Annotated in this window: 50 protein-coding genes (2 of these 50 running past the window's edge); 20 read left to right on the top strand and 30 right to left on the bottom strand. The window is 43.3% G+C overall.

The genetic code is table 11. The features are described 5' to 3' along the window. From FHS86_RS12000 to FHS86_RS12025, 6 genes are all read right to left on the bottom strand, one after another. A protein-coding gene (locus FHS86_RS12000; protein WP_429413744.1) for a thiol protease/hemagglutinin PrtT crosses the window boundary here: on the bottom strand, positions 1 to 2,764 show its 5' portion. 1,721 nt of this gene lie to the left of the window's left edge; only the first 2,764 of its 4,485 coding nucleotides appear in the window; it begins with the start codon at positions 2,762 to 2,764; its stop codon lies beyond the left edge, outside the window. Positions 2,765 to 2,943: 179 nt separating this feature from the next. Continuing rightward, a complete protein-coding gene (gene lon, locus FHS86_RS12005; RefSeq protein WP_429413747.1) occupies positions 2,944 to 5,400 on the bottom strand; it encodes an endopeptidase La in 2,457 nt (818 codons plus the stop codon). 338 nt (positions 5,401 to 5,738) lie between these two features. Continuing rightward, a complete protein-coding gene (locus FHS86_RS12010) occupies positions 5,739 to 6,236 on the bottom strand; it encodes a dihydrofolate reductase (protein ID WP_429413750.1) in 498 nt (165 codons plus the stop codon). 142 nt (positions 6,237 to 6,378) lie between these two features. Beyond that, positions 6,379 to 7,173 (bottom strand): thymidylate synthase, encoded by a 795-nt coding sequence (locus FHS86_RS12015; RefSeq protein WP_429413753.1) that lies wholly within the window; start codon positions 7,171 to 7,173, stop codon positions 6,379 to 6,381. A gap of 186 nt (positions 7,174 to 7,359) precedes the next feature. Further along, positions 7,360 to 8,820 (bottom strand): NupC/NupG family nucleoside CNT transporter, encoded by a 1,461-nt coding sequence (locus FHS86_RS12020; protein ID WP_429413756.1) that lies wholly within the window; start codon positions 8,818 to 8,820, stop codon positions 7,360 to 7,362. An 80-nt stretch (positions 8,821 to 8,900) separates the two neighbouring features. Beyond that, the gene (locus tag FHS86_RS12025; protein ID WP_429413759.1) at positions 8,901 to 9,491 is read right to left on the bottom strand and encodes a bifunctional nuclease family protein; all 591 of its coding nucleotides are present in this window, start codon (positions 9,489 to 9,491) and stop codon (positions 8,901 to 8,903) included. A gap of 342 nt (positions 9,492 to 9,833) precedes the next feature. On the opposite strand from FHS86_RS12025, the gene FHS86_RS12030 reads away from it, so the two are divergent. From FHS86_RS12030 to rpmA, 3 genes are all read left to right on the top strand, one after another. Further along, entirely contained in the window at positions 9,834 to 10,088 is a 255-nt protein-coding gene (locus tag FHS86_RS12030; protein ID WP_429413762.1) for a hypothetical protein, read from the top strand. 353 nt (positions 10,089 to 10,441) lie between these two features. Continuing rightward, positions 10,442 to 10,753 (top strand): 50S ribosomal protein L21, encoded by a 312-nt coding sequence (rplU, locus tag FHS86_RS12035; protein ID WP_429413765.1) that lies wholly within the window; start codon positions 10,442 to 10,444, stop codon positions 10,751 to 10,753. A gap of 18 nt (positions 10,754 to 10,771) precedes the next feature. Next, complete coding sequence (rpmA, locus tag FHS86_RS12040; RefSeq protein WP_429413768.1) at positions 10,772 to 11,038, top strand: 50S ribosomal protein L27; 267 nt, start codon at positions 10,772 to 10,774, stop codon at positions 11,036 to 11,038. 209 nt (positions 11,039 to 11,247) lie between these two features. On the opposite strand, the gene FHS86_RS12045 is transcribed toward rpmA, so the two are convergent. Further along, complete coding sequence (locus tag FHS86_RS12045) at positions 11,248 to 14,430, bottom strand: ligand-binding sensor domain-containing protein (protein WP_429413771.1); 3,183 nt, start codon at positions 14,428 to 14,430, stop codon at positions 11,248 to 11,250. 261 nt (positions 14,431 to 14,691) lie between these two features. On the opposite strand from FHS86_RS12045, the gene FHS86_RS12050 reads away from it, so the two are divergent. After that, positions 14,692 to 15,174: a hypothetical protein gene (locus FHS86_RS12050; protein WP_429413774.1), complete on the top strand. Its 483-nt coding sequence runs from the start codon at positions 14,692 to 14,694 to the stop codon at positions 15,172 to 15,174. On the opposite strand, the gene FHS86_RS12055 is transcribed toward FHS86_RS12050, so the two are convergent. Continuing rightward, positions 15,168 to 15,746, bottom strand: a complete 579-nt coding sequence (locus tag FHS86_RS12055) for a DUF3109 family protein (RefSeq protein ID WP_429413777.1) — start codon at positions 15,744 to 15,746, stop codon at positions 15,168 to 15,170. The two genes, FHS86_RS12050 and FHS86_RS12055, sit on opposite strands and share 7 nt — an antisense overlap. A 123-nt stretch (positions 15,747 to 15,869) precedes the next feature. Here FHS86_RS12055 and FHS86_RS12060 point away from each other — a divergent pair, with 123 nt between their 5' ends. Beyond that, on the top strand, positions 15,870 to 16,235 hold the full coding sequence (locus FHS86_RS12060) for a hypothetical protein (protein WP_429413780.1): 366 nt from the start codon (positions 15,870 to 15,872) through the stop codon (positions 16,233 to 16,235). Positions 16,236 to 16,280: 45 nt separating this feature from the next. Here the strand turns inward: FHS86_RS12060 and FHS86_RS12065 are convergent, their stop codons facing one another. The 3 genes from FHS86_RS12065 to FHS86_RS12075 all read right to left on the bottom strand — a co-directional run bounded on the left by FHS86_RS12065 (position 16,281) and on the right by FHS86_RS12075 (position 19,417). After that, positions 16,281 to 16,613 carry a heavy-metal-associated domain-containing protein gene (locus tag FHS86_RS12065; protein WP_429413782.1) on the bottom strand — a complete coding sequence of 111 codons (333 nt, stop codon included), beginning with the start codon at positions 16,611 to 16,613 and terminating at the stop codon, positions 16,281 to 16,283. An 88-nt stretch (positions 16,614 to 16,701) separates the two neighbouring features. After that, complete coding sequence (locus tag FHS86_RS12070) at positions 16,702 to 18,903, bottom strand: TonB-dependent receptor (RefSeq protein WP_429413785.1); 2,202 nt, start codon at positions 18,901 to 18,903, stop codon at positions 16,702 to 16,704. Positions 18,904 to 18,967: 64 nt separating this feature from the next. After that, a complete protein-coding gene (locus tag FHS86_RS12075) occupies positions 18,968 to 19,417 on the bottom strand; it encodes a hypothetical protein (RefSeq protein ID WP_429413788.1) in 450 nt (149 codons plus the stop codon). Positions 19,418 to 19,833: 416 nt separating this feature from the next. Here FHS86_RS12075 and FHS86_RS12080 point away from each other — a divergent pair, with 416 nt between their 5' ends. From FHS86_RS12080 to FHS86_RS12100, 5 genes are read left to right on the top strand one after another with little or no spacing between them, the layout of a single operon-like run. Continuing rightward, positions 19,834 to 20,559, top strand: coding sequence for an ABC transporter ATP-binding protein (locus FHS86_RS12080; RefSeq protein ID WP_429413791.1), 726 nt, complete (start codon positions 19,834 to 19,836; stop codon positions 20,557 to 20,559). A 2-nt stretch (positions 20,560 to 20,561) separates the two neighbouring features. Then, positions 20,562 to 21,830 (top strand): ABC transporter permease, encoded by a 1,269-nt coding sequence (locus FHS86_RS12085; protein WP_429413794.1) that lies wholly within the window; start codon positions 20,562 to 20,564, stop codon positions 21,828 to 21,830. Between the two features lie 10 nt (positions 21,831 to 21,840). Next, positions 21,841 to 23,109, top strand: a complete 1,269-nt coding sequence (locus FHS86_RS12090) for an ABC transporter permease (RefSeq protein WP_429413797.1) — start codon at positions 21,841 to 21,843, stop codon at positions 23,107 to 23,109. Positions 23,110 to 23,157: 48 nt separating this feature from the next. Then, positions 23,158 to 24,291, top strand: a complete 1,134-nt coding sequence (locus tag FHS86_RS12095; protein WP_429413800.1) for an efflux RND transporter periplasmic adaptor subunit — start codon at positions 23,158 to 23,160, stop codon at positions 24,289 to 24,291. Between the two features lie 28 nt (positions 24,292 to 24,319). Next, positions 24,320 to 25,633 (top strand): TolC family protein, encoded by a 1,314-nt coding sequence (locus tag FHS86_RS12100; protein ID WP_429413803.1) that lies wholly within the window; start codon positions 24,320 to 24,322, stop codon positions 25,631 to 25,633. 107 nt (positions 25,634 to 25,740) lie between these two features. Here the strand turns inward: FHS86_RS12100 and nqrF are convergent, their stop codons facing one another. The 6 genes from nqrF to FHS86_RS12130 all read right to left on the bottom strand — a co-directional run bounded on the left by nqrF (position 25,741) and on the right by FHS86_RS12130 (position 31,684). Beyond that, positions 25,741 to 27,000 carry an NADH:ubiquinone reductase (Na(+)-transporting) subunit F gene (gene nqrF, locus FHS86_RS12105; RefSeq protein WP_429413806.1) on the bottom strand — a complete coding sequence of 420 codons (1,260 nt, stop codon included), beginning with the start codon at positions 26,998 to 27,000 and terminating at the stop codon, positions 25,741 to 25,743. Between the two features lie 25 nt (positions 27,001 to 27,025). Next, a complete protein-coding gene (gene nqrE, locus FHS86_RS12110; RefSeq protein ID WP_429413809.1) occupies positions 27,026 to 27,643 on the bottom strand; it encodes an NADH:ubiquinone reductase (Na(+)-transporting) subunit E in 618 nt (205 codons plus the stop codon). Between the two features lie 22 nt (positions 27,644 to 27,665). Continuing rightward, positions 27,666 to 28,313, bottom strand: coding sequence for an NADH:ubiquinone reductase (Na(+)-transporting) subunit D (locus FHS86_RS12115; protein WP_429413812.1), 648 nt, complete (start codon positions 28,311 to 28,313; stop codon positions 27,666 to 27,668). Position 28,314: 1 nt separating this feature from the next. Then, on the bottom strand, positions 28,315 to 29,019 hold the full coding sequence (gene nqrC / locus FHS86_RS12120; RefSeq protein WP_429413814.1) for an NADH:ubiquinone reductase (Na(+)-transporting) subunit C: 705 nt from the start codon (positions 29,017 to 29,019) through the stop codon (positions 28,315 to 28,317). Between the two features lie 19 nt (positions 29,020 to 29,038). Next, positions 29,039 to 30,208: an NADH:ubiquinone reductase (Na(+)-transporting) subunit B gene (locus FHS86_RS12125; protein WP_429413817.1), complete on the bottom strand. Its 1,170-nt coding sequence runs from the start codon at positions 30,206 to 30,208 to the stop codon at positions 29,039 to 29,041. Positions 30,209 to 30,340: 132 nt separating this feature from the next. Continuing rightward, complete coding sequence (locus tag FHS86_RS12130; RefSeq protein WP_429413820.1) at positions 30,341 to 31,684, bottom strand: Na(+)-translocating NADH-quinone reductase subunit A; 1,344 nt, start codon at positions 31,682 to 31,684, stop codon at positions 30,341 to 30,343. Between the two features lie 291 nt (positions 31,685 to 31,975). On the opposite strand from FHS86_RS12130, the gene FHS86_RS12135 reads away from it, so the two are divergent. Further along, a complete protein-coding gene (locus FHS86_RS12135; RefSeq protein ID WP_429413822.1) occupies positions 31,976 to 33,262 on the top strand; it encodes a type IX secretion system plug protein in 1,287 nt (428 codons plus the stop codon). On the opposite strand, the gene FHS86_RS12140 is transcribed toward FHS86_RS12135, so the two are convergent. Beyond that, complete coding sequence (locus FHS86_RS12140) at positions 33,259 to 35,325, bottom strand: sensor histidine kinase (RefSeq protein ID WP_429413825.1); 2,067 nt, start codon at positions 35,323 to 35,325, stop codon at positions 33,259 to 33,261. The genes FHS86_RS12135 and FHS86_RS12140 overlap by 4 nt on opposite strands. Positions 35,326 to 35,511: 186 nt before the next feature. Between FHS86_RS12140 and pruA the strand changes: the two genes are divergently transcribed. The 4 genes from pruA (at position 35,512) to FHS86_RS12160 (ending at position 39,533) form a co-directional block, all read left to right on the top strand. Beyond that, complete coding sequence (pruA, locus tag FHS86_RS12145; RefSeq protein WP_429413828.1) at positions 35,512 to 37,149, top strand: L-glutamate gamma-semialdehyde dehydrogenase; 1,638 nt, start codon at positions 35,512 to 35,514, stop codon at positions 37,147 to 37,149. 305 nt (positions 37,150 to 37,454) lie between these two features. Further along, a complete protein-coding gene (locus FHS86_RS12150; RefSeq protein WP_429413831.1) occupies positions 37,455 to 37,754 on the top strand; it encodes an FtsB family cell division protein in 300 nt (99 codons plus the stop codon). After that, positions 37,751 to 38,845, top strand: coding sequence for an acyloxyacyl hydrolase (locus FHS86_RS12155; protein WP_429413834.1), 1,095 nt, complete (start codon positions 37,751 to 37,753; stop codon positions 38,843 to 38,845). The genes FHS86_RS12150 and FHS86_RS12155 overlap by 4 nt, the downstream gene beginning before the upstream one ends. Positions 38,846 to 38,942: 97 nt before the next feature. After that, positions 38,943 to 39,533, top strand: a complete 591-nt coding sequence (locus FHS86_RS12160; protein WP_429413837.1) for a YqgE/AlgH family protein — start codon at positions 38,943 to 38,945, stop codon at positions 39,531 to 39,533. Positions 39,534 to 39,554: 21 nt separating this feature from the next. Here the strand turns inward: FHS86_RS12160 and FHS86_RS12165 are convergent, their stop codons facing one another. From FHS86_RS12165 to FHS86_RS12175, 3 genes are read right to left on the bottom strand one after another with little or no spacing between them, the layout of a single operon-like run. Next, the gene (locus FHS86_RS12165) at positions 39,555 to 40,160 is read right to left on the bottom strand and encodes a rhomboid family intramembrane serine protease (protein WP_429413840.1); all 606 of its coding nucleotides are present in this window, start codon (positions 40,158 to 40,160) and stop codon (positions 39,555 to 39,557) included. A gap of 2 nt (positions 40,161 to 40,162) precedes the next feature. Next, on the bottom strand, positions 40,163 to 41,164 hold the full coding sequence (holA, locus tag FHS86_RS12170; protein WP_429413842.1) for a DNA polymerase III subunit delta: 1,002 nt from the start codon (positions 41,162 to 41,164) through the stop codon (positions 40,163 to 40,165). 4 nt (positions 41,165 to 41,168) lie between these two features. Continuing rightward, entirely contained in the window at positions 41,169 to 41,939 is a 771-nt protein-coding gene (locus FHS86_RS12175; RefSeq protein ID WP_429413845.1) for an AMP nucleosidase, read from the bottom strand. Between the two features lie 103 nt (positions 41,940 to 42,042). On the opposite strand from FHS86_RS12175, the gene FHS86_RS12180 reads away from it, so the two are divergent. Then, complete coding sequence (locus tag FHS86_RS12180; RefSeq protein ID WP_429413848.1) at positions 42,043 to 42,507, top strand: type I restriction enzyme HsdR N-terminal domain-containing protein; 465 nt, start codon at positions 42,043 to 42,045, stop codon at positions 42,505 to 42,507. Here FHS86_RS12180 and FHS86_RS12185 read toward each other — a convergent pair. The 6 genes from FHS86_RS12185 to trhA form a co-directional block, all read right to left on the bottom strand. Then, the gene (locus FHS86_RS12185; RefSeq protein WP_429413851.1) at positions 42,504 to 43,022 is read right to left on the bottom strand and encodes a GNAT family N-acetyltransferase; all 519 of its coding nucleotides are present in this window, start codon (positions 43,020 to 43,022) and stop codon (positions 42,504 to 42,506) included. The two genes, FHS86_RS12180 and FHS86_RS12185, sit on opposite strands and share 4 nt — an antisense overlap. Next, positions 43,019 to 44,980: a glycosyltransferase gene (locus FHS86_RS12190; RefSeq protein WP_429413853.1), complete on the bottom strand. Its 1,962-nt coding sequence runs from the start codon at positions 44,978 to 44,980 to the stop codon at positions 43,019 to 43,021. The genes FHS86_RS12185 and FHS86_RS12190 overlap by 4 nt, the downstream gene beginning before the upstream one ends. A gap of 26 nt (positions 44,981 to 45,006) precedes the next feature. Further along, positions 45,007 to 45,402, bottom strand: a complete 396-nt coding sequence (locus FHS86_RS12195) for a BT0820 family HAD-type phosphatase (RefSeq protein ID WP_429413856.1) — start codon at positions 45,400 to 45,402, stop codon at positions 45,007 to 45,009. A 150-nt stretch (positions 45,403 to 45,552) separates the two neighbouring features. Beyond that, positions 45,553 to 46,176: a recombination mediator RecR gene (recR, locus tag FHS86_RS12200; protein WP_429413859.1), complete on the bottom strand. Its 624-nt coding sequence runs from the start codon at positions 46,174 to 46,176 to the stop codon at positions 45,553 to 45,555. A gap of 70 nt (positions 46,177 to 46,246) precedes the next feature. After that, positions 46,247 to 49,129, bottom strand: coding sequence for a PAS domain-containing sensor histidine kinase (locus tag FHS86_RS12205; protein ID WP_429413862.1), 2,883 nt, complete (start codon positions 49,127 to 49,129; stop codon positions 46,247 to 46,249). Between the two features lie 227 nt (positions 49,130 to 49,356). Further along, positions 49,357 to 50,013: a PAQR family membrane homeostasis protein TrhA gene (gene trhA / locus FHS86_RS12210; RefSeq protein WP_429413865.1), complete on the bottom strand. Its 657-nt coding sequence runs from the start codon at positions 50,011 to 50,013 to the stop codon at positions 49,357 to 49,359. A 352-nt stretch (positions 50,014 to 50,365) separates the two neighbouring features. Between trhA and FHS86_RS12215 the strand changes: the two genes are divergently transcribed. After that, positions 50,366 to 50,788 carry a hypothetical protein gene (locus tag FHS86_RS12215; protein WP_429413868.1) on the top strand — a complete coding sequence of 141 codons (423 nt, stop codon included), beginning with the start codon at positions 50,366 to 50,368 and terminating at the stop codon, positions 50,786 to 50,788. 247 nt (positions 50,789 to 51,035) lie between these two features. Further along, positions 51,036 to 51,668 carry an HAD family hydrolase gene (locus FHS86_RS12220; protein WP_429413871.1) on the top strand — a complete coding sequence of 211 codons (633 nt, stop codon included), beginning with the start codon at positions 51,036 to 51,038 and terminating at the stop codon, positions 51,666 to 51,668. Positions 51,669 to 51,675: 7 nt separating this feature from the next. Here FHS86_RS12220 and FHS86_RS12225 read toward each other — a convergent pair whose 3' ends face one another. Both FHS86_RS12225 and FHS86_RS12230 read right to left on the bottom strand, forming a co-directional pair. Then, positions 51,676 to 52,929: an MFS transporter gene (locus FHS86_RS12225; protein WP_429413874.1), complete on the bottom strand. Its 1,254-nt coding sequence runs from the start codon at positions 52,927 to 52,929 to the stop codon at positions 51,676 to 51,678. 11 nt (positions 52,930 to 52,940) lie between these two features. Continuing rightward, on the bottom strand, positions 52,941 to 53,714 hold the full coding sequence (locus FHS86_RS12230) for a DeoR/GlpR family DNA-binding transcription regulator (RefSeq protein WP_429413877.1): 774 nt from the start codon (positions 53,712 to 53,714) through the stop codon (positions 52,941 to 52,943). Positions 53,715 to 53,845: 131 nt separating this feature from the next. Between FHS86_RS12230 and FHS86_RS12235 the strand changes: the two genes are divergently transcribed. Together FHS86_RS12235 and FHS86_RS12240 are read left to right on the top strand one after the other, a co-directional pair. Continuing rightward, entirely contained in the window at positions 53,846 to 54,682 is an 837-nt protein-coding gene (locus FHS86_RS12235; RefSeq protein ID WP_429413880.1) for an ROK family protein, read from the top strand. A 6-nt stretch (positions 54,683 to 54,688) separates the two neighbouring features. Beyond that, on the top strand, positions 54,689 to 55,696 hold the full coding sequence (locus tag FHS86_RS12240) for an SIS domain-containing protein (protein WP_429413882.1): 1,008 nt from the start codon (positions 54,689 to 54,691) through the stop codon (positions 55,694 to 55,696). Positions 55,697 to 55,759: 63 nt separating this feature from the next. Here FHS86_RS12240 and FHS86_RS12245 read toward each other — a convergent pair whose 3' ends face one another. Next, on the bottom strand, positions 55,760 to 57,671 hold the 3' portion of the coding sequence (locus FHS86_RS12245) for a sodium:solute symporter family protein (RefSeq protein WP_429413885.1). It continues 275 nt past the right edge of the window; only the last 1,912 of its 2,187 coding nucleotides appear in the window; the start codon falls outside the window, past its right edge — the gene reads right to left on this strand; it ends in the stop codon at positions 55,760 to 55,762.

Here is a 57,671-nt window from a genome sequence, read left to right on the forward strand (position 1 = left end):
GCTCATCAGCTGACTGTCTTTCGTTGAAGTCAACAAGGAGTGTATCACTATAATTTCCTGAGACAAGAGCAGATGAAAGGCTGTCAGCAAAAACAAGGAATTCATCCTGGTTTTCCAGCTTATCAACAATCCATATTTGAATTGACTTTAGCGTATCTCCATCTGCATCTTCAATTAAAACATCGCTGTCGGCCAGGAAACCATCAAACAATTGTTCGCTCACTGTTCCAATGAAATCATTAGCAAGAGCTCCCGAACTGTTATCCTGATCAAGATTGACCAGCGGAGCTGCATTGACAGTAATTAAACGCTGAACGGGAGTGTAAGCAAGGCCTGCACTGTTTGCGGCAAACAAGCTGTACCAGATGGTATCGGGCCCGGGCAGCCCCCTAACTTCAATTTCAAAATAACCGGTATCGCGTAAATTTTCAGAAACTTCGAAGGGCCGCCACAGAGCAAAATCGAGCAATGAATCGGTGCTCCATACCACGCCGGTTCTCGTTACAGCCGAATCGTTGAGTGCTTCAAGGTGACCTTTAATATCTGCCCCGGTACGAAAAACACTTCTAACTTCTGTAAGTGCAAGCACAGGCTGAGCAGGCAATGTTCTAAACGTGAAAGGCTCACTGTATCCGGTTCCTTCTTCCGTTGTAGCCCAGGCTTTGACCTCATACGTGGTGTATGCCGATAACTTTTGAAGGCTGGCACTAAAAAGTAGCGAATCGCTGTCGACAATAATCACACTATCGGCTGCATGCGTACTTTTGCTTAAAACAAAGCCTCGTTCGCTTACCACTTTGCCCTGGCTGTTGATCAGTTGCCCGTAAACATTGGCCTCGCTGGAAGATAAGACCTGAACATCGCCTACTTCAACTTCGGGCGGCAATCCTTTGGTCGAAAAAGACCAGACCGGCCCGGTGCTGCTTTTGTAGGCATCGCTGGAAACAACCTGCCACTTATAGCTTGTATAAGGATCGAGTCCATGAAGTTGAAAGCTGTTTTCAGTTGTCGTTCCCATCAACTTCAAACTGTCATCTTTCCCCACATAAATACTGTAGATGAGCTGATCGCCATCGGGATCACCACCAGTCCAGCTCAATAGCGGATGGATGCTAATTCTTGTTGTATCATCGGCCGGCAAGGGGTTTCCGGGTACATGGGGTTCAATATTCTGTTTGCTGTTGCTGATGCTTACATCGTCGATAAACATCCATTGCTCATCGTAAAAATCGTAGTTTTGCTGACTGAATTGCAGGCGTACCACCTTTCCGGAGTACTGAGCCAGCGACACACGGTATTGTTGCCATGCTTCATCGCTGAAACTGCCGTTAAAGATGGTGGTCAACAATTCATTACCATATTGTGAATAAACTGCGGCTTGCTGATTGTTCTTAGTCGAAAGTTCTGCCGTTGTTCGTTTTACCCAGAAACTCAGCAGGCCGTTTTCGGGAACGGTGAAGGTGAGTGTTGCAGTATTCTTTGAGTAGGATGAAAATCCGGGTTTCGACAGTAGCATGCTGTACGCTCCCGAATGGCTTACTTCGTTGTTCACTTCGGCCACACCCGACAAGGAAAAACCGTTGCTGCTGCCTGTCTCAAAACCTGCTGCCAGCGGCATTGCACTAATTGGTGAATAGACGGGTTCGATCCCCAGCAGGGCAGATTGCTCCCGGGTATAGTTCGAGCTTCCCGGGTTGAGCGCCGATAAAAGATAATAGCCATTGTAGTTGCCACCCCAGCCCCAGTTAAAATGGAAATAGTTGTCACGATAGCCATCGCATACAAAGGCATGACCGTTGCTTCCCGACGGACTGTTGCCGGCGTAGATAAAGGGTCTGCCCCGCTGTATCTCGTCTTTTAACAATTGTTCCCATTCGCTTTGTTCATCCCATTTGTAGCGCTCGGGAAGATACTGAGCATTAGAATAGCCAAAATGGTTGATCATTGCCGGAATGGCATCTTCGAGGTAGGATCCTGAACCCAGGGGACCAAAATCCATCTCAACGGCCACAGCCAGATGATAACTGATTTGTTGTATTTGTGCATTCTCGGTTAGCGGATGATCGGGCATGGCTCCCCAAACATAATTTGCAGCGGCAAAGTCGGCCGATAACTTTCCATATTTTGAATGAAAATAACTGTGTTCGCCAAAACCTTTTTGTGGGAAGGACCAGAATTTCATGACCTGTGCCAGCGCCGTCGCCACGCAGCCAATCCATACATGCCCGTTACCGGTATTTGCAAGAGGGTCAGCTGGTGCCAGCTCGTTGTAAAAGGGTCCCTGATCCCAGGTCGTGGTGAGCAGTGGACCTGCCTCGTCGATGTTGTCCGATTTCAATGGACGGTAGTCATCGGTGCTGTAGCGCGTCCACAAAGATGTAACTTCGGGTGAAGGTTCATAGCCTGGCTGCCCTGCTTCACGAATTTCACTTTCAAGCCCTTCAATCCATGCGCCAACTTCGGCAGGGGTATTTTCAAGCTGAAAGCTTCCTTTTAAACCATAGGCCAGAACAGGCTGCAGGGCATCGATGCCGGCAACCAGCACCCATGCTTCGGGGTCGAACGACACAAGGTAGAACAAAGCCTGTTTGTTTTCAGTATGGCTTTGCAAATGAGCAATCTGATATTCACTTACACCAAGTCCCTGACTGTTCAGCCAGTTGACCGCTACCTTCCGGGCATCGCCTTCTGAAATACCTGCACCCCAAACAGGCAAAACGATCGGCAACAGCCACAAAAGGATTAAGAAGCACTTTATCTTCATGTATCTCATCCCTCCGCGAACCTTGTTTCAGTCTGGAAAAATAGTGCATTATTGAAGAAGAAGCAATTTTTACCTGAAATATGTCCATCTGTCATTTTCTTGGTTGAAAATATATGGAAAGAAAAAAAAGAGACACCTGTGGCATCTCTTATAATTCTTCGACAGGTCAAAATTGCCTGCTATTGTATTTTCACCGGCTTGTCTACTTTGGTTTTCAAAAGCGCCAGTTGCAGTACATCGGTGATGGTGGCAACAAAATGGAACTTAAGTCCACGGATGTAGATTTCCTTGATCTCATCGATGTCCTTACGGTTTTCCTCCGAAAGAATAATTTCTTTAATACCGGCACGTTTGGCCGCCAGTATTTTTTCCTTGATACCACCAACAGGAAGTACTTTTCCACGCAGTGTAATTTCGCCGGTCATGGCCAGACCACTCTTCACTTTACGTTGAGTAAAAGCTGAAGCCAGCGAGGTAACCATGGTAACTCCGGCTGAAGGACCATCTTTGGGAATTGCACCTTCGGGAACATGAACATGCACATTCCAGCGTTCGAAAACCGATGGTTCGAGCTGAAGTTCGTCAGCATGCGCCTTAAGGTATTCAAGTGCCAGCATGGCCGACTCCTTCATTACGTCACCCAGATTGCCGGTAAGGGTCAGTTGTCCCTTCCCTTTGCTCAGGCTCGATTCTACGTAAAGAATCTCACCTCCGACGGCAGTCCATGCCAGTCCGGTAACAACACCTGCAAACTCATTGCCCTGGTATTTTTCTTTCAGGAAACGGGGAATGCCCAAGTATTTTTGTACCGCTTCCACATCAATGCTTTTATCCACTTCCTCTTCGAAAGCAATTTTACGGGCCAGGCGGCGAACCAGTTTGGCCAGTTGTTTGTCGAGTTCGCGTACACCCGATTCACGTGTATACTTTTCGATTATAAACTCGAAAACGTTGCTTTTCAGCTTAAAGGAATCCTCGGGCAAGCCATGGTTTCGCAACTGCTTAGGCCATAAATGCCGTTTGGCTATTTCAACTTTTTCCTCAACCAGGTAACCGCTTACCTCAATCAACTCCATGCGATCGCGCAAAGGACCACTAATGGTACTCAGGGTATTGGCGGTTGCGACAAACATAACTTTCGACAAGTCGAACTCAATGTCGAGGTAATTATCGTGGAATTCAAAATTTTGCTCCGGGTCGAGTACTTCAAGAAGTGCCGAAGCGGGATCGCCATGAAAGTCTTTCGATATTTTATCAATTTCATCGAGAATAAAAACCGGATTCGAGGTTTTTGCTTTTTTGATGTTCTGAATGATTCGGCCCGGCATGGCACCGATGTAGGTTTTACGGTGACCACGAATTTCGGCTTCATCGTGCAAACCACCCAAACTCATACGAATATAGTTGCGTCCCAATGCTTTGGCTACTGATTTTCCCAGCGAAGTTTTACCTACTCCGGGAGGACCATACAAACAAATAATTGGCGACTTCATATCGTTCTTCAATTTAAGCACTGCAAGGTGTTCCAGAATTCGCTCCTTCACCAGCTCCAGTCCGTAATGATCTTCGTCGAGTACCTCTTCGGCATGTTTCATGTCGAAATTGTCTTCCGAAAACTCATTCCATGGCAAATCAAGCAGGGTTTGCACATAGGTAAGCTGAATGGAATATTCGCCGGCAGCCGGATTTAATCGTTGCAATTTATCAACTTCCTTATCGAAAAGCTCAGCCACCTCCTTATTCCATTTTTTATCCTTTGCCTTTTCTTTCAGGTCCTGAATATCTTTTTCCATTGGGTTACCACCCAACTCGTCCTGAATGGTTTTCATTTGTTGTTGCAGGAGATATTCACGCTGCTGCTGGTCCATGTCGGTTTTCACTTTCGACTGGATATCCTTCTTCAATTCAACCAACTGCAACTCTCGAACAAGGTACGAAATGGCCTGAATTCCTCTTTCGCTCAGGCTATTGAGCTCCAGCAAGCCCTGCTTTTCACTCAGCTTTATTTCCGAATTGGAGCAGATGAAATTAATAAGGAAAGCCGGATTTTCGATATTGCGTACAGCAAATGTTGCTTCAGGAGAAACATTGGCCGAATTTTTGGCAATTTTAATGGCAATGTCCTTCAGCGATTCAACAATGGCTTCAAATTCAGCAGAACCCTCGCTTGGCTGGATGTCGTTCAGGTTGCTGATTCTGGCAACATGATACGGCTCTTCCTCGATCATTTGTTCGAGTTGATAACGCTGCTTGCCCTGGATAATTACCGTGGTGTTCCCATCGGGCATCTCCAGTATTTTCAAAATTTTGGCAACTGTTCCCACCCGGTGAATGTCATCTCCTGAAGGGTCGTCCACATCGGGATCGATTTGTGACATGGTTCCCATCAGTCCATTCTTCTTATAAACCTCCCGAACCAGTTTCAGCGATTTGTGTCTTCCAACCGAGATGGGTAAAACCACCCCGGGAAACAACACCGTATTTCGAAGCGGCAAAATTGGCAGTACCGCAGGCAGTTCTTTCACCACCAAATCATCTTCCCCTCCATCGGCTATGATTGGCACAAAATCGGAATCATCATCGCTCATTCCTGTAAATATAAACCCTCTGCTATCTTTGATATTTTTGTCACCCATATTACAAATATAAATTTAAAGCTGACAGAGTGTCTTGTCAGCTGCTCTATTTTTCGTGCATGCTTATTGGTCAATAGCCATGCCAAAATAGAAACTATCTTTCAAATGGAAACAGTTTGCAGGCTTACAACAAAGAAATACGCATCGTGTTGAATAGATGGGGACGAATTTGTTTATTACCTGCCGCATGCATTGATTGAGTATTGAAAAAGGCCTTTTACGACTACAATTAACAAGATGTGCTTACCTAAATATTCTTAATTGCTTTTGCTTTGACTTTTCCAATAAGATGTGGCCTTTACTAACTCCCCTTCGGTAGCAAGAAGTATGCTCCCCTATTATTTTCGCAGCAAATCGATATACGAATAGTCGAAGTTGTTTTTATCGTCATGGTAGTCTTCGCGAGCGGCTTCATTCCATTCATCATAGTCGATTTCAGGAAAATATACATCGGCATCGAAGTCTTTGTGAACCAAAGTCAGATATAGTTTTCTGGCCAGCGGATAAGACTGCCGGTACACCATTCCGCCACCGATGATAAATGCTTCTTTTTCATCTTTCACCTTTTCAAGTGCTTCTTCAATCGAAGCAACCACTTCGCAGCCTTCGAAGCAATCATCCATCTGGTCGGAGATCACGATGTGCCTGCGATTGGGCAAAGGCCATTTGGGCAACGACAACAGCGTATTGCGCCCCATGATCAATGTTTTTCCGGTGGTAATCGCTTTAAAACGCTTCAAATCGTTGGGTAAATGAAACAGCAGATCGTTATTTTTGCCAATTGCAAAGTTTTGTGCTATGGCTACGATGATGGATATGTTGTTGTGTATGGTCATAATAAAAGGAAAAAGTCATTGTAAAAAGAAAAAAGTCATTGGTCATTAAGTCATTGATTCATTGCACAAAGAAAAAGTCATTGGTCATTGACCAGACATTAACTTAGTAACTTTTACTACTGAGTATATGACTTACTGACTTTTACACGGCCACCTTGCCCTTGATGTGTGGATGGGCCTGGTAGTTAAGCAGCTCAAAGTCGTCGTACTGAAAGTCGAATATACTTTTCACCTCCGGATTAATTTTCATTACCGGCAGCGGATAAGGTTCTCTTGTTAGTTGCAGTTTCACCTGATCGATGTGGTTGGTGTAAATATGCAGGTCGCCAAAGGTATGCACAAAATCGCCGGGTTCGAGCCCGCATACCTGAGCCATCATCATGGTTAAGAGCGCATACGATGCAATGTTGAAAGGCACTCCCAGAAACGAATCGGCACTTCGCTGATACAACTGACAGGAGAGTTTGCCATCGGCCACATAAAACTGGAAAAAGGCATGACAGGGCGGCAGGTTCATGTTAGGCAAATCGGCCACATTCCAGGCACTGACAATGATGCGTCGTGAATCGGGGTTGTTTTTAATAGCATCGACGGCCTGACTGATCTGATCGACCGAGCCTCCATTGTAATCGGGCCATGAGCGCCACTGATGTCCATAAATATGTCCCAGTTCACCCTTCTCGTCGGCCCATTCGTTCCAAATGCGCACTCCGTTGTCCTGAAGGTATTTCACATTGGTATCGCCGGCAAGAAACCAGAGCAATTCATGAATAATTGATTTCAGGTGCAGTTTTTTAGTGGTTACCACCGGAAAACCATCCTGCAGGTTAAAGCGCATTTGGTAGCCAAAAGTAGAAATCGTACCTGTTCCGGTGCGATCCTCTTTCCGTATGCCTTTATCGAGCGTATGCTGTAATAAATCGAGGTATTGTTTCATCGCTAATAAAAAAAGTCATTGGTCATTAAGTCATTGATTCACACAGGAAAGAGAATAATTATTGTCCTGAAATGTTTTGAATTAAAATACTATTTTTCAACTATAACAAGTTTCTTTCCTAATCTCTTTGTTTATAGTTAATTATCAAAAGTCTAGTATCTAGTATCTAATATCTATCGTCTGATTCTATCCCATAATCATTCCGATGATGGTAGCCGAGAGCAGGGAGGCCAGCGTTCCGGCCCACAAGGCCCGTAAACCGTATTGCGACAACAAGGTGCGCTTATTGGGTGCCAGCGAACCGATTCCGCCAATCTGGATACCAATGGATGCAAAGTTAGCAAATCCACACAAGATGTAGGTCGCCATGATGATCGATTTAGGGCTTGAAAATAAGCCCGATGCCTTCATGTCGGCCAGACTGATATAGCCTATAAATTCGGTCATGATCAGTTTTTCACCCAGCAGCCGTCCCACCAGGGTGATATCCTGAACAGGTACACCAATGAGCCACATCACCGGTGAGAATAAATAACCCAGCACAAACTGCAATGAAAGGTTTTCGTATCGGCCATCGGTCATCTGGGCGATGGATTCGTTCAGATTGCCAATGTTCCCGATTTTATTCATGATGAAGTTGAACATGGCAATGAAGGCAATGAAAGCCAACAACATACCAGCCACATTCACCGCCAGCTTAATGCCTTCGGTGGTACCTGTAGTGATGGCTTCGAGCGGGTTGTCGCCAAACTTGTCCTTGCTTACCTCAACCGTTTTGTTTACTTCGCCAACCGGAGGAACTATGATTTTTGAAAAGATAATTGCACCCGGAGCAGCCATTACCGATGCGGTAAGCAGGTGTTTGGCAAACTCGAGTCGCAACACCGGGTCGTCGCCGCCCAGCATGGCAATATAAGCAGCCAGTACTCCGCCGGCCAGGGTGGCCATTCCCCCCGACATCACCAGGAGCATTTCGGAGTTCGACATGGCAGGCAGGTAACCTTTAATCATTAACGGCGATTCGGTCTGGCCCAGAAATATGTTTCCGGCCACTGAAAGCGCTTCGGCACCCGAAAGGCCCATCAGTCGTGAAAACACATAGGCCAGTCCTTTTACCACAATCTGTATCACACCAAAATAGAACAGCACACTGGTAAGTGCCGAAAAGAAAATAATGGTTGGCAGCACCTGAAAAGCAAAAATGTAACCAAATTTCTCGACGTCGAGAAAACCCTCGAAAAGGAAGTTGGTTCCGGCTTCGGTAAAATCGAGTATGACAACAAATATTTTTCCGAAGAATTCAAAAATCCACCTGATAAAAGGTACGTTGAGAATGCCAATCGCCAGTGCAAGCTGCAGGGCCAGTCCAACAAACACTGTTTTCCAGGGAATATTTTTCTTGTTATTACTAAAAAGCCAGCCCAGTGCCAGCAGCACCACAATGCCCAGCAAGCCGCGAAGAACAGCGATCATGCTAAAGCCACCGGTGTCGGAAATATCGAGCAGTAAATTGGCCTTGTCGGGCTGAGGGGTGTTGAGCACTGTTTCCACCTCGTTCTGAACCAAGGTGCCGGTGTCGGCCAAAAGTGGCTCAACACTAAGAAGAAGAATCCCTGCCAAAAGCAGAAGCAAGCCTAAACGCTTCATTTGTTATTAGATTGTTGTGGTTAATACTATCGACATCGGGCTCCCGAAGAACAGGCTGAACCATTTCAGCACTACCGGTTTCAGTTGCCTTTTTCTTTCCTGCGGTGAATTTCATCACGCAATTCCGATGCCCGTTCATAATTTTCATCCTGAATGGCATCCTTTAATTGCTGTTCAAGCTCTTCGATGCTGCTGGTGTTGTATTGATCTTCGGGACTGAACATATCATCGTCGTCTTCCCTTTCGTCGACGCTGTCGTTTACCTCGATGACGATGCCGGCTTTCGACAAGATTTCCTCGCTGGTATAAATGGGGCACTTAAAGCGTAAAGCCAGTGCCACTGCATCGGAGGTACGGGAATCGACTGCAATGCGGGAACCATTTTGCTCGCAAATGAGCTCGGAATAAAAGATCCCCTCTTCCAGCTTATAAATGATAATTTCAACCAGATCGATATTAAAGGCCTGGGCAATGTTTTTAAAAAGATCGTGGGTTAAGGGTCTTGGCGGGTGCAGGCCTTCGAGCTGAATGGCAATCGACTGGGCTTCGACAGGACCTATGATGATGGGAATGCGTCGGTCGCCATTTTCTTCGGCCAAAACAAGCGCATAAGCACCTGTTTGCGTTTGACTTACCGATAACCCCAATACATTTAATTTTATTTTGAGCATAGAATCGTTTGAAATCGTGTTGCAAGTCAAACAAAGATAAAAATTGTTTTGGCATTGAATAATCAAAAAAGGCTTTTTATGAAAAGGAAGCAGGCTGAGCTTAAGAAAAGTCAGCAGTCATTAAGGAAAAAGTCATTCAGTAGAAATGCTGCCCCTTACGGGATAATTTTCGGATCAATCTCAATTTCTTCATTACTATTTTTTTCGGTCTTTAGTCTTTTATCTTCAGTCTTTTGTACACCAGTCTTTTATCTCCAGTCTTTTGTCTTCAGTCTATTGTCTTTTATCTTCAGTCTTTTATCTCCAGTCTATTTGTATCTATTTATTTATATATTTGCATCCATGAACAGAATAGAAGTTGAAACGCTGAATTTAAAAACCAATGGAAGTTGGTTCAAACGTCGGGTGTGGACTCCTCATGGAAAAAAAACCATTGTTTATATGGCCCTGGGAGCGGTAGCGGGTTTGGCTTACACCTTGTTTTTAGGTGATCATGCCGGTGCTGCCGGCTTTGGCGATATTGCCCGGGGCATGCTGGTGGGCGGATTTTTTGGCTTTTTCATTACCAACAGTCCTTGTGCACGAGGGCGGTGTTAAGTCCTGCGAACAATATCTTGTTCATTTTTTTTGTAAAATGATCCTCCCTGGCGGGGCAGGGACAGGAGCGGCAGCTTGCCGACGGTGAGGGCCCTGGTGGAACGTTTTTTTGGCGGCGACCGGAGGGAGCCCGGCGAAAAAACAGTGACACCGGCCCGAAACAAGGCAACTATAGCGGATGGCCCGGTGCTTGCAGCCCCCCAAAACGATATCGAAATGCAATTTTTTGAGGCTAATTATTTGGCAATCATTCAAAATTATCTACTTTTGCAATCCGAAAGTTTCCGAGTTGGCCCGATAAGTGAGAACCAGTGGTTTTCCGCCTTCCGGATGAAATATTTTATTCGATAAAAATGTACGCAATTATTGATTTTAACGGATCGCAGTACAAGGTTGAGAAAGATGCCAAGTTGTATGTGAACCGTTTGGAGACAGCCGAAGGCGAGAGCTTCGACATTGAGAAAGTGCTTTTGATTGATAACGACGGAAAGGTTAGTATTGGAACACCGGTTGTTGAAGGTGCCAAGGTTACTGCCAAAGTTCTGGAGCACCTGAAAGGTGATAAAGTAATCGTTTTCAAGAAAAAACGCCGTAAAGGTTACAGGGTTAAAAACGGACACCGTCAGTATTTAACTCAGATTCAAATTGAAGATATTGTAGGATAATAAAAAAAATTAAATACCATGGCTCATAAGAAAGGTGTAGGTAGTTCGAAGAACGGTCGCGAATCGGAAAGCAAACGATTAGGCGTAAAAATTTGGGGCGGACAAACCGTAAAAGCCGGTAACATTATCGTTCGTCAGCGTGGTACACAACATCATCCCGGAAACAATGTCGGCATGGGTAAAGATCATACCCTTTTCGCATTGATTGATGGTGAGGTTGTATTCCAGAAAAAACAGAAAAACAGATCGTATGTATCTGTGGCTCCTAAAAGTGAAGTAAACTAAGTAGTTCACTACGATATTTGAAAGGGCTTTCCGAAAACGGGAGGCCCTTTTTATTGTTACCCTTCCAATCATGTTACGATGACTCTGAATAAAGGCAAGCAAGTGCAACCACCAGGTTGAAAAGCTGTCGTTATAACTAACCATTGGTTTTAGTTTCCACAGTAAGATCTGCTCAAAGGTTAATCCGGCCGGGGCAGGTCTTTTTTTTCTTATAACTGGAAGCGCTTTAAATGCACATAAAATGAGCTTCCTTGTCCCGGTGCACTTTCGATGCTGAATTTCCCTTTATTTTTCAATACAAACTCCTTTACGAGCAGCAATCCCAGGCCACTTCCCTTTTCACGTTGTGTTCCGAAAGTGGCCTTGATTTCGTCGTTTTCCAACAGCCTGCTGATGCTCTCTTTCGACATGCCCACGCCATTGTCGCGGAAACAAAAACGGATGTACTCTCCTTCGGTAGTCTGACTAATTTCGATCGATCCTCCGGGCGGTGTAAATTTGATGGCATTGTCGAGCAGATTACGGAAAATGGTTTTCACCATGTTCTCATCTCCGTAAACAAGCACTGACTCGTCGACGGTGCATTGAACACGGATGTTTTTCTTTTGGGAATGATCGCTTAAAAAACGAATGATTTCGTCGATTACAGGTAAAGCCAGTAACATACGTGGTTCAAAAGGAATGACCCCGCGCTGGCTGCGTGACCAGGTAAGCAGGTTGTCGAGCAGATAAAAACTTGAGCGGGTGGTCTTTGACAAATCGGCAATGATTCGTTTTTGCTTTTCGCTGTTGTAATCATCTCCATGCTCTGACAGCAAATCGAGCATGTTCATCACGTTACCAAGCGGACTGCGGAGGTCGTGCGAAATTACCGACAAAATTTTATCTTTTGTTAAGATGGTTTCCTTTAGCTCGGTTTGATGGGCTGCAAGACGGAGCGCCTGCTCTTCGATCTCATCTTTTTGTTTTTGAAGTATCCGGTTTTGCTTTTGTATTTCGCTTTTTTGATTTTCGAGTTCCTGATTTTTCTCAAGTACTTCACGGGTTCGGATGCCAATGGCCAGCTCGAGATCGCTTTGTTTTTGTTTATATTGTGAAACCCTGAGGGTATAAATCACAAAGATGCTCACAAAGGAAACAATGAGCAACAGAATATAAAAAAGGCTTGTTTCAACAAAACGGGGTTTTATGGAAAAGCTCAGTGATGCTTCCTGCTCGTTCCATACTCCATCGTTGTTACTGGCCTTAACCGTGAAAGTGTATTGTCCTCCTGGTAAATTGGTGTATGAAACGGAATGGGCGGTACTCGTATTCCAGCTATCGTCAAAGCCTTCGAGCCGGTATTGAAAACGTACCTTTTCGGGTTCGTAAAGGCTAAGACCGGCAAAATGAAAAGTATAGCGGCGATGCTCGGGTGAAAATTCCTGGTTCTGTTCCAAAGCAAGTGGCCGGTTATCGACTTCGAGCCGTTCAATCACAACCGGGGTAAGGTAATTATTCACCAGGGTATCACCCGGATCGATAATACTCAGTCCGTCGAGTGTTGGAAAGTATAGCAGGCCGTTTTTGCCCTTAAGTGCCTGGGCTGTTGAGTTGCATTCGGAAACAGCCATCCCGTCGTATTGATCGAAAACCCGACAATGCACCGAATCGCTTGCCTTATTAAAAAGTGTAAACAAATCAGATTTTTCTACCTTCATAATTCCCCGTGCGAAGGGCATCCACAAATGGCCATGATCGTCCTCTACAATATCGTAAATAGAATTATCGAACAGGCCGTTACGGGTAGTAGCATGATCAAACTGCTGATCGCGAAACAACCACAATCCATCGACAGTTGCCAGCCAGACGTTTCCTTCTCTGTCGCAGGAAATATTAAAAACCACATCGCTTTTAAATCCATTTTCCTTTCCAAACACTTTGATGTTACCAAGGCTGTCGATCCTGTTGAGTGCTCCTTCGCCTTCGCTGGTTCCCACCCAGATATTGCCTTCACGATCTTCGTCGATGGCCATCACCAGATTCGACGATAAACCATCGTCGACGCTCAGGTGATCAATGCTTCCATCGGGACGAATAATCCCCAGTCCGTTATTTCGGGTTCCCACCCATACATTTCCCCTGCTATCATGGAAGGTCAGTCTTATTTTGGTTCCGATAAAGCCGCTGGCTTCGTTCAGCATTTCAATGGTGCCGTTGGCTTTAATAATCATTAAACCTGAATAAGTACTAAGCCATTTGCTTTGTTCCTCATCGACAGTTACATGTCGGATACGAACATCGACAAGCTGTTGAGGCAAATGAACTTCTCTAATTTTATTGCTAGAAATACAAGCAAGCTTCCCATTATCGAAACCTACCAATATTTCCTTCTTTTCAGTTTCGTATACCGTATTAACTACCTTACCCGGCAAACCACCCTTTGATGTCAGATTCGTAAATTTCCCATCCTTGATACGTGACAAGCCTCCCTTATAATGACTGATCCACAAGCTTCCTTCGGCATCAAATTCCATATCGGTAATAAAATTATTGGCCAGGCCGTTGGCGGCGGTAATGTGTTCAAGCTGCCTGCTCTGCAGGTTTAATCTGAAAATTCCATCAAAACTACCTATCCATAAATTACCATAACGGTCAGTCAGCATTTCACTAATGGTAGATGTTATTTCGGGTATTTCCCGAACAAAGCGTTTTCCGCCGAAATGATAGATTCCCTGAGCCGTCCCAAGCCACAAATGGTCGTCCTTGTCGAAAAAGAGACTGTAGATCCACTCATTGTCGAGCCCATCGCTGGCATCAAAGCGGGTTAACTCTCCGGCACTGTATCGATAAAGGCCCTCGCCCATGGTAGCAAACCAGATCGATCCTTTCCGGTCTTCGGCAATTGCCCTCACTTCGATGTGTTTAAGGGGAGAACTAAAATCGATGAAATTGAAAACTCCGTCTTTAAAGTAGAACCATCCGTGATCGGGCGATGCTGCCCAAATTCGTCCCTTGCTGTCGGCCAGCAGGCCACGGTAAAGGTGAACAATCCCCTGTTCCTCACCAAACATTTCAAAGCGACCATTATCGTACATAATCAGTCCGTTTTCGAGCGTGGTGATCCACAAGCGGCCCTGATCGTCGCCACGAATGTTTCGAATAACATTGCTATTCAGAACATCGGTGTTGGCATTATTAAAAACTTTAAACTCATGCCCATTGTATCGAATTAGTCCGGCATAGCCCGTAATCCAAAGATAGCCGTCGGACGACTGATATACGTACAGTAAGGAATTGGTTGGAAGCCCGTTTTCGGTGCTCCAGCGGTCGATATTATATTGCGATAATTTTTTATCAGGACTTAATGAGTAGGTTGGCTCCTGTGCCTTTCCACTCAAAAGTAAAAACATATAAAATAATAAAAAAAGCTTAAAATTCATATGATGGTAAAAGTTAGACCGCTGGTTTTCAAAATAAAGATAAAGATAAACAAGAATTTCATTTAAAATACACAAAGATAATTGAATCAATTCAGCAAAAAGTGTAATAAACAGGAAAAGAATGTTTTGTATTGCACGCAACCGATCAGTTACTTTGCACATCAGTTTGAAAGAAATCAACACAGCTAACCCGAAAAAAGTATGCTGGCTTTACATTAAAATAATTGAGCAATGAAGAAATTAAAACACATTTTACCAGCAGCTGTATTGTTGCTTACTATTGCATGCACAAGCAACGATGGTGATCAGCAAAAGGCAAGCCTGGTATTCGGACACTTTTATGGTGAATGCATGGGCGAAGGCTGCGTCGAAATTTTCAGACTGGACAACCAGCTTTTATTCGAGGATGTTCGCGATCAGTATCCGGCTTATACAAATCCTTACGAAGGAGACTTTTCTCTTTCTCAATCACGGTATTATCATCGGGTGAATGATCTATGGGACATTGTTCCCGAAAAGTTATACGATGAAAGCGATACCATAATTGGTCAGCCCGATGCTGGCGACTGGGGTGGAATTTATCTGGCTGTAAGCCAGGGCACAGTTGACCGGTACTGGTTAATTGATCAAAAGAAAAGCAATGTTCCCGACTACCTGCACGAATTAATCGATTCGGTCAATGCAAAGATCGCGTTTATCAATCAAAATCAATGAGGAGTATGCTTAAGGTGTTCTGCAGCTATTTCAAGCTCTTTGTACCATTCAGCACCATATTTGCGAATGAGTGGTTCCTTCAGAAAGCGATAAAGCGGAAGTTCTTGTGCTTTGCCACAGGCACGTCCATCCTTGCAGATGTCGAGTTGCTGATAATTAACAGCATCAAATTCGGTATAGGAAGTAATTCGGACGGGAAACAGATGACACGAAAGGGGTTTTCTGAAATTGGTTTTTCCTTCAAGAAACGCTTTTTCAATGGCACAGCGGGTAATACCATGCTCATCCTTAAAAGTGTAAGCACACTCGCGATGATTAAAAAGCGGTGTTACCAAATCACCATCCTCATCGCTTACAGCATACCCTTGTTCTGCGATCGTTTGTTGATATGCTTCGATTAAATAAGGTTGATAATGCTGATAATTGGCTTCTATTGTTTGGGCTTCATCGACAGTTAGCGGAGCACCAGAGTCTCCCTCAACACAACAAGCTCCTTTACAGGCCATTAAGTCGCACAAAAAAAAGCGATCAAACAGGTCAAAACTTACAATGGTATTTCCAATCTGTATCATGGTGCAAGATTACGAAAAATATGCGAAAGACGGTATATTTTTTGAACACCAGCTAAAGTGTTCTTTTTTAATTTTAATGCAGCTAAAAATGCCAGATTTCATTTATTTAGTAAAGGAAAAACGATGAGAAAACCCGTGTTAATTGAACATAAAGGAAAAACTATTATCTACCTCGATTTTAGCAATTTGAGAAAACTTCAGGAGATTAAAGAACTGGAAACTGAAGGAGGCAAGATCATCCGACAACGCAATATTCATTCAGCACTGGTATTGTCGAATCTCGAGCACATGTACTTCAATCATGAAATCAGAACTCATTTCATTAAAGTAGCACGTGAAAATACCTCATTTGTAAAAGCAAGTGCCGTTATTGGACTGTACGGAATGATAGCCTTTGTATTTAATGGTTTTCTGGAAGCGAGTTCACGCAACATTCGCTCATTTAAAACGATGGCCGAAGCACTCGAATACCTTACTTCGTTCGATTAAACAGAGAAGAGACACCCCCGGGGGTACCTCTTCTTCCTTAGCTGCTTATTCCTTGCTTTTTGACTTTGTTTCGCTTTCCGCTTTCTTAATTTCTGCCTTATAGCCCAGCTTATTAAAAGCTTTAATCAGCTGTTTTTCGGAGGTTTTGTCCTCACGGTAAGTTATTTCACAGGTTTTCTGATCGAGTGAAACCTTTAAATCTTTCACTCCTTTCTCATAGGGAATATTGTCTTCTATTTTCTTCACACAGCCATGGCAATCCATGCTTACTTCAAATACGACGGTTTTTTCACTTTTCTTGGTGGCCGCTTCAACTTGTGATATTGAAACAAAGAAGAAAAACATTACAAAAGTTGAAAAAATTGCTAAACTTTTCATCTGTCTTATTTTTTAAAATTATACATAATTCTTTTTAAGGCACTTATGGGCCTGCACAAACACAATCCTGCTTAAATCCAATTTATCATTAGTTGTACGAACGAATGGTATAACGCAGTCCCACATACACTTTCCGTCCATGAACCGGTCCCCAGGCCATCGAACCATCGAAGTTGTTGCTCCATGGATCATTGGCTGCTATTATTGGCTGTGGAATGGTGAAACTGCCCAGGTTTTCTCCCCCCAGGTAAAACTCCCACTTTCGGAAGCGCCTGGTAATTTGGGCATTATAAACGGTATAACTTCCATAGGTTTCAGACCACAGCGGATCGTCCTGATCGGGATCGGGCATGCGCCCACCTCCGTTAAACTGGCTGGTAAAATCGAACTGCCATTTGTCGAGACGGGTTGCATAACTTAAGCTAACAAGCCCTTTATAGCGGTTATTCATGGGGACTTCTCTTAGCCTTCCATCAACTGTTTGCTGCACATCGTTGATCCGATAGGCTGCGTTAAGCGTTAAGCCATCGAGCACTTCATAAATCAATTCAGCCTGCAGGGCATTTGAAAAGGAGCTACCGTTCAGATTACTAAAATGCACTTCGTACGGACTGCTGTCGACATCACGGATTACCTGATTGATAAAACGGGTACGATAATAATCAAACATCAGGGTCAGATCACGCCCGGCCAACTGCAGTTCAGCTATCAGGCTTGTACCAAGGTTCACGGCTTCTTCCTGCTGCAGGTCATCATCGATCACGATGTTTCGTGAACTGGCAAGCAAATAATTATTTTCGGCCAGAGGAACGGCCGTACGGTAACCTTTGCCTGCCGAAGCTCTCCAGGTAAGCCATGAACTAACATCCCATTTCGCATGCATACGGGGTGTTACAAAGAATCCAAACTGCGAACTGTAATCGGCCCTGAGGCCGGCCAGCAAGTTAAACCCATTGCGCAAATGATAATTGTATTCATAATAAACACCAGGGACCCACTCACGATGCAGATAATTGGCCTCATCGAGTTGCTCATCAAAGGCATCGGCTAAAAACGAAACCCCGGTTTTGTAGGTATGCAGATCAGTACCAAAATTGCCCTGATAAATCAGATTGAAGTAGGCATTGTACTGCGAACCATCGTAAAATTGTTTGCCATAGCTGGCAATTTGCTCATGATAACTACCTGAAAGCTGCATGCCAATGCTCGTTCCAACCCTTGGCAGGAGTACGCCGTTTTTTGCAAACAGTTCAATTCGACGGGTTTTAATATCAATGCCATACAAACCTGAACTTAGATCATTAAAGGCTCCTACCTGCCCCGACTGCCTGTGTTCATTCAGTAATTTAACACCCAATTGACGATCTCCGCCATCGGGAGTTGTCTGATACCAGCGGTTCATCAGGTTAATTTGCTGAATATGGGGCATGTCGAGAAAGTGGTCACCGTTATCATCAATTTCAAGACGATGATTCTCGGCATGTAATAAGAAAGTGGTGGCCAGACTATCGTTGAACCGGTAGGTATAGTTCAAATTGGCTTCACTTTTCAGCGCATCATTACCATAAAGGTTTACATGAAGAATTTCGTCGCCAAGAGGTTTCTTGAATTCTACATTAATTTGCCCCGAAATGGCTTCATAGCCATTTAGTACCGACGAAGTACCCTTTGATATCTGGATCGACTCCATCCAGGGCCCTGGGACATAGCCCAGACCGTAAGGTGCAGCCATTCCCCTAACCGAAGGCATATTTTCGGCGATGGTTTGCACATAAATACCCGAAAGACCCAACATTTTAATTTGCTTGGCACCGGTAACCGCATCGGTAAAACTCACATCGACCGAGGCATTGGTTTCAAAACTCTCAGAAAGATTACAGCATGCGGCTTTCTGCAGCTCCGATGCCGTAACCTTTGTGCTTTGCACTGCATCCATGGTCGAAAGGTACTGGCCTTTCTGCCGCTCTCGTATCAGCACTTCACCCAGTTCGCTTTGCTTTTCAAGATAAACCGTAATCAGGTCCTCCTGATCAGCAATCTGAATGGTGTCGGGATGATAACCTACAAAGGATACTACCAGCGGATGAGCTCCGTGATGATGCACATCGATACTAAAACTTCCATTTTCATCGGTAGTGGTGCCATGCGTCGTTTCGGCCCAATATACATTGGCCCCAACAAGCGGCGCATCGTTTTGCTCCTTGTCGCGTACCACGCCTTTTAACTCATCACCGGCAGCCGGTATGGATAGTATACCCAACAAAAGCAGGGTAAAAAAACAAAATCTCATAATTAAATTGAAATAAGAATTCGACAACTATTTATTACAAATCAATAAGTACAATTGTCGGTATTCAAATCCGCAGAATGCAAATCCTTGCCAATACAGCACGGCCCGTATCGGCAGAAAGAAACTGGAAAAGATCAATTTTATCTATAGAAAACTCGCTTATGAATTCAGGCAGCAGATGACAAACAAACAAGGCAATTACAGGCGTTGACAAATTTACCTTCTGGCTTTTGGCTTTGAGTGAATCGACATCCAGTTTTGCATAAAAAGTAGTGCTGTGATGATGATCGGCCTGATGACTCATATCGTTGGTACAACATGAATCGGCGGTGCTTTCAGTACAACACAAACACTCATCACTCTTTTCTTCTTCAGCAATAGTAATAGAAGTGGAAACCACATTGCATACATCACACAAGGTTTCAACAACATTAAATCCTATACTTGAGAACAGGATCAACATGGCCATGTATGCTGCAACGATGTATTTGTATTTCAACTTCATTAATACCATTAACAATTCATTTCAGAGATGCAAAAATGGAGGTTTTAATTCAATTTTCAAAATCGATCAGTCAGACGAATAAGATGGTCGTGCTAATATTTCAAAACTGTTTAAGAAATTCATTCCCTTGTAACTTCTCACTACCATTCATCGTCCTAGCAGTATTGTGCAACGTTTAAAAATCTGTAGGAAAGAAATCTCAAACAACTTTCAAAACACTGATTTACAATATTAATTGTGCACGATTATTGTAGTCTGAAATAGTTAAAAAAATAAAAAACGTAATAAATGAGTGAATACGGTACTAATCGGACAAAGCAGTTAATTACCGATAAAAATCAACCGTTCATCTATAATAAAGGTAATTTCTGAAACGATAGCCTCACATTTGATACCAATTTCCAAAGCAAACTAGAAGAATAGCCATGATAACACTTACAAACATTCACAAATCGTATCACACGGGATCGAACAACCTGCATGTACTTAAAGGAATCAATCTCGAAATCAACTCCGGAGAGTTTGTTTCCATAATGGGCTCCTCGGGTTCAGGAAAATCGACCCTGCTCAACATCCTTGGCATACTCGACAACTACGACCAGGGAGCCTATCATCTCGATGGGCAGCTGATCAGTAACATGAGTGAAAAAAATGCGGCCAAATACCGCAACGAAACGCTGGGTTTCATTTTTCAGTCTTTTAATTTAATTTCCTTCAAGAATGCGATGGAAAATGTTGCACTTCCACTTTATTATCAGGGCGTAAGCCGGAAAAAACGCAATGCCATCGCCCTGGAGTATCTCGACAAACTGGGTCTGAAGCCCTGGGCCGATCATATGCCCAATGAGCTTTCGGGGGGGCAAAAGCAACGGGTGGCCATTGCGCGAGCCCTGATCTCTCAGCCCAAGGTAATTCTGGCCGACGAACCTACCGGAGCACTCGACACCCAAACCTCGTATGAAGTGATGGAAATACTCAAGGCCATTCACAAGGATGGCATTACCATCATTATTGTTACTCACGAACACGACATTGCAGCCATGACCGACAAAATTATCAAGCTGCGCGACGGCAACATTGGCGACATGATTATCAATGGCGATTTGGCCAGTTTCAAGGCCAACTACGCAAAAGACCCACAAACTGTATAGCTATGTTCGATATTGACAAATGGCAGGAAATCCTGAGTACGATCAAGAAGAATAAGCTGCGTACTTTTCTCACCGGCTTTGCCGTTGCCTGGGGAATTTTTATGCTGATGGTTTTACTGGGAGCAGGTAACGGTTTAAGCAACGGCGTTGGTTCGAACTTCGAAGGCAATGCACTCAATGCCATGTGGATTTGGAGCAGGGAAACAAGTATGCCGCATGCCGGATTTCAATCAGGCAGGCGCATCCAGTTCACCATGGACGACTACGAAGCCATCAGCGAAATGGACAAGATCGACAAAATATCGGCCCGTTACTGGATTGGCGATCGCACGTATTCTTTTAACAATGAATACGGAAACTACAACACCCAGTCGTGTCACCCCGATTTTATGGATATTGAAAAATTTGAAATCACAAGCGGCCGGTTTATCAACGACATCGACATGAAATACAACCGGAAGGTGATGGTAATTGGTGAAGACATTCGCGAAGCCCTTTTCAAGCACGTCGATCCCATCGGGCAAATACTTAAGGTGGGGAATGTTCCCTTTAAAGTGGTAGGTGTTTACAATGAACTTGATCCCCGTGAAGGAACCCGCCAGGGATTGATTCCGATTTCGACTGCACAAACGCTTTTTAATGCAGGGAACCACATTCACAACCTGGCACTTACCACCGTCGATGTTTCAAAAGCTGAAAGTGAAGGCATTGAAGAAGCAATTCGTTTGTTGCTGGCCAAAAATCACAAGTTCAACCCCGACGACCAGCGAGCCATCGGCATCTACAATTCGCTTGAAAACTACATCGAAACCATGAAAATATTCAGCGCCATTAAAATGTTTGTCTGGCTTATTGGTATCGGTACCCTCATTGCCGGTATTGTAGGCGTTAGCAACATCATGCTGATTGTGGTGAAGGAACGAACCAAGGAAATTGGTATTCGAAAAGCACTGGGAGCCACGCCGGGATCAATTATTGGCCTGGTACTGCTCGAATCGATACTGATAACAGCCCTTGCAGGATATGTTGGAATGTTTCTTGGAATCAGCCTGATGGAAGGCGTCAATTTCATGATGGAACAGCAAGCCAATGCCCAGGTGGGAGCCAGTGGCGACCAGGGAGAAATGCGCATGTTCCTGAATCCGACCGTTGATCTGCGCATTGCAGTAAGTGCCATGCTGCTGCTGGTATCGGCCGGAGCCCTTGCAGGTTACATCCCGGCCAAAAGAGCCTCAAAAGTAAAACCAATCGAAGCATTACACGACGAATAAAATTATAGCCATGTTTGATATAGATCGTTGGAAAGAAATTATAAGCGCACTGAAGAAAAACCGACTCAGAAGCTTTCTCACCGCATTCGGTGTATTTTGGGGCATCTTCATGCTCATTATAATGGCCGGAGCCGGGAAAGGACTCGAAAACGGAATCACCGAAGGCGTAGGTCAGGTGGCCACCAATTCCTTCTTTATGTGGACCCAGCGTACGGGCGAACCCTACAAGGGGCTGCGCCGGGGCCGTTGGTGGAGCTACGAGAATGAAGATGTTGAATTCATTCGGAAACACATTCCTGAAGCCGACATTGTGGCACCGCGACTTTTTGCCGGCGGAGGTGGTGGAAACAACACCGTCAGGGAAGATAAAACAGCCTCGTTTTACATCAAAGGCGATTATCCCGAATGGAACGACATCGACCCCGGAACTATGCTCAAGGGCCGTTGGCTCAATGAAGTTGATATTCTTCAAAAAAGAAAAATCTGCGTCATTGGCACCAAGGTGTATGAAGAAATGTTTGCAAAAGACGAAGACCCACTGGGCGAGTACCTGCGCATTAACGGAGTTTATTACCAGGTAGTCGGGGTTGTTGAACCAATTTCGGGAATCAACATCAATGGACGCACGGAGGAAAGCATTTTCATGCCCTTCAGCACCATGCAGGTTGCCTACAACTACGGAAACGATGTTCACATTATGGGTATAACAGCTGCCGAAGGGTACAGTGCAACCCAGGTTGAACAAATCGTAATGGACGCCATGAAACAGCGACACAAAATTGCCCCCAACGATGTTCAGGCCATTGGCCACATCAACCTGGAGAAGCAGTTCAAACAGTTCAGTTCACTGTTTATGGGGATTCAAATTCTGACATGGATTGTAGGAATCGGAACCTTGCTGGCCGGAGTTATCGGAGTAAGCAACATCATGCTGGTAATTATTAAGGAAAGAACCCAGGAAATTGGCGTAATGAGAGCCATTGGAGCCACCCCACGCAAAGTGATCGGGCAAATTATCCTCGAAAGTGTTTTCCTGACTACTGCCGCCGGATACCTCGGATTATTTATGGGAATTCTCCTACTCGAAGGTTTCAATTATGCCCTCGAAATGGCAGCCGCAAGCGGAGCCGAAGGAGTTTTTATTAAGAACCCCGAAATCAACCTTTCGGTAGCCATCGCCTGTCTTACCGTACTCATCGTATCGGGGGCTGTTGCGGGCTACATTCCAGCAAGAAAGGCCGTACAAATAAAGCCCATTGATGCACTCAGGGCCGAATAAAACAACAATGAATCGAAAAAATAATTAATAAAACTAAATAGAATAGTCATGAAAAAGTTTTTTAGAATTTCAGGAATCGTACTACTGATCGCAGTATTCCTGGGTACGTTTTACTTTCTCTACACCAAATCGAAAAACAAACCGGTGGTATTTAAAACCCAGACACCCAAGGTAGAAACCATTACCAAAAAAACAGTGGCTACAGGGTCGGTTGTTCCACGAAAAGAAATTGAAATCAAACCACAGGTATCGGGAATTATTGAAGAAGTTTATCTCGAAGCTGGTCAGATGGTGAAAACCGGTGACATCATTGCCAAGGTAAAAATCATCCCCGACATGGTCACCCTCAACAATGCCGAATCGAGGGTAAACCGTGCACAACTCAATTACGAAGATGCTAAAATCGATTACGAACGTCAGCATGAATTATTTGAGAAAAAAGTCATTCCATTTGAAGAATACCAAAAAGCTCAGCTTGCCTTTAACACGGCACGCGAAGAGCTCTCGTCAGCCGAGAACAATCTCGAGCTGATCAAAAAAGGGGTGACCAAAAAATCGGAAAAAACCACCAACACGCTCATTCGTTCAACCATCAACGGCATGCTGCTCGACGTTCCGGTTGAAGTAGGCAACTCGGTCATTCAGGCCAATACCTTTAATGCCGGAACCACCATTGCCATAGTAGCCGATATGACCGACATGGTATTCGAAGGAAAAGTTGACGAAACCGAAGTAGGCAAAATCAGGGAAGGAATGAACATCATCCTTACCATTGGCGCCATCGAAAACGAAACCTACGATGCCATTTTACGCTATCTTTCTCCTAAGGGAGTAGAAGAAAACGGAGCCATACAATTCGAAATTAAGGCCGATGTCAACCTCAAGGAAGGTCAGTTTATCAGAGCTGGTTACAGTGCCAATGCAAGTATCGTACTCGAAGAGCGCGACAGTGTAATGGTAATTCCCGAAGCCCTGTTAAAGTTTGAAAACGATTCATCGTTTGTCGAAGTCGAAACCGATTCTCAGGTATTTGAAAAACGCTTTGTTCAGGTAGGTCTTTCCGATGGAATAAACATTGAAGTACTCGAAGGACTCGAATTTGAAGACAAAATTAAAGGGGAAAAAATCGACCCTAAGGAACTGAAAAAACAAAAAGCAGAATCGGCCGGGGCTGATGCCTAAAACCGACTTTGCCTAAAAAGCTGAAAAAATGAAGAAAATCATTCTACTCATCATACTGTTTGCCCTGTTTACAACAACAAGGGCACAGGAACAATGGACACTTGAACGGTGTATCGAATATGCGCTGACCAACAACATCATGATCAAGCAGTACGAAATCAATTCGCGCTACCAGGAAAATGAGTTTAAGCAGGCCCGCTACAATCGTCTGCCCAACCTGAATGGCAGCCTTTCACAGGGCATCAACTTTGGACGCTCAGAAACCCAGGCAGGCACCTACGACAATATCACACAGGGCAACACCAGTGCAGGTATTAATACCAATGTGCTCATCTGGCGGGGTGGTACTTTAAACAATACCATCAAACAAAACGAGTTGGACCTGAAATCGAGCATCGAGAACCTGCAAAAAGCCAAGGATGATATCATGCTGAGCATTGCCTCGGAATACCTCAACATTTTATTTGCCACAGAGCTGGTCAAAGTAGCCGAATCGCAGCTTGAACAGACCATGAAGCAAATTGAACGCACAAAAAAGCTGGTCGAGGCCGGAAAGATTGCCGAAGGAGCCTTGCTTGAAGTACAATCGCAGCTTGCCCGTGAATCGCTCGATGTGGTGAACAGGAAGAATAACCTGCAGATTGCCACACTGAACCTGGCCCAATTGCTTGAACTCGAAGATTATTCGACTTTCAACATTGCAGTACCTGAAATTCCTGAACTAAAAGCCCAAATTACCCTGATGAATGCCAGGCTGGTATTTGACAAGGCGGTTGAGGTTCGCCCCGAAATTAAAAGTGCCGAGTATCAGTTGAAAAGTTCCGAAGTACAACTCGATATTGCCAAAGGTGGCAAAATGCCAACCCTTTCGGCTTATGCAGGCATTTCGAACAACTATTTTGCATCAGAATTCTCTCCAGCCTTTGCCGATCAGCTTGAAAACAACCTGAGCGAGAATGTAGGAGTCAACCTGAGCGTACCCATTTTTAGCCGTTATCAGAATAAAACCAATGTAGAGAATTCGAAATTGCAGATTCTGAACAGTGAGCTGGAACTCGAAAGTGCCAAAAAGCAGTTACGTAAACAAATCGAACAGGCTTATGTAAATGCACTGGCTGCACTTGAGCGCTACAATGCCAACAAGGTGGCGGTAAAGTCGATGCAGGAATCGTTTCGTTACATTGAAGAAAAATTCAATGTAGGGCGTGTAAATTCAGTTGAATACAACGATGCCAAAACCAATCTGGCCATCGCCGAATCGAACCTTATTCAAGCCAAATATGACTTTATTTTCCGTTCAAAAATTCTTGATTTTTATAACGGCATACCCATTCAGCTATAAGCTAAAAAGGAATTTTTCACTACACATTATTTTATATTTATTCAACAATGAAAAGAGCCATCCGTCAGTTGACGAATGGCTCTTCTATTTTTAATAAAAACAAGTACTTAATTTCCGAAATCGTCGTAATAGATGTTCTCATTTTCAACACCCAAATCGTACAGCATTTTGTTTACTGCGCCTACCATTGGGCCAGGGCCACACATGTAGTATTCGATGTCTTCGGGAGCATCATGATCTTTAAGGTATTCATCATGAATCACCTGATGGATGAAACCAACCGGTCCTTCCCAGTTATCTTCGGGTTGAGGATCGCTCAGGGCAATGGTGAATTTAAAGTTCGGGAATTCCTTTTCGATGGCACGGAAATGATCTTCATAAAAGATTTCGCGCACCGAACGGGCACCATACCAGTAAGTTACCTTACGACCTGTTTTCAGCGTATGAAAAAGGTGGAAAAGGTGTGAACGCAAAGGAGCCATTCCGGCACCACCACCAATGTAAAGCATTTCGTTATTGGTTTCCTGAATAAAGAATTCACCATAAGGGCCTGAGATGGTCACTTTATCACCCGGCTTGCGCGAGAAGATGTACGACGAACATATTCCGGCAGGCACATTGGCCCAGGTATTCTTCTGACGATCCCATGGCGGAGTGGCAATACGAATATTCAGCATTACGATGTTCCCTTCGGCAGGATGGTTGGCCATGGAGTAGGCACGGTAGGTTTCTTCGTTGTTTTTCATCTTCAGATCCCACAAACCAAATTTATCCCATTCGTCGCGGTATTCTTCTTCAATGTCGAAATCCTTGAAGTCGCATTCGTATTTGGGAACATCAATTTGCACATAACCACCCGACTGAAAATCGAGGTTTTCGCCCTCGGGAAGTCTAACGACAAATTCCTTGATAAAGGTGGCCACGTTATGATTCGAAACCACTTCGCATTCCCATTTCTTGATTCCCATTACTTCCTCGGGAACCTTTATTTTCATGTCCTGACGTATCTTGACCTGACATCCAAGCCGCCAGTTGTTTTGCTGTTCCTTGCGGGTGAAAAAGTCGACCTCGGTTGGAAGGATCGATCCACCACCGTCAACTACCTGGCATTTGCACATGCCGCAGGTTCCACCTCCGCCACATGCCGATGGTAGAAAAATGCCGTTGTTTCCCATGGTCGAAAGAACAGTGGAACCCGGATTTACTTCCAGGACCTTTTCACCGTCGTTGATATCGACTTTAACAACACCCGATGGTGTAAGTTTCTTTTTGGCAAACAACAACAAACTAACCAACAACAAAATCACCACCAGGAAGAAAATCACACTGGTAATAATGACTGTTGATTGTGTAGCTAAAAGAATCATGTTATCTGATTTTAAGTAGTTTCAATTAAAGTTTAATACCCGAGAATCCCATGAAAGCCATCCCCATTAAACCGGTAATAATGAAGGCCATTCCCAATCCGCGCAGGGGGCCGGGAATATTGGAATACTGGATTTTTTCACGAATGGCTGCAATACCCACAATAGCAAGGAACCAGCCAACACCGGAGCCAATACCATAGGTTGTTGCTTCTCCAATGTTCAGAAATTCTTTCTGCTGCATAAACAGCGATCCACCAAGAATAGCACAGTTTACGGCGATAAGCGGAAGAAAGATACCCAGACTCGAATAAAGCGAAGGGGCAAAGTTTTCAACCACCATTTCAACCAGCTGTACCATCGATGCAATTACCGCGATAAACATAATAAAGCTCAGAAAGCTCAGATCGACATTGGCAAACTGAGGTCCTATCCAGCTCAGTGCTCCCTCTTTCAGAACATAGTTTTCAAGGAGGTAGTCAACCGGAATGGTAATACCCAGCACAAAAATAACTGCCAATCCAAGTCCTGTAGCTGTTTTCACCGATTTCGATACTGCCAGATAGGAACACATTCCCAGGAAGTAAGCGAAAACCATGTTTTCGAGGAAGATTGACTTCACAAATATGTTAATTAAGTTTTCCATTTTTCTTCTTCTTTTAGCTTAGCTACTTGTTTTCTTCAATCAGCTCGCGGTTGCGGTAGCGCTGTACCCAGATAATGATCCCCACAGTAATGAGGGCCATGGGTGAAAGTACCATCAAACCGTTGTTTACATATCCAAAATTGTAGAATCCTTCGGGTATCACATGGAAGCCCCAGATCGTACCAGATCCCAGTAATTCGCGGAAGAAACCAACAATAATCAGGATCACACCATAACCGGCGGCATTTCCTATTCCGTCGAGAAACGCAGGCCAAGGTTTATTTCCCAGTGCAAAGGCTTCAAGACGTCCCATAATAATACAGTTGGTAATGATCAGCCCCACAAAAACCGACAATTGCTTACTTACATCGTAAACGAAGGCTTTCAGAACCTGGTCAACCAAAATAACAAGGGCCGCAACAATGACAAGCTGTACGATGATACGGATCCGGTTAGGAATACTATTTCGAATCAGTGATACAATCACATTGGCAAGCGCCAATACGGCCATTACCGAAATGGTCATTACCACCGAAGGTTTTAACTGTGCAGTAACTGCCAGTGCCGAACAAATACCCAGTACCTGCACGGTAATCGGGTTTTTGCTTCCCAGCGGGTCGGTTAGCAGTTTCAGATTCTTCTTCGAGAACATTGCTTCTTTATCACTCATACTACTCATTTTTTAACTTGTTGAAGAATGCTACATAGTTCGAAAGGTCGTCGTACAGCATTTGCTGCACCCCTTTACTGGTAATGGTTCCTCCCGAAATTGCATCTACTTTGTGTTCCTCGGGCGCTTTTTCTCCAGCTTTGGCAACCGTTAGCGATACAAATTCTCCGCTTTCGTTAAACAATTTTTTGCCAACAAAAACTTCCTGAAAGGCCGGAGTAACAATTTCGGCACCCAAACCGGGAGTTTCACCCTGGTGGTCGAAAATGGCTCCATACACGGTGTTCAGATCATCGTTCAGGGCAATATAGCCCCAAACCGGTCCCCAAAGACCGCTACCACGTAAAGGAATAATGTATTTTTTTCCTTTGTCACCCAGATCGGCTTCATAAACAGGCAGTATTCTTTTCTCAAGGTCGAGTGCCTGTTGTTGCTTGAGGTTAACGGTAAAAGCTTCTCCTTCTACCTTTTCACCTTTTACATTAACCACATACGAAGTGGTAATTCTATCGGCATAAATTGTTTCTGCATCAATCGTTGTTGATGCAATATTAATTGCAGCCAGTATGTTTTGTTTCTTTTCTACTTCAATATTACGCTCCTGATAAGGCTTCAATTTTATGGCTGTAAAAGAAAGTACGGCAGCCACAATAATCACCATTACCGAAGCATAGATGAAAGTATAAGTATTTCCGTTTCTATTCATTTTGCGTCGATTTTAATGATTACACTTTAGCAGTTGCTGCTCTTTTCATCCTTTTCCTGATATTGCCCTGCACAACATAGTAATCAATCAGCGGGGCAAAGGTGTTCATCAGCAGAATGGCCAGCATCATGCCTTCGGGATAAGCCGGGTTCAAAACACGTATGATGATGGCAACAACACCAATCAGGAAGCCATAAATCCATTTACCGCGGCTGGTTTGTGAAGCCGAAACCGGGTCGGTGGCCATGAACACGGCACCAAAAGCAAATCCACCCAGGAACAGATGATGCCAGAATGGGATTTCCATGTAGGCATTTACTGCAAAGACATTGAGTATCGCTCCTGTGAATAAGGCACCCAAGGTAGTGGCAAGCATAATTTTCCAGCTTCCAATTCCGGTAATAATAAGGAATATTGCTCCCAGCAGGATGGCAAAGGCTGAAGTTTCACCAATCGACCCGGGGATGAAGCCCCAAAAGGCATCCCAGATGTCATAGTCGATAATACCGGTTAATGCAAGCCCCAGTGGCGTTGCACCCGAAAAACCATCCACCACCTTATCGGCATTGTTGCCCAGGTTGATCCATACTTCTTCACCACTCATTTGTGTTGGGTAGGCAAAAAACAGGAAGGCCCGCGCAATCAAAGCAGGGTTCCAGATGTTCATTCCGGTACCTCCAAATGCCTCCTTGGCAATAATCACTGAGAAAGCTACAGCTACTGCAGTCATCCAAAGCGGAGTATCGATTGGCAACACCAATGGAATCAGCAAGCCTGAAACGAGGTAGCCTTCGTTAATTTCGTGTCCCTTAATCTGGGCAAAGGCAAATTCGATACCCAGTCCAACACCATAAGACACCACAATTACAGGCAATACCCGTAATAAACCGTAAATAAACACCTGAAGGAAACTTGTGTTACCCAATTCACCAATCGCAGCAAAATGCTGGTACCCGATGTTGTACATTCCGAAAAGCATGGTAGGGATGAGTGCAATTACCACAAAGATCATCGTTCGCTTCAAGTCGATATAATCGCGAACATGTGCTCCTTTCTTCGTTGTTTTATCTGAAACGTACAGGAACGTTTCAAAACCTTCGAAGACACTGTGGAAAGGATGCAGTTTACCTCCTTTTTCGAATTTGGGCCGATGTTTATCGAAAAAATTCTTAATTCCTTGTCCTTTCATTCGATTTAATTTTTTATAAAAAGGAATCTCATGTAAATCACCCCGGCAGTCTTAAATAAAGTCAGCACACAAGGTTCATTTCATGCAATATCTTTTTTGTTTTCAGCGCGTGAGCCCTGAATAAACCATTGATTATCCTAACTCTTTTATCATTACATTCAAGCCGGTGCGCAGAATCTCCTGCACTTCGATTTTTGAAGTACATGCATATTCACACAAAGCCATATCTTCCTCAATCAGCTCATATATTCCCAGCTGTTCCATTTTATCGATGTCGTTCACCAGAATCGACTTCAACAGAAATACGGGAAGGATGTCCATGGGCAGGTATTTCTCGTACTGTTCCGACATCACAAAGGCACGCTCACCACCATGATAGTTGGCATTGAGTACATATTCCTTTTTGGGAAACAGTTTTGAAAGGAAGGCCTTGCCGGGACTCAATTTGTCCAGTCCGGGTGTTGCCCAGCCAAAAGGCTCGATGTCATTGCCCTCGGGGATCACCGATAGTTGATGATGAATCATACCCAGGTAGCCCTTTTCTTTGATTTGGGTTCCGGTAAGCACATTGCCTGAAATAATTCGCTCAGTCTGCTTTTTCAGGGTACGATCTTTCAACAGGGTTTCAACCGAAGCCCCCACCACACTTTTGTAATACTGAGGATCTTTTACCTCCGAACCGGTAAATGCAACCAGTCGTTCAAGGTTTAGTTTGCCGCTTGTAAACAGTCGGCCCATAAAGACCACTGCCTGCATATCGACCGTCCACACCAGGTCACCCTTATTTATCGGGGCGATGTGGTGGATCTGAATGCCAACATTGCCTGCAGGATGAGGCCCTTCAAAGTAATTCACCTCAACCCCCTTTAGTGATGCGAATTTAGAACCACTGCGCAAACCAAGGTAAACTTTACCATCGGTCAGCTTCGACAGTACATCAAAACCAGCCTGTAAGGCTTCCATTTCACCGGCCAAGGTAAATTCATAGTCGGGTGCCATTGGTGCCGAATCGAAACCCGAAACAAAAATGTCGCGTGGTACATCGGCAGGCTTTGCAATCACACCAAACGGACGTTGGGTGATGTAAGGCCATAAGCCACTTTTCAGTAAATTTTGCTTAACCGTTTCCCGGTCGAACGACCGGATTTCTCCTGTAGAAAAGTCTTCAGATTCAAATTTTCCGTCACTCTCGATCTCGACTTCCAAAATACGACGACGCTCACCGCGATTGATGGCCACCACTTTCCCGCTTACCGGAGAAGTAAAAAGTACTTCCGGATTCGATTTTGCATGAAATAAGGGTGTGCCAGCTTTTACAATGTCATCAGCCTTTACAGACAACTTTGGGGTGAGTCCCGGAAAATCGGCAGGCTTAATGGCATAGCGGGAAGCTTCAACAAGCCCTCCCTCTCGCTTATCAGCCGCACCTTTTAATTTAATATCAAAACCTTTTCTGATTCTAATAGTTTTCGACATTGCTGAATTTTAGATTTTATTTTTAGACGCACAAAGGTAAATAATTTAGAATATTAAAGTAAACTTTGAGTGCAAATATCTAGATAATTGCTTGAGGTTTTACAACATTTACCATCCTCTTTGGATCAGGTTCTTTTATTTTTGCCCCTGGCTGTTATATTTGTGATGGACGGCATGCTGTTTTAAGTGCATTAAATACAACAGCAATCCTGAAGCATCTGTCGGCAATTTTGTACCATATTTCACGTTATGGCTTCATTATTGCAAGCTGAATTATCAAATCATCAAATTATGAAACAATTATTTGCGACCTTGTTGCTTGCCATTATTTTCATTCCCCAAACGGGTAAAGCGATTCAGCTGCCGCTCGTAATCGAAAACCAGGTGTTTTCAGAGCAAATCAGAACAGTTGAAATGCACCGTTCGGGAAATAAACTGTCGAATCCGCTTATTGTGCTTAACAGTGATGAACAACTGACTTTTACTTTCGACGACTTTTCGGATGCCCGTGGCGATTACTATTATACCATCTTCCATTGCGATCGTAACTGGAAACTTTCGGCAATGGCACAACAGGAATACCTCGAATCGTTTACCGAGTTTCCGCTAACCGATTACGAATTTGCCGTGAACACCAGAGTGGCCTATACCAACTATCTGGTGCAACTTCCCAACAACGATGTACCACTGCTTTTTTCGGGCAATTATGCCATGGTCGTTTTCGATCGCAAGCAGCCCGATACTCCCCTCATTACCTGGCGATTTTATGTAGTTGAATCAAAGGTTTCGGTCGAAGCACGAATCAGACGTGCCACGCACGACGCATTGCACGGCGAAAATCAGGAGGTTGATTTCAGAATTATTCATGGCAGTTTTCCAATTCAGGATCCGGTTAACGATCTGAAAGTTGTGGTGAAACAAAACAATCGTGATGACAATGCCCTTAGCAGTTTGAAACCGCTATTCATATCTAATGGAATACTCGACTACGACTATTCAACAGAAAATACCTTTAAAGGAGGAAATGAATTTCGCTTTTTCGAGATCAGAAGTATAAAATATGCAGGCGACGGAGTTGAAGCGGTAAATTATATTCCGCCGCTGTACCATGCCACGCTCCCACTTTCGAAACCCCGCACACAGGACCGCTACTTTTTTTATCGCGAAATGAACGGAAATTTCTCAATAGAAGCACCCAATCTCCGGTATCCCGACGTGGAGGCAGATTATTTCATGGTCCATTTTGCATTGGACATGGATCAGCCCCTGCTTGGTGGAAGTATTCATGTTTTTGGTAAACTCAGCAACTGGCAGTGCAACGAGCAAAACAAAATGCGCTATAACTTCGACCGTGGCCAGTACGAACTGAGCATGCTCCTTAAACAGGGTTACTACAACTTTATGTATGCATATTATGACCAGACAAGCGGACGAGTCAAAGTTGAAAACCTCGAAGGCAGTCACTATGAGACAGAAAACGATTACCAGATTTTTGTTTACCATGGCCGGATGACCGACCGCTACGACAGACTCATTGGATATGAGCGCTTCAACTCAAGTACTGCCCGCTCTTATTAACTCAGACTCCTGTTATTAAGCGGCAGGGTAAAGTGAAAGCGCGACCCTTTCGCAGGCTCTGACTCAAAATTCATGTTGCCTCCCAATAGTCTGATCAGGTTACGTGCAATGGTTAAACCTGCACCTGTTCCGGCATAGCGTCGGTTAATCCGATTATCGGCCTGTTCAAATAACTGGAATATTAATTCCGACTTTTCGTTTGGAATCCCTATTCCTGTATCTTCAACATAAAAGGCGATTTCGCTTTTATACAAGGTATAGCCCAGCGTAATTAATCCACTATCGGTAAATTTTACGGCATTATCGAGTAAATGACTCAGCACTTTATCGAGCAGATGCTTGTCGCTTGTCATCATCACTTCCTGCTCGTCGCCCGAAGCAAGTAAACGTATTTCGATGTCTTTCCCCAATGAATTAATCTGCTCGTTGTATTTTTGATACAGCCTTAAACAAATTTCACGAACATCACAGGGGAGCAACTTAATGCCCATGTTGCCCGATTCAATTTCAGAAATATCGATCACGTTGGTGACAATCTGCATCAGATTGTCGCCATTCTGCATAATAATTTCGACAAACTTTTGCTTCTGTTCCTCTGTATAGCAGTTTTCATTCAGCATCGATGAAAAACCAAGAATTGCATTCATGGGGGTACGCATCTCGTGCGAGATGTTTTCAAGAAAAGCATCCTTCAATCTCGATGCTTCTTCTGTTTTTCTTTTGGCTGCCAGAAGCTCCTGCTCATGTTCTTTTTTAGAAGTAATATCGCGCCCTATTGAAATAACCTGAGTCTGGTTAAGCTTTGCCAGTCGCATTTCAAAAACAAGTGAACCGCCCGAAGCAAGTTCCATTCCGTATTCGATGGTTTCGATGTTGTCGTTGTCGAGCACATGTTGAATGCTGGAATAAATCTGATAGGCCATGGTGCTCGAAAAGCCCATTTCAAAGATGGTTTTCCCAATGATGTCTTTCTGACTCAATTCCATGAGTTCGGAATTGTTTGAAACATAATCGATGTAGGTACCATCGTGATCAATAATAAAAAAGATGTCGGGCAACGAGCCCATCAGTCGCGTTAATCGTTGCTCCCTGACTCTCAGCCCGATTGCTTCATGTTTGAGTCTCGTAATATCAAAAAAGAAACTGACAGTAATATCCGGTTCGGGATACAAATTATTTATGAGAAACCATTTTCCCAGATGTTGGAAGTTGACTTCCACCCTGCTTTTGCCAGCGTGAAAATAGACCTCCTGCCAGTTAAAAGAAGATCTAAAAATTTTTGGAAATACTTCAGAATAATCGCAAAGAAAAAGTTCGTCCTTATTGACCCTGAAGTTCTTTCTAAAGCCTGCATTGGCCTTTTTTACAAGCATTCCCGACTTTTCACCTCTTTCATCACGTTGAATTTCCAATACCAGAATACCATCTTCAAACTGCTGAAACAGCTCATTGGAAAAAGCCCGTTGATGCTGAAGTTCTGTATTACTGGACTGCAGTATTTGCTGATAAAACCAAAAAACGCCGGCACTGAAAGCTGCAACGATTGCCAGCTCAATGAACGGACTCCATTCGGCAAAAACGGCGGTGGATTCCCAAAAGCCAGTATTGGCAAGCAAACCCTTTACATACAGGGCATAAACAATCGTCCCTGCCATTTCGAGAAAGAAATACAGAAAAACATACAGGGAGTAACTGAAAACAATCAGCGCCAGCAGGATCAGATAGCTGCTTACCAATATTCCACCAATAGCATCTGTCCCGGTCAAAAGCGCATAAAAATCGTTGATAAACAGGAAGTACAATGCCAGGGGCAGGGCATAAACTACCCTGACAGCTGCCTTATAATTTCCATGCATCATCGATACGATAGTTAAAACCATCATTATTCCCAGCACCATTACACCGGGGATGTGCCTTGAGCTGTCTATTCCCAAAGCAAATACGATGGTCACAACTACCGAAGCCAATATTCCTGCCAATGATAAAACTGCTAGTACTTTTGCTTTCCGTTTGATCACACCTAAAACCCCTTCAAAGTGCTGAAATAGGAAATCAAAATTCATCTTATTAATTTAGCATGTTACCATCATCATAAAAACAAATATAAGGAATGTTCTTTAATAGAGAAGATTTAGGTCTTACATTTTCACTCCCTTTGATGTCATGACTTTCCTAAGTGACATTTATTAGCTTTTATCGCAAAATTTGATTTTAAATTTGAACTTCTTTTAATATTAAAATTAAGATTTATGCCTAAAGGATTCTTCAATGTACCCATTGCCAAAAACGAGCCGGTAAAAAGCTATGCACCGGGATCGCCCGAACGCCAGGAGCTAAAGGAGATGATTAAGACCCTGAGAAGTCAGGAGATGATCATTCCGATGCAAATTGGTGGTAAAGAAGTGAGCACAGGAAAAAAAGTACGGATTTTTCCTCCTCACGAAATTGAGCATACACTGGGATATTATTTCCAGGGTGACGACACTCATGTGTCAATGGCCATTGATGCAGCACTGGAGGCCAGAACCGAATGGGCCAATATGGCCTGGCAACACCGGGCTGCTATTTTTCTGAAAGCTGCCGACCTGCTTGCAGGTCCGTATCGTTCAAAACTCAATGCGGCCACCATGCTGGGGCAATCAAAAAATGCCTTCCAGGCCGAGATTGATGCAGCTTGTGAACTGGCTGATTTTTTCCGTTTTGGAGTAAAATGCATGACCGATATTTACAAAATGCAACCCGAATCGGCCAGTGGAATGTGGAATTACAATGAATTCAGACCGCTCGAAGGTTTCATTTTTGCCCTTACTCCTTTCAATTTCACCTCGATTGCAGGCAACCTGCCCGCAGCACCTGCCATGATGGGAAATGTATGTGTTTGGAAACCTTCGAAAACTGCAGTTTATTCAGCTGCCGTAATCATGGAAATATTTAAAGAAGCCGGCTTACCCGACGGAGTCATCAATCTGGTTTTTGTATCGGGACCTGTTGCTGCCGATGTAGTGATGAACCATCCCGAATTTGCCGGTATTCACTTTACCGGATCAACCGGTGTATTTCAAAGCATCTGGAAAACCATTGGTGAAAACATATACAAATACAAAAGCTATCCGCGCATAGTAGGTGAAACCGGTGGTAAAGACTTTATCTTTGCCGACAATACCGCCGACACCACCGCGCTTGCAACAGCACTGGTTCGGGGAGCCTTTGAATACCAGGGTCAAAAATGCTCGGCAGCGTCGAGGGTTTACATTCCTGAAAGCATCTGGGAACCATTCTGGACTGAAGCCTCGAAACAACTTGGTGAAGTGAAAATGGGCCCGCCCGAAGATTTTACCAACTTTGTGAATGCTGTAATCGACGAATCGTCGTTCGACAAACTGAAAAGCTACATCGATGCGGCCAAAACCGACAAGGATGCCGAGGTAATCTTCGGAGGAAAGTGTGACAAAACGAAAGGTTTCTTCATTGAACCTACCGTAATTCTTGCGCACGATCCTAAATACATCACCATGCAGGAAGAACTGTTTGGACCGGTTGTGACCATTTATAAATATGCCGACGAGAAAATGGATGAAACACTCGACCTGCTCGACAGTACATCGATTTATGCTCTCACAGGAGCCGTGTTTTCACAAAACCGCTATCACATCGAAAAGATTACCAAACGGCTTGAAAACTGTGCCGGAAACTTTTATATCAACGACAAGCCAACAGGTGCAGTGGTAGGTCAGCAACCCTTTGGAGGCGCCCGCGGTTCGGGTACCGACGACAAAGCAGGATCGGTATTTAACTTCCTGCGGTGGACTTCTATCAGAACCATCAAGGAAACTTTTGTACCTGCTCAACATTTTATGTATCCCAGCTTCCTGCCCGACCAGGACTAAGCGGAACATACAATAACAAAACGGGAGCACTTTCATCATTGCTCCCGTTTTTATTTAAAGTCGCTATTGTTCAGCAACTTCCGTACAAAAACAATCAAAATGAAGCAAAAGAATTGTATCTCTTTCGAAATATTCATCACTTTATTATCTTAGCTTTGCATTGAAAAGGCAAACGTTGCGCTTCAACAAACCCTGTGCACTGCCCTAATAAACATTGCCATAATGAGTTACCGGCAATTCAAAAAATGAAAGAAAGAGGAAAGAGTCAGGCGCGCTGAGAATAAATACATAAAAGAAATAAACGAATGAAACAACTCATCATTCAATACATCAAACGATACAAAATACAAGTGGGCTTATTGCTTTTCTTCCTTATCTGGATGCTTTTCTTTGATGAGTACAACTGGTTACGTATGCGCAACGACCAACAAAAACTCGATGCATTGAAAACTGAAAAAGCTTATTTGTTTCAAAAAATTGAAGAAGACCGTGCACAGTTAAAAACCTTACAGACCGACACCCAGGAACTGGAACGTTTTGCTCGCGAAAAATACCTGCTCAAGCAGAAGAATGAAGAAGTGTTCATTATTATTGAAGAAGAATGAAGGGGTCGGGCTTTTTACTCATCCTTCTTTTTTGCTTAACGGGCATTCTACATCCGCTGTCTGCTTACACCCAGACCAGCGAACGCTCCCCTTCATTTTTCAGTATCAATTACCGCAGCGGTGAAAACAAACCCCACCGCGAAGTAATCAAAAACTTAACTTATCCGTATCGTGGTGTCGACCTGAAATTAGGCTGGCAGTCGTTGGGAAACAAGCAATGGCAACAGGCCTTCCGTTACCCTTCGTATGGCATTGGTCTTAACTGGAATACCTTTAAAACAGCTATTCTCGGCGAACCCCTGGCCCTTTATTTCTTTACCAGTTTCCCACAGATAAGCACCCGCTATTCCCGCCTCGACCTGGAAGTCAATTTTGGAATTTCGTATGGTATTAACCCTTATGATGAAGTAAGTAATCCTAATAATTTCTCAACCGGATCAAGCACCAATGCTTATTTTGGACTTTATCTGGAACAGGCTGTCGATTTGGGCCAACACACCGATCTTTTTGTAAGTGGTGGCTTTACCCATTATTCCAACGGCGCTCTGGGCTATCCCAATCTCGGGCTGAACATCCCCTCGTTAAAGGCAGGAATAAGGTACCAACCCGTTTATAAAGAAAAAATATATCCGTTGAATCAAGCTGAATTTAAACCCCAATGGGAACTTCTGACCTTTGTTGGAGGCGGCACCCGAAAATGGAAAACCGAAAGCGTTAAAGACTATCGCCAGCTGGTGATCTCACCTGCAATCTACTATCGGCCCGCGTACAAACGACGAGTTGGTATCGGTTATGAGCTGGCCTTCAATGAATCGATCAGAATTGTTAAAGGCAAAGAGGATTATAAGGGACAACAATTGCTTACACATGCTGTTTTTGCTGCTCACGAATTCATTATTGAACGCTTCACCATCGCCACCCAGTTTGGTATCTACCTTTACAACATGCCTTCGGACAAATTTTATTACGAAAGGGTTGGAATTGCTTTTCATCTTACACCATGGGCCAAAATGGTGCTGAATGTGAAAGCACACTATTTTAAAGCTGAATATGTTGAAACCGGGCTGGTTTTCGATCTCAACATTAAGTAGCACAAAAGGAAGTTTTCAGAATCGCCTGCTATTTGTTTTGTTCACTTATTTTTTTATATTGCTTATAATTGGTCTAAACAACAGCCAATTGTAAATCATGGCAAATCTGAATCTCGACATATTTAAAATCAAAACAAACAATGTAGTACCTAAAAAAGGACGTATATTGATTGCAGAACCCTTTTTGCCGGGCAGCTACTTTAACCGTTCGATTGTTTATTTGGTTGAGCACAACAAAGAAGGCTCGGTTGGTTTTATATTGAACAAAGCGGTTGATTTTCCAATCAAAGATTTCAGGAATGAATTCCCCGATTTTGATGATTCACTTTACATTGGAGGCCCGGTCAACATTGAATCGCTGTACTATATTCACACACTGGGCGACCATGTTCCCAACAGCATACATGTTAAAGACAATTTATTTTGGGGTGGTGATTTTGATCATCTGAAAGATTTGATCAATTCAGGATTTGCATCCAAAAAACAGGTGCGCTTTTTCCTAGGTTACTCGGGCTGGGATAAGGAACAGCTTCGGGAAGAGCTGTCTGAAGACTCATGGCTTGTGGCCGATATTCCGCCTGCCATGGTGATTGGAAACAATAAGCAGCTATGGAAAAAAATGGTACAGCAACAGGGAGGCAAGTACAAACTTTGGGAAAATTATCCCGAAAATCCCGGATTGAATTAGCATTCAGCACAAGCACACAAATCAACGATTCAGCAGCTTTTCCAAAAAATCGGCCAACAGCGAAAAATCAATTAACACCGGATACAGAAAGCCAAAAACGGCGCCGGTAAAATGAGCATCGTGCCCAACGTTGTCTACATTTTTACGGCTCATATAATAACTGTAGGCCAGATAGGCAATTCCGAAGACGATGCCTGGCACAGGAATAAGACCAAAAAACCACAACTTGTTCCACGGATCAAAAAAGATGCTTGTAAAAACGACTGCCATTACAGCACCCGAAGCCCCCACTGCATTGTAGTATACATTTTTACGATATTTGATCAGGGTATAAATACTCGAAGCGACCAAACTCAGAAGGTAGAGCTGAATAAAATAGAAATCAGACTTGCCCGCAAAGTGAATGGCAAAATATTGCTCTGCAACCTGACCAAATATAAACAACACATACATGTTCACAATAAGATGCGGCCAGTCGGCATGAACCAGCGAATGAGTGAGTACACGATGTATTTGGTAACGGTAAAACACCAGATTGGGGCGGAGACTCAGCTGTTCGAAAACCTGTCGCTTATAAAAAGCATATACCGAAACTCCAATAGTTAACAATACGATTATCAATGACATAACTAATGCAGAATTTTATAAATCATTTCGCGCTGTAAGTCGCCGGTGCTAGCCGATACATTCCCAATTCCCTTCGATTTCATATCGTATTCCCGAAGAATTGAAATAATCCCGACTACTTTGGGAGTAGGATAATTTCGGGCAGCCTTGATGTAGGCATCGACAAAAAATGGCTGAACACCAAGCATCTTCACCACATTCCCTTTCGACTTATCCTGCATCAGGTGGTACTTTAGCAGCCGGTTAAAATAGTAATAAAGTGAAGCAATGGTCTTTGGAATCGGGTTCAGATTAGGGTTCGAACCAAAATAGTTGATAATGCGGTTGGCCTTCAACACATCGCGCTCGCCCAGTGCATTTTGCAATTCGAACACATTGAAATCCTTGCTGATCCCGATGTTCTTCTCGATATCACCGGGCGTTATGGTACTGCCTGCATCGAGTAAAATCATCAGTTTATCGAGCTCGTTGGCCACCTTGCCCATCTCTGTTCCAAGGTATTCGGCCAGCATGGCCACAGCCTGCGGATGAATCTGGTACTTTTTTGCTGTAACATAATTCTGGATCCATGGCACCAGCTGGTTCTCGTAAATCTTTTTCGATTCGAGTACCACTCCGTTTTCCATTATCAGCTTGTACAATTTCTTACGCTTATCAAGCGACTTGTATTTGTAACAAATAACAAGAATGGTTGATTTCAACGGATTTTGCACGTAAGGCAACAAACCCTCTTCCAGCCCTTTCATGTTTTGTGCTTCTTTCACTATCACCACCTGGCTGGCCGACATCATCGGGAAACGCCGTGCAACCGTAAGTACCGTGTCAACATCGGTATCCTTTCCGTACAGTACGGTTTGATTGAAACTCTTTTCTTCCTCGGGTAAAACGTTTTTGGCAATATGATCGCTTATCTGATCGATGAAATAGGGCTCATCACCCATTAGAAGATAAACAGGATGGTAAATCTTTTTCTGCAGATGCTGGAGCAGTTCGTTATAAGTCATTCAATTAAAATTTAAGATGTTTCACCGAGCGTCCGTTGTCTCTGATGATCTTCATTGCCTTGATCCCCACGTTGATGTGATCGGCAACAAACTCCCGGGTAACCAGCTGGTCGCTCTCCTCGGTTTTTACCCCCGAAGAGATCATGGGTTGATCGGAAACCAGCAAGAGTGCACCGGTAGGAATTTTATTGGCAAAACCTGCCACAAAAATGGTAGCGGTCTCCATATCGATGGCCATGGCACGCGTTTGCTTCAGGTATTCCTTGAACTCTAGATCGTGTTCCCAAACCCGCCGGTTGGTGGTAAATACTACTCCGGTATAATAGTCGCGCCCCTGATCCCTGATCGAGGTTGAAACTGCCCGTTGAAGGTTAAATGCCGGAAGCGCCGGAATTTCAGGCGGAAGATAATCGTTTGACGTTCCTTCGCGCCGAATGGCTGCAATGGGCAGGATCAGGTCACCCAGCTTGTTTTTTGTCTTTAATCCACCACATTTGCCAAGAAAAAGTACGGCTTCGGGTTGAATTGCACTGAGCAGATCCATGATAATTCCTGCATTGGGACTTCCCATGCCAAAATTGATAATGGTTATTTCTTCGGCCGTAGCATTGGGCATGTTACGTTCTTCACCCACCACTTCAACACCAAACTTTTCGGCAAATAAATCAACATAATACTGAAAATTGGTCAGAAGAATATATTTACCAAATTCCTCCAGTTGCAAACCAGTATAGCGGGGTAGCCAGTTATTTACAATTTCTTCTTTCGACTTCATGTGCTTCAGTTTAGTATTCACCAATAAACAACAAAAATACAAATTATGAAAGAAGAAGGTTTACCTAAAATGATTAGTTTTACACAAATCGAGTGTACAAAATATGAAGGCAAAGCTACCCCGCTTAAATTTCCCTGAATCTAATTTCAGGCTAAAAGAAGCCGGAGACAAACTGATGATATTTGACGAAGCGCGTCGTCGCTATGTAGTACTCACTCCCGAAGAGTGGGTCAGGCAAAACTGTTTACATTACCTCCGCAGCCAAAAACGCTATCCCATCAGCCTGCTGGCTGTTGAGAAAGGAATAAAAATCAATAATCAGTTGTTACGTTACGACCTGGTTGCCTACTCGAAAAAGGGCCAGCCTGTTTTACTGGTCGAATGCAAAGCGCCTGACGTTAAAATCAGTCAAAGCACCTTCGACCAGATAGCAGTGTACAATCTCCAACTAAAAGTTCCCTACCTGATGCTTACCAATGGGCTGCAACATTTTTGCTGCGTTGCCGATTTTGAGAACACCCGCTATGATTTTCTAAGAGAAATACCTGAATTCAGGGAAGATTTTTAACGCACCCGCTGATAAAAATATTCATCATTCCATCCTGTAGGAGTACGCAGCCATTTTTTTCTGATGCCTGTACGTTCAAAACCCAGTTTTTCGAACAAGGCCTGACTGGCCTGATTATTCGCTGCAATACTGGCATATAGCTGGGTAACTCCAAGCTCATTCTCAGCATAAGCAATAAGCAAATCGAGCGCAGCAGTAGCCACTCCTTTTCGCCGCTGCTCCTGCTCATAAATCATGATGCCAACTCCTGCCCTGCTGTGATACGGATCGAAATCAAAGAGTTCGATGGTACCCACGGCACTGCCGTTGAGTAATTCGATAACAAGACGAAGCTCTTTCCTTTCCCAGATATCCTGTGGTGCTGATTTTATGTAGGCAGCCAGATCGAAGCGCGATAGGGGCTGATGCAAATTACTCACCCGCCAAACATCCACATCGTTTTCCCAACGGTAGAGCAATTCCACATCGGCGGGTTCCAGCGCTCTGAAAGCAACTATTTCGTTAGATAACTTCATGTTTGTTGTCCCAGTTTTTTAAACGAGCGAAAGATGATCTCAACATCCTTCAAGATGCTGTAGTCGCGTGCGTAAAGCATATTGGCCCGATCGACTGCATCCAGATCGTACTGATCGGAATCGAATGCAAAGGTGGTTCGCAAAATCCCTTTAGAAATCATGGGCAATCCAAGATACATTTCAGTATTTACCTTATGATAGCCCACCCAACTGTGTTTTTTGAACAGCACCCTGAAAATATTCTTAATAAACCCTCGCTTTTGTTCAACAAATAAGATAACGAAAGGCAGAAAAATTAAGAACATCATGGCGAACAGTACATCAAAAAGCCGCTTGTTTCGTTTGTTTTGTTCGCGGGTAATGGCATTTACATTGAGAATGTACAAATCGCCGGCCGTATCAATCGAGTTGCTTCCTATAATTGAAACACTCGACGGGGGTGCAATTTTGTATTCAATATTGTAAGCCGAAAGTTGTAGCATGGTTTGTATTACAAGCCGCGAACTTACATCCTCTGAACAAAAAATCAACTCCTCAACCCCATGAACTCTGACAATTTCATCGATCTGATCAATCGATCCCAGATAACGTCCCGAACGGGTTTTTACTTTAGGACTTATGTAACCGATCAGATTGGTCACAATGCCTGTTTTGGCTAAAAGATCCTTCACCCTTTTGCTTTCATTCTTTAAACCGACAATGACCACTTTTTTGGGATTTCGGGTTCCCAGGCGAAATTGCTTCCCTTCGATAAAGTGAAGTAAAATACGTACAAGAAAAACCACGATTAGTGACATTCCTGAACCCAGTAATATAATGGCCCTCGAAAAACGTACACTGTTTGGTAAGAGTGAATAAACAACCAGAATAAAGATAGTACCCCAAAGAAATCCTCTCAGAATATTCAAAAGTTTAACCGGTTTTTCATAAGCTCCCGAATAGTAAAGTGCAACCAGCCAGGTAAGAATGTAAGCGGGAATAATAAATTGAATCAATTTATCGGGATAGTAGCCCGGATGATACCTGACGGCTTCCCAATAAGGCAGAAGAAACAGGAAACCCAGAAAAATTACGAGGAAATCGAGCAGCGGAAGCCACATGCGCTTCACCAATCGATGACCAGCGGCGATGCCTGCCCTGAAATAAATGGCCAGATGAATTAATACAGAAAAAAAGCCGGCATACTGCTTCGAGAAATGCTTGCGTGCAAAAATGATCATGGCATTGTAAAACATGCGCACATAATTCAGGCTGCCCTTTTTGGTACTCTCTCCCTTGTAATGTATAATGGTTGTTTCGGGGTAATAGTAATTTTTATATGCTCCCTGGGTGATCCGGTACGAAAGATCGATGTCTTCGCCGTACATGAAATAATCTTCATCGAGCAGTCCAACTTTATCAAGTGCCTCCTTTCGCATTAACATAAAAGCACCGGCAAGCACATCTATTTCGTGAATCTGATCATTGTCGAGATACGAAAGATGATACTTGCCAAATATCCTTGACTTTTTAAACAAAGCAGAAAGCCCGAACATTTTGTAGAAGGCAACCCAGGGTGTTGGTAATCCTCGTTTCGATTCGGGCAGGAAATGTCCCTTCCCATCAATCATTTTTACACCAAGCCCACCTGCATCAGGATGTTCATCCATGAAAGCGATCACCTTTTCAAAAGTATCTTCTTCTACAACCGTATCGGGATTAAGCAACAACACATACTCGCCCTGCGCTTTGCGAATGGCCTGATTATTGGCTTTAGCGAAACCAAGGTTGCGTTTGTTCAGAATTAATTTAACATCGGGGAATTTGCGCAGCAGCATGCCATGCGACCCGTCGACCGAATTATTATCGACCACGTACACTTCGGCAGTTATGTTTTCGGTCGCTTTTTCAACCGAATGCAAACACTGTTCAAGAAAATGCTTTACATTATAATTTACTATGACTACCGTAAGTTTCATTCAGCTTGTATGTTGAATACCGTCTGTTACAATTTCCAGAACGGACGTTTCTTTTGTCTTTTTGCGGCCGAAGGCTTGCGGCCCTCATTGGGATATAACATCTGATAAATTTCACCCCACGAAGGCAATCCACCAACATTTCGATCGTCGATATAAAGGTCGCAGTCAATTTTCCGGCTTTTCTTTCCGTCGAATACCTCCTCGGGATAATTGCTGTTTACAGCATAAAACTCAAGTCCGTTTTTCCGGCAATACTCCACTGCCTCGTCAAGGTAAGTGCCCGAACGATAAGTCCAGAGAATCAACTGGTGACCTTTTTCCTGAAGCATCTTCAGCGTATCGAGTGCAAAAGGAACGGGCTTCCCAATTTCGGGATACTGATGTTCTACAATGGTTCCATCAAAATCAACAGCAATCTTCATAATCAGGTACTTATAATTAACAATTCATTGTACACCAAAACGGCTAAATAAACAAACAAGCGACAACATGCTGTATAAGGCCGCCATCCCGTTTTCAACTAACGAATTCCGGCGAAGTAAATTTTGCCTTAACTATCTTATTTATTAAAATTAATGTTTCAATGTATCACTATAGCTGATACGATTCACAATTGAGCGGCCAAGGGTCAACTCATCGGTATATTCAAGTTCTCCCCCCACCGAAACTCCTCTGGCAATCGTAGTCAGTCGTACTTCCATTTCCTTTATTTTTCGGTAAATATAGAAATTGGTGGTATCACCTTCCATGGTGGTACTCAGTGCCAGAATCACCTCCACTACGGTACCTTCTTCAATCCGACTGATGAGGGAAGCGATTTCCAAATCGTTGGGGCCGATGCCGTCCATTGGTGAAATGACGCCGCCAAGCACATGGTACAATCCGTTGTACTGCTGGGTATTTTCGATCGACAAAACATCCCTGATCGACTCTACAACACAAATGACAGCATTGTTGCGCGAAGTGCTGCTGCAAATATTACACACTTCGGTGTCGGAAATATTATGGCATACCCTGCAATGTTTAACTTCTTTACGCAGCCGGATGATGGCTGTTCCAAATTCTTCGACTTCACTTTGTTCCCGACGCAACATGAACAGTACCAGGCGAAGTGCTGTTTTACGTCCTATACCAGGCAGCTTGGCGAATTCATCCACTGCATTTTCCAGAAGTTTTGAAGGGAATTTATCCTGCATCTCACATAAATATTATTGGGATCAAAGGAATAAAATTAAGCAGTAAAAACAAAGCAGCGCAATAAATTGATCAAAGGAGGGAAGGGATTTTATATCGAAGGGGAATGATCACGGTAAAACACGAACCTTTGCCCGTTTCTGACTTTAACGAAATGCTTCCTCCCAACAATTCAACCAGATTTTTGACAATGGCCAGCCCCAATCCGTTTCCTCCATAATTGCGATCCTCCTCTACATGTCCCTGCCTGAAACGTTCAAAAATGACCTGATGCAATTCTTCTTCAATGCCTACGCCGGTATCCTCTACTTTCAAAACTATTTGTTCTTCATCGAGTTGAACCAGCCCAAAGGTAATTTTGCCTTTTACGGTAAATTTGATGGCATTGGTGAGCAGATTACTAAAAACCTGCTTGAGCCGGTATTCGTCCGATCGAATATAAAGATCATGATCGGGCTTCAACAAAACCAACTCAATATTCTTTCCCGAATCGATTTTCTGTTGCATTTCGCAATGAAGGGAATCGAGCAACTTATTCAGATTAAAATCTGCTAAATGGATCTTCATCTGACCTGTTTCAAGGCTCGAGATATCAATAATATCGTTGATAATCTGAATCAAACCATCGGCACTGTTATTGATAATTTTCAGGTACTCCCGGCGCTCCTCCTCGTCAATATTATTTCTTTCTGTAATCAATCCGGTAAAGCCCAGTATAGAATTAAGGGGTGTACGAATTTCATGACTCATATTGGCCAGAAATGCCGTTTTAAGCCGGTCGCCTTCTTCTGCTTTTGCTTTGGCTGCAAGCAAATCGTTCAATATCTTTTTTCGGTAGGTGATATCATGGCCAATTCCTACCAGACCAACTATTTCTCCTTTCTCATTGCGAAAGGGGACTTTTGATGTCTGGAGCCATTTTTCCTCTCCATTCCGATTCGATAATAACTCTTCATGGTTAATTACCGGAATGCCGTCATGAATTACCTTGTGGTCAGATTTCCAAAACTGATGGGCAAGTTCGGGGGGAAACAAATCGAAATCGGTTTTACCAATCACTTCCTCCTTCGACAGGTAGCCACAGTTTTTAACATCTGCGCTGTTCGCCACCATCTTTCGTCCATTTACATCCTTCATGTACAGTGCATCAGGGATGCTTTCAACAATGGTATTCAGCAGGTTTTTATTGTATCGAAGCTGCTCGTCCTGTTTCACTTTTTCTGTGATGTCGCTAACGAAACCTTCAATGGCCAGCAAGATTTCATCCTGATCAAAAACTCCCTGCCCGCGTTCCCATACCCATTTGATGGCGCCATCGCAGGTTTTTATCCTGTATTCCAACTCAAACGCCTCTTTTTTATCCAGTGACTGCTGAGTCTGCCTCCAAACTTTACCCCGATCCTCTTCAACAATAAGGTCGGCGTACGATAAGGATGCATTATGCATAATTTCATGGGCTTTATATCCTGTTAATTTCTCGCATCCTTTGCTGACAAACTCCATGGTCCATTGTTCATCGTTTAGGCAACGATAGGCCATTCCCGGCAGGTTCGACATTAAAGTGTACAACTGCCGCCTGCTTTCTTCAATCACTTGCTGTTGCCTGCGCTCTTCCAGCTGATCGCGAAATACGAGCACCACGCCAATAATTTTGCCGCCTTTATCAAAAATGGGAGCTCCGCTGTCGGCAATTGGCAGTTCATTTCCATCTTTCGAAATCAGCAGGGTATGATTGGCCAAACCAACGATTACCCCTTCGTGGAGCACCTTTAATACAGGACTTTCAACAGGCTTACGACTTTCCTCGCTAATAATATGAAAAACTTCTTCTACCAAATTTCCGGCTGCTTCGGCTTCCTTCCAACCTGTGAGTTGTTCTGCTATCGGATTCATGTGTTTTACTCTCCCTGAGGGGTCGGTAGTTATTACAGCATCGCCTATACTGTATAGGGTCGTTCTGAATTCTTCCTGCGATTCAAGCATTGATCGGAAAAAGCGCTTTCGAAACAAATTATACATCAGCGCGGTGGCTAGGACTAAAAGCAGAAGAATTAGAAATACCAGAACAAAATAAATTTTCCCTTTCTGATAAATTGTGTCGTAAATTTTGCTTTGCCCGATGTGCGCGATCAAAAACCATGGTGTTCCTTTTACAGGGCGAAAGTAGGTGAGTACTTTTTCAGAGGTGGAATGAATGGTTTCAACAATTTTTCCTGTCGGCTCAGTTCCGATTAAACCTGAAAACAGCGCGCCTTCAATGGTTTCCAGTCCGATGGAATTTGTGATGCTGGTGGCACCGTTACAACTCACAAAGTAATTCATTCCCTTATCACGAAATGCCAACCAGGTTTCAATCTCGTGCTCATTGATGGTCCATGCCTGCAATTGTGGAAAGATTGATTCCGAGGGATCGATATGAAAAATAAACACCACGCTGTTATTTGACTGATCAACTTGCACAGGGGAAGCAAAATCGATTAACAACTGCTGATTGTACCGACTGATATAGAAGTTACTGAGCTGTACCGAATCGGTACGAAATGCAAGCAGCGCAGTTTCTTTACTCTCACCATCAAGCACATACTTCTCCTTGAGGCTTGAAAACAACAGTGTTCCTTCTTCATTTACAATACTCAAATGATGGTAGCCGTGTTCAACAACGACATTGCTGCTCATATTGTCGAGTTGCAGGGAGTCGCTCTGATTGCCCGAAAGTTGCCATTGTAAATACTGATTGAGAAGCAACTGGTTGTTTGCAATGATAAAAGCATCACTTCTTTCTTCATCATACCAGCTTTTAAGCGCATCATGCCTGATCTCTCCAACACTTGAAAACTCGTTTTGGATACCTTCTTTCAGGTTTCGAACGAGCACACGTCCATATACCCAAACTATTAAAAAAAAGCTGGAAAGAAGTACTGGAAATATAAGTCTGAATATGAACTTTCTATGCATTGAAATCCAATCAACAATTACTACTAAACCTTTGATCTTTCAGTAAATTATTATAAATTTTAGCTGATATAATTAAAATACGATTTTTTGGTCTGCTTAAATATACGAATTATTGCGAGTTGCAAATTAAATAATGCCACAATTTTTGACTTTCAAATACTGCAAACAACACGGCAATCTACAAGCTGACTTTTTAGTAAAATACACACAAACAAAGCAAAGACCAACTAACTATTAAGCATATAAGTTAAGACCACAAGATAATGACAAACACTTCCGCCAATAACCATAAGGTGCCAAATCAGGTGAGCATACTTCAGTTTTTTCATTTTAAAGAAGAAAATACCCAATGAATAAAACAGTCCACCTGCAAAAATCATCACCAAACCAAAGGTCGATAGGTTATTAAAAAGCGGATTAATAAACAACAACAGCAGCCAGCCCATCAAAACATACGAAATAATGATGAATGCATTCACTCCCTTTTCGAATTTATTGGGAATGAAGGCCTTTACCAACAAGCCTGCCAATGCAAGCCCCCACTCAATACCGAACATCAGCCAGCCCTGGTCATGACGCATAATCGTCAATGCAATGGGCGTATAAGTCCCGGCAATTAAGAGGTAAATGGCAATCTGGTCGAAATTATGAAAGAAATCCTTTGCCTTACCGTGCGCCAGCGAATGATTCATTGTTGAAGAAAAATAAAGCAATACCAGGGTAGCACCAAATACCGAACTGCTCACAATTTGCCAGGGGTCACTATTTTGAACGGCAACAACGATGATGATTACTGTGGCTGCAATGGCCAACACTAAACCAATACCGTGCGAGATGGCATTGGCCAGTTCTTCTCCTTTTGAAAAACGTGGTTTTGAATCCATGGATCTATCAATTTGTTAAACATTTAATCATTTTTCCTGCATCCATAACCAATTGTAAATATAGGTGCTTATTGATGACAAACAAACTATTTCAGCATTAAGCACTAAATGATGATTGAGCTGATTTATTTCAGCGAACTGCCTGCAAAGACAAGCTGATCCTTGTGTTTCATCCAAAACCCTATTCTATAACTTTCTAAATATATTCTATTATAAGCACATCATCAATAGTATATATTGGTAATTTCATTCATTTTATTGACATTACTAAGAATTAAAAAGAACTTTAAGAAATCAAAACGTCACACTAAACGTTACACTTTTAAAAGCCATCCCATGACAAAAGTTAAGTATGTACTCAATAAATCCAGAAAATATTCCAACGAGGAATATCCAATATTCTTGCGGATACATCATAAAAAGTCTTAGAAAACTGGTCTCCAGCAAAAAGTCTGAAGTAGAAGATTTCTGGAATGAAAAAGAAGGTAAGATCGAGCCCAAATCAAAGTCCAATGATGAAAACCGGAAGCTGGAATTGATTAACTCCAAACTGCTGAAGAGACGCTCAAAACTCAAAATTGAAATCATTAACCTGAAAGCCCGGAATCCATTTTATACCATTCAGGATGTAGCTGACCTATACGATATCCCAACAGCATCAATCCACGTATTCGATTACTTTGAAACCATTATTGCCCGATTGGAATCTACCGGCAGGCTTGGTAAAGCCAAAGCAAAAATTATTTGCAAAGAGAATATTTATGAGGTCGTATAATGGCCTATATCAAATATTCTATTTGCAGTATGGCCTTTCAGAAAAACGTATCTTTAATGCGACACATTCTCCAAGCCTATTGTGACGGACAAATAAAATCATGGTCAAGGTGGTAGAATAGACATGGACATGGACGTGACCCGTAATCAAAAAATTGGTTTAAAATAATTCTTGCTTTGGCAAACACTGAATAAAATGAAATTTGCCCGAATAAACATTATTCCCAAAGGAGCTGTTGGATAGAGACATGAAATACAAATGCATTATTTTTGATAACGATGGCATTTTGGTCGATAGTGAGTTGATCGCCAATCGGACCATTGTGGAAATGGCCGCTGAACTTGGGGTGAATATCGATTTGGAATATGCCATCAAGTATTTCTCCGGAGTATCGATAGCCCATACGCTTTCTGTAATTGAAGCGAAATTAGGACAACCACTCCCGGATGGTTTTGAATTGGAATTTCGCAAACGGACCTATGAAGCGTTTATAACCGATCTCAAGCCGGTTGAAGGTGTTGTATCCCTGTTGGAAAAGTTGGATATCCCATTTTGTGTGGCTTCCAGCGGCCCGTTTGAGAAGCTTCAGCTTAGTTTGCAAACAACTGGTCTTTTTCATTTCTTCGAGGGCAGGATCTTCAGTTCCTATGAAATAGGCAGCTGGAAACCTGAGCCCGATATCTTTTTGTATGCTGCCCAAAAGATGGGATTTCAGGCTTCAGAATGCGCCGTTATAGAAGACAGTCTTGCCGGTGTTGATGCAGCCCGAAAAGGCGGGTTCGATGTATATGCACTAAGCCGAAACGGGAACGCATCAGAATTGGCTGAACGTGGTGCGAGTGTATTTTATTCCATGGACCAACTCTATGACCTTTTATAAGCTGAGTTTATGCATTTGCTTTCTTCATTTTAATGGTTTCATTTTTCACAAGCGGATTGGCCCAAATACTGATACTAAAAATATATCCCAAGGTGATCAGCAGGACAAACATCCCGAGGCGCAATCCAATCATATCTTTTAACTGTCCAATAATTAAAGGCACAATTGCGCCACCCGCAATACCAGTGCATAAGATTCCGGAAAAAGTACCGTGAAATTTGTCCAGACTGTTCAGGGCCAACGAAAAGATAATGGACCACATCACCGACAGGCAAAATCCAAGTGCCGGAAATCCGATCAATGCTGTTTGAGCATTTCCGAATAAGGTCACAATAAGAACCCCTAAAGCGCCTATGGAAAAAATTCGCAAGACAAGTTTGCTGTCCATTAGTTTTAACAATACCAGGCCTAACAGGCAGCCAATGGTCAGCATCCCCCAGAACCAGCCTACCGTTGCAGCGCCTTCAATTTCAGGAGCTAAACCATGGTAGGTTCTTAAAAATTCAGATATCCAGTTGGCAATGCCTTGCTCAGTGCCCACATAAGCGAAAATTCCCAGGAAAAACAGGATCACAGTTTTATTCCTGAACAATTTCTTATGGATATCCCAGGCACCAACTTTTTCGTCTTCTTTCAGTTCTACCCTTGGGAAACGGGAAACCAAAAGGATGATCACCATTAATAGGGATACTGCGGCAAAAAGCCAGTATAACGAAACCCATGGCAGCTTATCAGGTGTGAGTTTCGACAGGGTTCCGAGGAAAATTCCTGAAGGATTTGTTCCTGCTTTCAAATGGGTAACCAAATAAGAATACACCATAGGACTTAAATACGAGGCACCGCCAAAAACCAGTTGGGCCATTACCGAAAGAAAAGCAAAATGCTTTTCACCTCCTGAAACGCGTAACAGCGGATTTATGGCCACCTGCAACATAGCCATTCCAACTCCAATCATGAAAAGGGAAGCCAGGAATACAGGGAAAGTCGGGAACAGTGCAAATAATAATGCCCCAAGAGTAGCAGTACCCCATGCCGAAATCATACTCATCTTTTCCCGATAACACTGCACAATCATCCCTGATGGGATCGACATGATGGCATAGGCAATGAAAAAAGAAAAAGGGAGCAAGCCGGTCATGGCTCCACTCAATTGATAGCTGTCACTTACATTCGGATTAATCGATCCCAATATATTGGTAAGGAACGATATGGCAAAGAACACAAGAAAAATAAGGGCGACAATAAAATAGTTGCGTTTCATATCTTTTCAAATTAACTTTTGGCAATGAGTGTTTTGATTTTTTCTTTACGGAATAGTCCCTGGTGTTCAGCAGAGATATTTTCGTCAGTTATAATGGTGTGAATGGCTCGGAGAGGTGCGATTGATAATACGGCATTATTTCCGAATTTACTTGAATCAGCCAATAAAATCACCTCCTTCGAGTTGTGAATAGCAATTCTCGACAAATGAGCTTCTTCCAGGTTGTTGGTCAGTAATCCTTTTTCTGCATCAATACCGTCTACACTCAGAAAACATTTGTCAAAATGATAATTTCGCAAGGTTTCAGCAGCTTGTTCTCCCACAAGAGAAATGGAGTTTCGTCGAAGAAATCCACCCGGCACAATTACTTTAATGTTAGTATATTCGGTTAGCTGATAAGCAATATCAATTGCATTTGTGATAATGGTGATTTCGATACCTTTCGAAATATTCTTTGCAAGTTCCATAATTGTAGTACCTGAATCCAGCAGAATAGTCTCACCATCCTCGATTAATCCGGCTGCCAGTTTCCCAATGTTCTTCTTATAATGTACGTTCTTTTTACGTCGTTCAAGAATCGGAAGATCGGTATTGATTACCCTTTGCTTTATTGCTCCACCACGCGTTCTGATGAGGATGTTGTTTTTTTCAAGGTACTTCAGATCCTTACGGATTGTTACCTCACTCACTTCAAATTGTTTGCTAAGCAAGGCAACATCAACCTGCTCGTTCTGTTCAATTTGCTTCGTAATGTGTAGCCGCCTGTCGGTTGTTGAAATCGTCATGATTACAATCAATAAATGGTTTCGAATAATTTCATATAGCAAATTTAATATTTTATATGAAATGAAACGAAACTATATTTGTTTTTCTTATCTTTGGATTCTGAAAATTAATCGCGTTTATAAGATGTCATATGATTTTAGGAATAGATCTTGGTGGAACCCAAATTAGGGCCGGAATAGTCTCAGGTGAAGTACTGAAGGAGGTTAAGTCTCGACCGACTCCCGCATCCGGAACCAAAGAAGAAGTACTGGAAGCCATAGCCGGTCTGTGTGATCAGTTTAAAAGCTATCCCATTGAAGCAATTGGCATTGGGGTTCCAAGTGTCGTTGATGTGGAACGTGGCATAGTTTACAGTGTCACCAATATTCCTTCGTGGAACGAAGTATACCTTAAAGACTTTCTGGAAGAGCGTTTTAAAGTGCCGGCATTTGTAAATAACGATGCCAACTGTTTTGCTGCAGGTGAAAAATATTTTGGTAAAGGCAAAAGGGCAAAATCAATGGCAGGCGTAACGCTCGGAACCGGATTGGGAACCGGATTGATTTTCAATAACCATTTGTACGAAGGGAAAAATTGCGGAGCAGGGGAATTATGTAATCTCTCCTATCTTCAGCATAATTACGAATATTATTGTAGCGGACAATTCTTTAAAGATGAAATGAAAGTTTCGGGGAAGGAAATGGCAAAGTTAGCCTCGGAAGGGAATCGTGAAGCGCTGGATGTTTTTAACCAGTTTGGTTTTCACCTGGGCAGGTTTTTGCAGGCGCTTATGTATGCTTACGATCCTGAAATGATCGTACTGGGCGGTTCGGTTGCAAGTTCGTTTACTTACTTCAGGGAGAGCATGATCCAGTCCTTACACGAAGGTTTCATTTTTCCAAAATCGCTTGAAGGACTTAGAATTGAACGTTCTGAACTGGATAATCTGGCTATTTATGGGGCTGCTTCGTTGGTGTTGGATAAATGATTAAAAATGAATTTAGCTGAAAAGAAATATTCACAATATGCGCTTTGTATTGAAATGATGCAAACCGTTGAGGTGATAGAAAAATTTAATGTGGCGGCAGTTGAACCATTTGTTCCTGCAGTCAAACAAAATAAAAATATACTGATAACAGGCGAAGGAAGCAGCCGGATTTTCCCCGGAAAACATTTCAGGTATCACTTGTTAGCCAACGGTATCGATTACAATGTGGTTATTGAAGGTGCTACCCAGTCGGCAGAATATCAGTTGGATGATTACGTGGTATTTGGACTATCGAACTCGGGGAAAACGAAAGAATTGGTCGAACTGTTTACAAAACTGAAAGACAAACAACATCCTGTTTTTTATGGCATAACAGCAACACCGAACACTCCGGTTGGCCAATTGGCGACCGACTCGCTGGTGCTTTCCTGTGGAAAAGAAGATGCTGTTGCTGCAACAAAGAGTGTTGTAGAACAAGGGCTGTTTTTCAGTACACTTCTGGCAAAAGCGTTCAGTATTGATTTCCCTTCCTTAAAAGAGTTTGCCGCAAAAATCCAGTTAAGCCTGGAGCATTCAATTCCTTCAGAGATTATTAACTATATGATTGAAGCCCCGGTTATTTATTTTGCCGGACGCAATAATGGTGTAGCTGAAGAACTGGCCTTAAAAACCAATGAAATAACCCGCAAGAAATCTGATTTTCTGGAAGGCACTTATGCCTTGCACGGAATAGAAGAAGTTATGAATGCAGGTGAAGTACTGGTAGTCATCGATCCGTTTGAACAGGAGGAAATCAAGTTTAAATCAATACTTGAGGAAGATGTTGGGGTGCATGTCATTGCTATATCATCCCGCGAAACCATTTTTCCAACCATAAGGATACCCGATGGAAAAGTATTTAATAACTATATTGAACTGGCTGCCGGCTGGAACTTGCTTGTTGAAACAGGAATTGCACTTGGCATTGATCTGGACAAACCGGTTCGGGCCAGAAAGATCGGTAATGAGATATAAAGATTGTAACGATCTATTGATTGGATGAAAGGAAGCCAACAAAATGATGGCTTCCTTCATTTTTTATCCTCCCATATTTACTACCGCAAATAAGGTTCCCAGTACGATAAACACAACGCCAACCGAGATAAAGAATCCAACTGTATCCTGTTTGTTCCATTTATAAACTTCAAGCTGTGTGTTAGGGAACAACAGAACGGCCTCGGTTCTTTCAGGGGCGTTGAAGGCTTCCTGTATGTCTTCGGCATCGGTTTCGTGCCCCATTCCTCGTACACGAGTCCTCATTTTCAGGAAGAAGCGGAGCGTTATTTCATCGCTTTGTGGTTTGGTCAGCAAGGAAACAATAATGAGTAACAGGAAGGGGAAGACTAAACGGATCATCATCCGAATGGTTTCATTCAATGCATATGGCTTTTGTTGCAAGTTGATTCCCAGCTTGTGCAGGATGATCAGTTCAGGGTAAAAGTAACCACGCGCTTCAAGTTTCCCTTCTTTGTTCTTTGCAGGTTGCTTCGACCAGAAGATGGCTTTCGAAGGCAATTCAAAAGTTTTGGTGAACTCTTCCCCAATAGTAATCGCCTTTGGACATGTTCCCTGTACTTTTCCATCTTCAGCTGCTTTTTCCCAACGCGCGATCTCGTTTGTTCTATCCAGTACATCGGCTTCACGGGCAATATAAGTTCTTACAGCCGGAGCAGGTTGGGTTTGCAGCAATAGTTTTTCATTTTGCTTCATTGCAGGGAACAGTTGTGGCATCAGTACCGGGATAAGATAAAAGATGAACAATGTTCCGAGTATCGATGTCCAGGCTCCCTGACGGTTAGCCCGTCGCCATTTCAGTCCTAACCAGAAAGCGGCGGCAAAAATCACAAAGAATTCCCAAACGAATTTCAGGATATCCAGAATGCTATCAAAGCTAGTGGCAATTATTGCGCCACCAATAAGAAACAGCCCCCCAAAGAGCCGGCCGGCCCATACATAATGTATTTCACTTTTCCCTGAAACCAACGGTCGGTATACATTATGAAGTATTAAGCCCGATACCGTTAGCATAAGCGCATCGGCAGTTGACATCAAGGCAGCCATCATTGAAGCAACCATTAATCCAACCAAGCCGAGTTTTAATGAGCCCAAAAGATCGCGGGTGGCATATCCCCATATAAGGTCTGAATTCTGAACTTTCCCAGCGTAAAGCAGTATGGCCGCCAGCCCAATTACGCCCCACATAATGGTGCAAAAACGTTTCAAAAAACCGCCGGTAACAAAACCGAAACGAGCAGAATATTCGTCTTTGGCAGCAGCGTTGGTCACCAACTGGTTGGGTTGCGTAACAACCGTAATTCCTGCAACCAGAGAGGCTGCAATAATAAAATACCAGGTGAAATCGATAAGTGTTGGTGCACCAAAAATCTCGAAGAAAGAACCGGGCAGCTTTTCATGCAGTATTTGCATAGCCGATTCTCCACCCGTTCCATACTGATGTTTTATTTTCCACCAAGAGAAAGGAATCAGGATCACGGACAACACGATAATGAAAAAGCCTTGTAACATGTCGGTGTAGAACGCCGCTTCGAGCCCTCCCATAACGGCATAAACAATAATGATGAGGCAGACAATCCATACCAACATATTTTCGTTGATGTACGAGAAAACCGAACGAGGTTTTTGAATCCTTAGTTCTTTCAATTCGCTTTTTTCTGCTGGAGAAAGCGTTTCAAAATTCTTCGATTCAAGTGAATAAAGCACCATCGCCTGATCGTATTCTGTTTTTTCTGCCGGGGTAAAATCCTCAATTGTTTTGGGCGTAATGGCCATAATGGTTTTATTCATGGCCGTATAGCCTACCGATATCAATCCCATCATTCCAATTGCTCCAACAAGCGCATAGGTAGCCGCCATTTTTTTCGAACCATAGCGTTCTTCATAAAAATCGCCCATGGTAAGCACCCGCATCCTGCGTTGCCAGGGTGAGGTG

The sequence above is a fragment of the Roseimarinus sediminis genome (assembly GCF_050433125.1).
Classification (GTDB): domain Bacteria; phylum Bacteroidota; class Bacteroidia; order Bacteroidales; family Prolixibacteraceae; genus Roseimarinus; species Roseimarinus sediminis.

Coding starts and splice junctions, on each gene's coding strand:
- FHS86_RS12025 (WP_429413759.1), bottom strand. CDS start 9,491: ATGCTCAAAATAAAATTAAATGTATTGGGGTTATCGGTAAGTCAAACG.
- nqrC (WP_429413814.1), bottom strand. CDS start 29,019: ATGAATAGAAACGGAAATACTTATACTTTCATCTATGCTTCGGTAATG.
- FHS86_RS12195 (WP_429413856.1), bottom strand. CDS start 45,402: ATGAAGATTGCTGTTGATTTTGATGGAACCATTGTAGAACATCAGTAT.
- FHS86_RS12085 (WP_429413794.1), top strand. CDS start 20,562: ATGTTCGATATTGACAAATGGCAGGAAATCCTGAGTACGATCAAGAAG.
- nqrE (WP_429413809.1), bottom strand. CDS start 27,643: ATGGAAAACTTAATTAACATATTTGTGAAGTCAATCTTCCTCGAAAAC.
- trhA (WP_429413865.1), bottom strand. CDS start 50,013: ATGGATTCAAAACCACGTTTTTCAAAAGGAGAAGAACTGGCCAATGCC.
- FHS86_RS12225 (WP_429413874.1), bottom strand. CDS start 52,929: ATGAAACGCAACTATTTTATTGTCGCCCTTATTTTTCTTGTGTTCTTT.
- FHS86_RS12135 (WP_429413822.1), top strand. CDS start 31,976: ATGAAACAATTATTTGCGACCTTGTTGCTTGCCATTATTTTCATTCCC.
- FHS86_RS12020 (WP_429413756.1), bottom strand. CDS start 8,820: ATGAAGCGTTTAGGCTTGCTTCTGCTTTTGGCAGGGATTCTTCTTCTT.
- FHS86_RS12175 (WP_429413845.1), bottom strand. CDS start 41,939: ATGAAGTCGAAAGAAGAAATTGTAAATAACTGGCTACCCCGCTATACT.
- FHS86_RS12160 (WP_429413837.1), top strand. CDS start 38,943: ATGGCAAATCTGAATCTCGACATATTTAAAATCAAAACAAACAATGTA.
- FHS86_RS12140 (WP_429413825.1), bottom strand. CDS start 35,325: ATGAATTTTGATTTCCTATTTCAGCACTTTGAAGGGGTTTTAGGTGTG.
- FHS86_RS12065 (WP_429413782.1), bottom strand. CDS start 16,613: ATGAAAAGTTTAGCAATTTTTTCAACTTTTGTAATGTTTTTCTTCTTT.
- recR (WP_429413859.1), bottom strand. CDS start 46,176: ATGCAGGATAAATTCCCTTCAAAACTTCTGGAAAATGCAGTGGATGAA.
- FHS86_RS12235 (WP_429413880.1), top strand. CDS start 53,846: ATGATTTTAGGAATAGATCTTGGTGGAACCCAAATTAGGGCCGGAATA.
- FHS86_RS12055 (WP_429413777.1), bottom strand. CDS start 15,746: ATGATACAGATTGGAAATACCATTGTAAGTTTTGACCTGTTTGATCGC.
- FHS86_RS12185 (WP_429413851.1), bottom strand. CDS start 43,022: ATGAAGTTATCTAACGAAATAGTTGCTTTCAGAGCGCTGGAACCCGCC.
- FHS86_RS12010 (WP_429413750.1), bottom strand. CDS start 6,236: ATGACCATACACAACAACATATCCATCATCGTAGCCATAGCACAAAAC.
- FHS86_RS12180 (WP_429413848.1), top strand. CDS start 42,043: ATGAAGGCAAAGCTACCCCGCTTAAATTTCCCTGAATCTAATTTCAGG.
- FHS86_RS12030 (WP_429413762.1), top strand. CDS start 9,834: ATGAACAGAATAGAAGTTGAAACGCTGAATTTAAAAACCAATGGAAGT.
- FHS86_RS12190 (WP_429413853.1), bottom strand. CDS start 44,980: ATGAAACTTACGGTAGTCATAGTAAATTATAATGTAAAGCATTTTCTT.
- rplU (WP_429413765.1), top strand. CDS start 10,442: ATGTACGCAATTATTGATTTTAACGGATCGCAGTACAAGGTTGAGAAA.
- FHS86_RS12095 (WP_429413800.1), top strand. CDS start 23,158: ATGAAAAAGTTTTTTAGAATTTCAGGAATCGTACTACTGATCGCAGTA.
- FHS86_RS12070 (WP_429413785.1), bottom strand. CDS start 18,903: ATGAGATTTTGTTTTTTTACCCTGCTTTTGTTGGGTATACTATCCATA.
- FHS86_RS12125 (WP_429413817.1), bottom strand. CDS start 30,208: ATGAAAGGACAAGGAATTAAGAATTTTTTCGATAAACATCGGCCCAAA.
- FHS86_RS12050 (WP_429413774.1), top strand. CDS start 14,692: ATGAAGAAATTAAAACACATTTTACCAGCAGCTGTATTGTTGCTTACT.
- FHS86_RS12100 (WP_429413803.1), top strand. CDS start 24,320: ATGAAGAAAATCATTCTACTCATCATACTGTTTGCCCTGTTTACAACA.
- lon (WP_429413747.1), bottom strand. CDS start 5,400: ATGGGTGACAAAAATATCAAAGATAGCAGAGGGTTTATATTTACAGGA.
- holA (WP_429413842.1), bottom strand. CDS start 41,164: ATGACTTATAACGAACTGCTCCAGCATCTGCAGAAAAAGATTTACCAT.
- FHS86_RS12115 (WP_429413812.1), bottom strand. CDS start 28,313: ATGAGTGATAAAGAAGCAATGTTCTCGAAGAAGAATCTGAAACTGCTA.
- FHS86_RS12240 (WP_429413882.1), top strand. CDS start 54,689: ATGAATTTAGCTGAAAAGAAATATTCACAATATGCGCTTTGTATTGAA.
- FHS86_RS12215 (WP_429413868.1), top strand. CDS start 50,366: ATGTACTCAATAAATCCAGAAAATATTCCAACGAGGAATATCCAATAT.
- FHS86_RS12220 (WP_429413871.1), top strand. CDS start 51,036: ATGAAATACAAATGCATTATTTTTGATAACGATGGCATTTTGGTCGAT.
- FHS86_RS12165 (WP_429413840.1), bottom strand. CDS start 40,160: ATGTCATTGATAATCGTATTGTTAACTATTGGAGTTTCGGTATATGCT.
- FHS86_RS12075 (WP_429413788.1), bottom strand. CDS start 19,417: ATGGTATTAATGAAGTTGAAATACAAATACATCGTTGCAGCATACATG.
- pruA (WP_429413828.1), top strand. CDS start 35,512: ATGCCTAAAGGATTCTTCAATGTACCCATTGCCAAAAACGAGCCGGTA.
- FHS86_RS12080 (WP_429413791.1), top strand. CDS start 19,834: ATGATAACACTTACAAACATTCACAAATCGTATCACACGGGATCGAAC.
- FHS86_RS12150 (WP_429413831.1), top strand. CDS start 37,455: ATGAAACAACTCATCATTCAATACATCAAACGATACAAAATACAAGTG.
- FHS86_RS12090 (WP_429413797.1), top strand. CDS start 21,841: ATGTTTGATATAGATCGTTGGAAAGAAATTATAAGCGCACTGAAGAAA.
- FHS86_RS12230 (WP_429413877.1), bottom strand. CDS start 53,714: ATGACGATTTCAACAACCGACAGGCGGCTACACATTACGAAGCAAATT.
- FHS86_RS12060 (WP_429413780.1), top strand. CDS start 15,870: ATGAGAAAACCCGTGTTAATTGAACATAAAGGAAAAACTATTATCTAC.
- rpmA (WP_429413768.1), top strand. CDS start 10,772: ATGGCTCATAAGAAAGGTGTAGGTAGTTCGAAGAACGGTCGCGAATCG.
- FHS86_RS12015 (WP_429413753.1), bottom strand. CDS start 7,173: ATGAAACAATACCTCGATTTATTACAGCATACGCTCGATAAAGGCATA.
- nqrF (WP_429413806.1), bottom strand. CDS start 27,000: ATGATTCTTTTAGCTACACAATCAACAGTCATTATTACCAGTGTGATT.
- FHS86_RS12155 (WP_429413834.1), top strand. CDS start 37,751: ATGAAGGGGTCGGGCTTTTTACTCATCCTTCTTTTTTGCTTAACGGGC.
- FHS86_RS12130 (WP_429413820.1), bottom strand. CDS start 31,684: ATGTCGAAAACTATTAGAATCAGAAAAGGTTTTGATATTAAATTAAAA.
- FHS86_RS12045 (WP_429413771.1), bottom strand. CDS start 14,430: ATGTTTTTACTTTTGAGTGGAAAGGCACAGGAGCCAACCTACTCATTA.
- FHS86_RS12205 (WP_429413862.1), bottom strand. CDS start 49,129: ATGCATAGAAAGTTCATATTCAGACTTATATTTCCAGTACTTCTTTCC.